The 56547-nt window shown below is 66.2% G+C and carries 55 protein-coding genes and 2 pseudogenes (1 of these 57 only partly in view); 20 read left to right on the top strand and 37 right to left on the bottom strand.

Annotated elements, in window-relative coordinates; all coding sequences use genetic code 11:
- A protein-coding gene (gene eccCa / locus A9W99_RS13655) for a type VII secretion protein EccCa (RefSeq protein ID WP_067378352.1) crosses the window boundary here: on the bottom strand, positions 1 to 2569 show its 5' portion. 1106 nt of this gene lie to the left of the window's left edge; only the first 2569 of its 3675 coding nucleotides appear in the window; the start codon lies at positions 2567 to 2569; its stop codon lies beyond the left edge, outside the window.
- A gap of 142 nt (positions 2570 to 2711) precedes the next feature.
- Between eccCa and eccD the strand changes: the two genes are divergently transcribed.
- Positions 2712 to 4079 (top strand): type VII secretion integral membrane protein EccD, encoded by a 1368-nt coding sequence (gene eccD, locus A9W99_RS13650; protein ID WP_067378348.1) that lies wholly within the window; start codon positions 2712 to 2714, stop codon positions 4077 to 4079.
- The gene (mycP, locus tag A9W99_RS13645) at positions 4079 to 5398 is read left to right on the top strand and encodes a type VII secretion-associated serine protease mycosin (RefSeq protein WP_067378344.1); all 1320 of its coding nucleotides are present in this window, start codon (positions 4079 to 4081) and stop codon (positions 5396 to 5398) included. Before eccD ends, mycP begins: the two co-directional genes overlap by 1 nt.
- Here mycP and eccB read toward each other — a convergent pair.
- Positions 5360 to 6724: a type VII secretion protein EccB gene (gene eccB / locus A9W99_RS13640; RefSeq protein WP_305799921.1), complete on the bottom strand. Its 1365-nt coding sequence runs from the start codon at positions 6722 to 6724 to the stop codon at positions 5360 to 5362. The genes mycP and eccB overlap by 39 nt on opposite strands.
- 168 nt (positions 6725 to 6892) lie before the next feature.
- Here eccB and A9W99_RS13635 point away from each other — a divergent pair, with 168 nt between their 5' ends.
- Both A9W99_RS13635 and A9W99_RS13630 read left to right on the top strand, forming a co-directional pair.
- On the top strand, positions 6893 to 7723 hold the full coding sequence (locus tag A9W99_RS13635) for a cutinase family protein (RefSeq protein WP_067378498.1): 831 nt from the start codon (positions 6893 to 6895) through the stop codon (positions 7721 to 7723).
- Between the two features lie 68 nt (positions 7724 to 7791).
- A complete protein-coding gene (locus A9W99_RS13630; RefSeq protein WP_067378338.1) occupies positions 7792 to 8358 on the top strand; it encodes a cutinase family protein in 567 nt (188 codons plus the stop codon).
- Between the two features lie 275 nt (positions 8359 to 8633).
- Here A9W99_RS13630 and truA read toward each other — a convergent pair whose 3' ends face one another.
- The 9 genes from truA to A9W99_RS13590 form a co-directional block, all read right to left on the bottom strand.
- The gene (gene truA, locus A9W99_RS13625; protein WP_082929987.1) at positions 8634 to 9506 is read right to left on the bottom strand and encodes a tRNA pseudouridine(38-40) synthase TruA; all 873 of its coding nucleotides are present in this window, start codon (positions 9504 to 9506) and stop codon (positions 8634 to 8636) included.
- Complete coding sequence (rplQ, locus tag A9W99_RS13620; protein WP_067378332.1) at positions 9472 to 10065, bottom strand: 50S ribosomal protein L17; 594 nt, start codon at positions 10063 to 10065, stop codon at positions 9472 to 9474. The genes truA and rplQ overlap by 35 nt, the downstream gene beginning before the upstream one ends.
- 58 nt (positions 10066 to 10123) lie before the next feature.
- Complete coding sequence (locus tag A9W99_RS13615; protein ID WP_067378329.1) at positions 10124 to 11167, bottom strand: DNA-directed RNA polymerase subunit alpha; 1044 nt, start codon at positions 11165 to 11167, stop codon at positions 10124 to 10126.
- A 71-nt stretch (positions 11168 to 11238) separates the two neighbouring features.
- Positions 11239 to 11844: a 30S ribosomal protein S4 gene (gene rpsD / locus A9W99_RS13610; RefSeq protein WP_067378326.1), complete on the bottom strand. Its 606-nt coding sequence runs from the start codon at positions 11842 to 11844 to the stop codon at positions 11239 to 11241.
- A gap of 8 nt (positions 11845 to 11852) precedes the next feature.
- Entirely contained in the window at positions 11853 to 12266 is a 414-nt protein-coding gene (gene rpsK / locus A9W99_RS13605) for a 30S ribosomal protein S11 (RefSeq protein ID WP_067378322.1), read from the bottom strand.
- Between the two features lie 3 nt (positions 12267 to 12269).
- Positions 12270 to 12644: a 30S ribosomal protein S13 gene (gene rpsM / locus A9W99_RS13600; protein ID WP_067235322.1), complete on the bottom strand. Its 375-nt coding sequence runs from the start codon at positions 12642 to 12644 to the stop codon at positions 12270 to 12272.
- Positions 12645 to 12795: 151 nt separating this feature from the next.
- Positions 12796 to 12909 (bottom strand): 50S ribosomal protein L36, encoded by a 114-nt coding sequence (rpmJ, locus tag A9W99_RS26070; protein WP_003879483.1) that lies wholly within the window; start codon positions 12907 to 12909, stop codon positions 12796 to 12798.
- Between the two features lie 56 nt (positions 12910 to 12965).
- Positions 12966 to 13187, bottom strand: coding sequence for a translation initiation factor IF-1 (infA, locus tag A9W99_RS13595; protein ID WP_003418601.1), 222 nt, complete (start codon positions 13185 to 13187; stop codon positions 12966 to 12968).
- A 224-nt stretch (positions 13188 to 13411) separates the two neighbouring features.
- The gene (locus A9W99_RS13590; RefSeq protein WP_067378495.1) at positions 13412 to 15376 is read right to left on the bottom strand and encodes a serine/threonine-protein kinase PknD; all 1965 of its coding nucleotides are present in this window, start codon (positions 15374 to 15376) and stop codon (positions 13412 to 13414) included.
- A 450-nt stretch (positions 15377 to 15826) separates the two neighbouring features.
- Between A9W99_RS13590 and A9W99_RS13585 the strand changes: the two genes are divergently transcribed.
- From A9W99_RS13585 to rfbC, 3 genes are read left to right on the top strand one after another with little or no spacing between them, the layout of a single operon-like run.
- Positions 15827 to 16699 carry an LLM class F420-dependent oxidoreductase gene (locus tag A9W99_RS13585; RefSeq protein WP_067378319.1) on the top strand — a complete coding sequence of 291 codons (873 nt, stop codon included), beginning with the start codon at positions 15827 to 15829 and terminating at the stop codon, positions 16697 to 16699.
- 32 nt (positions 16700 to 16731) lie between these two features.
- Positions 16732 to 17727, top strand: coding sequence for a dTDP-glucose 4,6-dehydratase (gene rfbB, locus A9W99_RS13580; RefSeq protein ID WP_067378493.1), 996 nt, complete (start codon positions 16732 to 16734; stop codon positions 17725 to 17727).
- A complete protein-coding gene (gene rfbC / locus A9W99_RS13575) occupies positions 17728 to 18336 on the top strand; it encodes a dTDP-4-dehydrorhamnose 3,5-epimerase (protein ID WP_067378315.1) in 609 nt (202 codons plus the stop codon).
- Here rfbC and A9W99_RS13570 read toward each other — a convergent pair.
- From A9W99_RS13570 to A9W99_RS13550, 5 genes are all read right to left on the bottom strand, one after another.
- Entirely contained in the window at positions 18317 to 18712 is a 396-nt protein-coding gene (locus A9W99_RS13570; protein ID WP_067378312.1) for a hypothetical protein, read from the bottom strand. The two genes, rfbC and A9W99_RS13570, sit on opposite strands and share 20 nt — an antisense overlap.
- Entirely contained in the window at positions 18709 to 19638 is a 930-nt protein-coding gene (locus A9W99_RS13565) for a metallophosphoesterase (RefSeq protein ID WP_067378309.1), read from the bottom strand. The genes A9W99_RS13570 and A9W99_RS13565 overlap by 4 nt, the downstream gene beginning before the upstream one ends.
- Positions 19635 to 20018: a cupredoxin family copper-binding protein gene (locus A9W99_RS13560; protein ID WP_067378304.1), complete on the bottom strand. Its 384-nt coding sequence runs from the start codon at positions 20016 to 20018 to the stop codon at positions 19635 to 19637. The genes A9W99_RS13565 and A9W99_RS13560 overlap by 4 nt, the downstream gene beginning before the upstream one ends.
- A gap of 122 nt (positions 20019 to 20140) precedes the next feature.
- The gene (locus tag A9W99_RS13555) at positions 20141 to 20830 is read right to left on the bottom strand and encodes a Rieske (2Fe-2S) protein (protein WP_067378301.1); all 690 of its coding nucleotides are present in this window, start codon (positions 20828 to 20830) and stop codon (positions 20141 to 20143) included.
- Positions 20827 to 21387 (bottom strand): RNA polymerase sigma factor, encoded by a 561-nt coding sequence (locus A9W99_RS13550; protein ID WP_082929986.1) that lies wholly within the window; start codon positions 21385 to 21387, stop codon positions 20827 to 20829. Before A9W99_RS13550 ends, A9W99_RS13555 begins: the two co-directional genes overlap by 4 nt.
- Before the next feature lie 135 nt (positions 21388 to 21522).
- Here A9W99_RS13550 and A9W99_RS13545 point away from each other — a divergent pair, with 135 nt between their 5' ends.
- From A9W99_RS13545 to mmsB, 3 genes are read left to right on the top strand one after another with little or no spacing between them, the layout of a single operon-like run.
- Positions 21523 to 23043: a CoA-acylating methylmalonate-semialdehyde dehydrogenase gene (locus A9W99_RS13545; protein WP_067378486.1), complete on the top strand. Its 1521-nt coding sequence runs from the start codon at positions 21523 to 21525 to the stop codon at positions 23041 to 23043.
- A 4-nt stretch (positions 23044 to 23047) separates the two neighbouring features.
- Positions 23048 to 24214 (top strand): isobutyryl-CoA dehydrogenase, encoded by a 1167-nt coding sequence (locus A9W99_RS13540; protein ID WP_067378298.1) that lies wholly within the window; start codon positions 23048 to 23050, stop codon positions 24212 to 24214.
- A 10-nt stretch (positions 24215 to 24224) separates the two neighbouring features.
- The gene (gene mmsB / locus A9W99_RS13535) at positions 24225 to 25121 is read left to right on the top strand and encodes a 3-hydroxyisobutyrate dehydrogenase (protein ID WP_067378295.1); all 897 of its coding nucleotides are present in this window, start codon (positions 24225 to 24227) and stop codon (positions 25119 to 25121) included.
- A gap of 128 nt (positions 25122 to 25249) precedes the next feature.
- On the opposite strand, the pseudogene A9W99_RS13530 reads toward mmsB, so the two are convergent.
- The 11 genes and pseudogenes from A9W99_RS13530 to secY form a co-directional block, all read right to left on the bottom strand.
- Positions 25250 to 25799 (bottom strand): annotated as a pseudogene (locus A9W99_RS13530) (TIGR03086 family metal-binding protein).
- Between the two features lie 20 nt (positions 25800 to 25819).
- The gene (locus A9W99_RS13525; RefSeq protein ID WP_067378292.1) at positions 25820 to 26332 is read right to left on the bottom strand and encodes a MarR family transcriptional regulator; all 513 of its coding nucleotides are present in this window, start codon (positions 26330 to 26332) and stop codon (positions 25820 to 25822) included.
- Between the two features lie 70 nt (positions 26333 to 26402).
- Positions 26403 to 27458, bottom strand: a complete 1056-nt coding sequence (locus A9W99_RS13520) for a histidinol-phosphate transaminase (RefSeq protein WP_067378289.1) — start codon at positions 27456 to 27458, stop codon at positions 26403 to 26405.
- Positions 27458 to 28471 carry a 3-oxoacyl-ACP synthase III family protein gene (locus A9W99_RS13515; protein WP_067378286.1) on the bottom strand — a complete coding sequence of 338 codons (1014 nt, stop codon included), beginning with the start codon at positions 28469 to 28471 and terminating at the stop codon, positions 27458 to 27460. The genes A9W99_RS13520 and A9W99_RS13515 overlap by 1 nt, the downstream gene beginning before the upstream one ends.
- A gap of 8 nt (positions 28472 to 28479) precedes the next feature.
- Positions 28480 to 29127, bottom strand: coding sequence for a hypothetical protein (locus tag A9W99_RS13510; RefSeq protein WP_067378283.1), 648 nt, complete (start codon positions 29125 to 29127; stop codon positions 28480 to 28482).
- Positions 29108 to 30856 (bottom strand): thiamine pyrophosphate-binding protein, encoded by a 1749-nt coding sequence (locus A9W99_RS13505; RefSeq protein ID WP_067378280.1) that lies wholly within the window; start codon positions 30854 to 30856, stop codon positions 29108 to 29110. The genes A9W99_RS13510 and A9W99_RS13505 overlap by 20 nt, the downstream gene beginning before the upstream one ends.
- A 48-nt stretch (positions 30857 to 30904) precedes the next feature.
- Positions 30905 to 31675 carry an anti-sigma factor gene (locus A9W99_RS13500; protein WP_371514958.1) on the bottom strand — a complete coding sequence of 257 codons (771 nt, stop codon included), beginning with the start codon at positions 31673 to 31675 and terminating at the stop codon, positions 30905 to 30907.
- 85 nt (positions 31676 to 31760) lie between these two features.
- Positions 31761 to 32306 (bottom strand): sigma-70 family RNA polymerase sigma factor, encoded by a 546-nt coding sequence (locus tag A9W99_RS13495; protein WP_082929984.1) that lies wholly within the window; start codon positions 32304 to 32306, stop codon positions 31761 to 31763.
- Positions 32307 to 32391: 85 nt separating this feature from the next.
- Positions 32392 to 33192 (bottom strand): type I methionyl aminopeptidase, encoded by an 801-nt coding sequence (gene map / locus A9W99_RS13490; RefSeq protein ID WP_067378278.1) that lies wholly within the window; start codon positions 33190 to 33192, stop codon positions 32392 to 32394.
- A 2-nt stretch (positions 33193 to 33194) separates the two neighbouring features.
- Complete coding sequence (locus tag A9W99_RS13485; protein WP_067378275.1) at positions 33195 to 33740, bottom strand: adenylate kinase; 546 nt, start codon at positions 33738 to 33740, stop codon at positions 33195 to 33197.
- Complete coding sequence (gene secY, locus A9W99_RS13480; protein ID WP_067378273.1) at positions 33737 to 35065, bottom strand: preprotein translocase subunit SecY; 1329 nt, start codon at positions 35063 to 35065, stop codon at positions 33737 to 33739. Before secY ends, A9W99_RS13485 begins: the two co-directional genes overlap by 4 nt.
- Positions 35066 to 35268: 203 nt before the next feature.
- Between secY and A9W99_RS13475 the strand changes: the two genes are divergently transcribed.
- Positions 35269 to 36192, top strand: a complete 924-nt coding sequence (locus tag A9W99_RS13475; RefSeq protein WP_067378270.1) for a class I SAM-dependent methyltransferase — start codon at positions 35269 to 35271, stop codon at positions 36190 to 36192.
- A gap of 161 nt (positions 36193 to 36353) precedes the next feature.
- Here A9W99_RS13475 and A9W99_RS13470 read toward each other — a convergent pair whose 3' ends face one another.
- The 4 genes from A9W99_RS13470 to A9W99_RS13455 form a co-directional block, all read right to left on the bottom strand.
- Complete coding sequence (locus A9W99_RS13470; RefSeq protein WP_067378267.1) at positions 36354 to 37673, bottom strand: cytochrome P450; 1320 nt, start codon at positions 37671 to 37673, stop codon at positions 36354 to 36356.
- Positions 37674 to 37677: 4 nt separating this feature from the next.
- Positions 37678 to 39483 (bottom strand): peroxidase family protein, encoded by a 1806-nt coding sequence (locus A9W99_RS13465; protein ID WP_067378481.1) that lies wholly within the window; start codon positions 39481 to 39483, stop codon positions 37678 to 37680.
- Positions 39484 to 39550: 67 nt separating this feature from the next.
- A complete protein-coding gene (locus tag A9W99_RS13460; protein WP_067378264.1) occupies positions 39551 to 40216 on the bottom strand; it encodes a GNAT family N-acetyltransferase in 666 nt (221 codons plus the stop codon).
- Between the two features lie 34 nt (positions 40217 to 40250).
- A complete protein-coding gene (locus A9W99_RS13455; RefSeq protein ID WP_067378478.1) occupies positions 40251 to 41615 on the bottom strand; it encodes an FGGY-family carbohydrate kinase in 1365 nt (454 codons plus the stop codon).
- A gap of 30 nt (positions 41616 to 41645) precedes the next feature.
- On the opposite strand from A9W99_RS13455, the gene A9W99_RS13450 reads away from it, so the two are divergent.
- Genes A9W99_RS13450 through A9W99_RS13440 form a run of 3 tightly spaced genes read left to right on the top strand, consistent with a single transcriptional unit; the run spans position 41646 to position 44212 of the window.
- A complete protein-coding gene (locus tag A9W99_RS13450; RefSeq protein ID WP_067378261.1) occupies positions 41646 to 42626 on the top strand; it encodes an NAD(P)-dependent oxidoreductase in 981 nt (326 codons plus the stop codon).
- The gene (locus A9W99_RS13445) at positions 42623 to 43273 is read left to right on the top strand and encodes an L-fuculose-phosphate aldolase (protein WP_067378258.1); all 651 of its coding nucleotides are present in this window, start codon (positions 42623 to 42625) and stop codon (positions 43271 to 43273) included. The genes A9W99_RS13450 and A9W99_RS13445 overlap by 4 nt, the downstream gene beginning before the upstream one ends.
- Positions 43274 to 43294: 21 nt before the next feature.
- Positions 43295 to 44212 (top strand): MBL fold metallo-hydrolase, encoded by a 918-nt coding sequence (locus tag A9W99_RS13440; RefSeq protein ID WP_067378255.1) that lies wholly within the window; start codon positions 43295 to 43297, stop codon positions 44210 to 44212.
- Here A9W99_RS13440 and A9W99_RS13435 read toward each other — a convergent pair.
- Positions 44192 to 45433 carry a cytochrome P450 gene (locus A9W99_RS13435; RefSeq protein ID WP_067378252.1) on the bottom strand — a complete coding sequence of 414 codons (1242 nt, stop codon included), beginning with the start codon at positions 45431 to 45433 and terminating at the stop codon, positions 44192 to 44194. The two genes, A9W99_RS13440 and A9W99_RS13435, sit on opposite strands and share 21 nt — an antisense overlap.
- Positions 45430 to 46035 (bottom strand): TetR/AcrR family transcriptional regulator, encoded by a 606-nt coding sequence (locus tag A9W99_RS13430; protein ID WP_067378249.1) that lies wholly within the window; start codon positions 46033 to 46035, stop codon positions 45430 to 45432. Before A9W99_RS13430 ends, A9W99_RS13435 begins: the two co-directional genes overlap by 4 nt.
- A 49-nt stretch (positions 46036 to 46084) precedes the next feature.
- On the opposite strand from A9W99_RS13430, the gene A9W99_RS13425 reads away from it, so the two are divergent.
- On the top strand, positions 46085 to 47125 hold the full coding sequence (locus A9W99_RS13425; protein WP_067378246.1) for a dihydrodipicolinate reductase: 1041 nt from the start codon (positions 46085 to 46087) through the stop codon (positions 47123 to 47125).
- Here the strand turns inward: A9W99_RS13425 and A9W99_RS13420 are convergent.
- Positions 47122 to 47982, bottom strand: coding sequence for an AraC family transcriptional regulator (locus A9W99_RS13420; protein ID WP_067378243.1), 861 nt, complete (start codon positions 47980 to 47982; stop codon positions 47122 to 47124). The genes A9W99_RS13425 and A9W99_RS13420 overlap by 4 nt on opposite strands.
- Before the next feature lie 78 nt (positions 47983 to 48060).
- On the opposite strand from A9W99_RS13420, the gene A9W99_RS13415 reads away from it, so the two are divergent.
- A complete protein-coding gene (locus A9W99_RS13415; RefSeq protein ID WP_082929982.1) occupies positions 48061 to 48717 on the top strand; it encodes a class I SAM-dependent methyltransferase in 657 nt (218 codons plus the stop codon).
- Here A9W99_RS13415 and A9W99_RS13410 read toward each other — a convergent pair.
- Both A9W99_RS13410 and A9W99_RS13405 read right to left on the bottom strand, forming a co-directional pair.
- On the bottom strand, positions 48708 to 49940 hold the full coding sequence (locus tag A9W99_RS13410; RefSeq protein WP_067378237.1) for a zinc-binding dehydrogenase: 1233 nt from the start codon (positions 49938 to 49940) through the stop codon (positions 48708 to 48710). The two genes, A9W99_RS13415 and A9W99_RS13410, sit on opposite strands and share 10 nt — an antisense overlap.
- The gene (locus A9W99_RS13405; RefSeq protein ID WP_067378234.1) at positions 49937 to 50713 is read right to left on the bottom strand and encodes an SDR family oxidoreductase; all 777 of its coding nucleotides are present in this window, start codon (positions 50711 to 50713) and stop codon (positions 49937 to 49939) included. The genes A9W99_RS13410 and A9W99_RS13405 overlap by 4 nt, the downstream gene beginning before the upstream one ends.
- A 97-nt stretch (positions 50714 to 50810) precedes the next feature.
- Here A9W99_RS13405 and A9W99_RS27245 point away from each other — a divergent pair.
- The 3 genes and pseudogenes from A9W99_RS27245 to A9W99_RS13390 form a co-directional block, all read left to right on the top strand.
- Positions 50811 to 51752: pseudogene (locus A9W99_RS27245) on the top strand (class I SAM-dependent methyltransferase); the annotation flags it as partial.
- The gene (locus A9W99_RS27240) at positions 51753 to 52661 is read left to right on the top strand and encodes a class I SAM-dependent methyltransferase (RefSeq protein WP_067378476.1); all 909 of its coding nucleotides are present in this window, start codon (positions 51753 to 51755) and stop codon (positions 52659 to 52661) included.
- A gap of 9 nt (positions 52662 to 52670) precedes the next feature.
- On the top strand, positions 52671 to 53585 hold the full coding sequence (locus A9W99_RS13390) for a class I SAM-dependent methyltransferase (protein ID WP_067378231.1): 915 nt from the start codon (positions 52671 to 52673) through the stop codon (positions 53583 to 53585).
- Here the strand turns inward: A9W99_RS13390 and sppA are convergent.
- The gene (gene sppA / locus A9W99_RS13385) at positions 53582 to 55351 is read right to left on the bottom strand and encodes a signal peptide peptidase SppA (protein WP_067378471.1); all 1770 of its coding nucleotides are present in this window, start codon (positions 55349 to 55351) and stop codon (positions 53582 to 53584) included. The genes A9W99_RS13390 and sppA overlap by 4 nt on opposite strands.
- 147 nt (positions 55352 to 55498) lie before the next feature.
- Here sppA and A9W99_RS13380 point away from each other — a divergent pair, with 147 nt between their 5' ends.
- A complete protein-coding gene (locus A9W99_RS13380) occupies positions 55499 to 56425 on the top strand; it encodes an LLM class flavin-dependent oxidoreductase (protein WP_067378468.1) in 927 nt (308 codons plus the stop codon).
- Positions 56426 to 56547 lie beyond the last annotated feature (122 nt).

The following is a 56547-nucleotide window of genomic DNA, read 5'->3' as shown; positions in this document are numbered from 1 at the left end:
CAGCGACGCCGTGCCCGCGCAGGCGCTCCTCTCGCGATCGCAGCACCGAGTGCAATTCGGCCACCATGCGCCCGACCAGCCTCGGCTCGGCTCGGCCGGCGACATCGCCCACGTGCGGCAAGGTGCGCAATGTGGCGAGGGTTCCACCGCCGAAGTCCAGGCAATAGAACTGCACCTGCCCCGCGTCGTGAGTGGCCGCGAGCGCCGTGATCAGCGTCCGCAACGCCGTCGATTTGCCCGATTGCGGTGCGCCCACTATCGCGACATTGCCTGCGGCCCCCGATAAGTCGGCCATCAGCGGGGTTCGGCACTGCTCGAAGGGATTGTCGACGACGCCGATCGGTACGCGCAGTATGTCCAGCCCGGAGCCCGCCTCGGACAGCACGCCGCTCAGTTCCCTCGTCGCCTCCAGTGGCGGCAGCCAAACCTGGTGTGCGGACGGTCCGTGGCCGGCCAGCCGGTCCAGCACCGCCTGCAAAACGGTACGTGCCGGTTCCCCGCTCGGCCGCATCGCGCCGGTCGCCGGGCCCGCTCCTCTGGGCGCTGCGGTGAAGAACTGTACCGATGGTGAGTCGGCGCGCATCGGCATCGTCTCCGGCTCAATCGGATTTGAGACGTATGCGGCCTGAAAGCGGACCAATTCGCCCGTCGCCGACTGCAGCAGGCCCGCGCCCGGGCTATTGGGCAGCTGATAGGCATCCAGTGTCCCCAATGCGGTCCGTGAATCGCTGGCGGACAGCGTCTTCAGGCACAGCCGATACGACAAGTGGGCCTCCAGCCCGCGCAGCCGGCCCTCGTCGAGCCGTTGACTGGCGAGCAGCAGATGTATGCCCAGGGAACGGCCGAGCCGGCCGATGGCCACGAACATGTCGGCGAAATCGGGATGCTGGCTGAGCAGTTCGGAGAACTCGTCGACAATGATGAACAGCGTCGGCAGCGGCGCTAACCGTGTGCCGGCGCGGCGCGCCTGCTCGTATGCCGCGACACTGACGAAATTGCCTGCCGCGCGAAGCACATGCTGGCGACGGTTCAGCTCACCGGCCAACGCGTCGCGCATCCGCGCAACGAGGTGTGCTTCCTCGGCGAGGTTGGTGATCACCGCGGCCACATGAGGCGCCCGGACCATGTCGAGAAACGTTGCGCCGCCTTTGAAATCGACCAGCAACAGGTTGAGCGCCGCCGGCGAGTTGCGTGCCATCATGCCCAGTGCGATCGTGCGCAGGAGCTCCGATTTACCCGAGCCAGTGGCTCCCACGCAGAGTCCGTGCGGCCCCATCCCGTGCTCGGCGGGCTCCTTGAGGTCGAGCTCCACCGGCATCCCGTCCGTCGTGTTTCCGATCGCGACGCGGAACCGATCACGGCGATCCTGGCTGCGCCACAACATGATCGGGTCGAAGGAATCGGCGTCGCCGATGCCGACCAGATCCAGCCAGCCGGCACCGCGGCCACGGCGGGATGCTTCGCCCACTCGGTAGGCCGCGAGCCGGCGGGCGCATATCACCGCGTCCAACGGCGTCATCTGGTCGGGACGCGTCAACACCTCCGCTTCGCCACCATGGCTGACCACCATCGGCACTGCGTCGCCGGTACTGCCCACAGCGATGACGCATGCGCCGGGGATGGAGCAGCCGACGGCGGGCTCGTCTGAGTCGCAGAGCACGACCACACGCGGTGGTGCGGCAACATCGGTGAGTGCCATGTGAACTTCCGCCAGCGTCGAGTACACCATGCGGGCTGAGCCGATGGCGTCGACGGTGTTCGGATGTTGGTTGTGCGGCAACCACTTCAGCCACTCCCACTCGGCGTGCCGCGGCTCGCCGATGGCACCGGCAATCAGCAACTGGTCCGGCGGGTGCAGCACGGCCAGTTGGCAGACCACGGCACGTATCAACGCCCGCACCCCGGCCGAATCGCCGTCGACCACCACGGTCTCACCGACGAGCAACGCGATCGTGACGGGTAGGTCCGCGACCGTCGAATGCGCCTGCAGGAACCGGCACAGCGCGGTAGTGGTGACCGGGTCCGACCGTTGCCCGGGCCGCGGCTCCGGCGCAATCAAACGGCTAGCGAGCGGGCGTTCTCCCAGGCCGAAGCGGGTCACACAGAAGTCGGGATCGTCGGCTCGCCGCTCCCACATCCGTGGTCCGCCGATCAGCGTCCACAACGTATCCGGGTCGGGATGGTCGCGGCGCAACGAACACTGTTGTGCTGCGCCAATTGCGGTAACGGTTCGGCGCAGGCCGCTCAGGTAGCCGAGATAGTCGACGCGGTCAGCCGCGATTTTCGCGCCTTGCCCGCCGCCACGTCCCGTCAGCGCCGACACCACCACCGACATCAGCATCACCACCGGTAGAGCCAAGAACGTGGGGTTGCGGCTGATCGCCGAGCCCGAGAAGAAGGCCGCCGCCATTACCCCGAGGCTCGCAACGGACGTCAGTGCCGGCAGCAGGCGCACCAACACGCCCGACGCTGTCGGGTGCGGTACCTCGGGCGGTGCTGCGACCGCGATGTCGGCTTCACCGACTACGAGCGGCGGACGCCGCGTAATGGACGCGAAAGTTGTTGTCATGAGAGCCTTTCCTGACAGCGTGCCGACGCTAGGTGGTGTCAAAGACCGATCGCAAGTCACCTGTGGATCGACAGATACCGCGGGACCGCAATCCCGGTAGCGTGCCGATGCGGCACCGCCACTGCGAGCCTGCGAGGGGCCAATGTTCTCTGCATCCGATCCTGGGCTGCGCCGGGTCTGCGTTCATGCCGGCGAGTCTGTCGTCGACTTGGCGCTGCCCGCCGCGGTGCCGGTCGCCACCCTGATCCCGTCTATCATCGACATCCTGGACAGCCGCAGCGCCAATCCTTTCCCGACGGGCAAAGCTGCGCGGTACCAATTGTGCCGCCCCGGCTCCTCCCCGCTTCCGTCGTCGACGACGTTGGCGCAAAACGGTATCCGCGACGGCGCCGCGCTGGTGTTGTATCCGGCCGCCGTGGACATTTCCGCGCCGGTTTGCGACGACCCGGCCGAAGCGGTGTCCGAGGCGCTGGAAATGGCCGACCCGGGCTGGAACCGGCAACGGGCGCAGCTAGCCGGTGCCACTGCCGCCGGCTGCATCACCGCGGTGGGATGCCTTGTTCTTGCCCGTAACTCCCTGTATCACAACGTATCTGGCGCGCCGGCAGTTCTGGCGCTGGCCTGCTTGGCCGCACTTGCGGGCGCCGCGCTAGCGCATCGCGGCTATCGGGATCCGGCCGCGGCTCTCACGCTCAGCGTCATCGCCATCGCTTTCGCGGCGGTTGCCGGCCTGATGTCGATTCCCGGTCCTCCAGGTGCCGCCCATGTGCTGCTGGCCGCGATGACGGCGGTTGTCGCATCCGTGTTGGCGATGCGCGTAACCGGCTGCGGCGCAATCACATTGACCGCACTGTCGTGTTTCGCGATCGTCGTCGCCGCGGCCGCGCTGGCGGCTGTACTTACCACAGCTCCGTTGCACGTCATCGGATCGGTATCCGCGCTGGTGTCGCTGGGTCTGCTGGAGGCATCCGCGCGGCTGTCCCTGACATTAGCGGGACTGTCCCCGCGTCTGACAGTCGATCAGGCCGAGCCCGCTGCCGATTGCCCGAGCTCCAAAGCCATCCGCGCGGACGCCTGGTTGACCAGCCTGTCGGCGGCATTCTCGGCGTCGGCCGCGACCGGCGCCATCGTCACCACGCTCGCCGGCCGAGGAGCAACGCGCGTTAGCTGCATCGCACTGGCCGCTCTCACCGGTGCAGCGCTGTTGCTGCGCATCAACGACGGGAGAAATGTGATCGTGTATGTTGTAAGCGGAATCGCCACGGCAGGAACAACATTCGCGATTGTCGCGGTCAGCTTGCCGACGTGCGGAGCATGGATTGCCGGGATGACCGCGTTGGCGGCTGCCGCCGCGATCTACCTCGGTTTCGTGGCTCCCGCGAAACCGCTCGCGCCCGTCGCGCGACGACGCATCGAGGTGCTGGAATGTCTGGTGCTGGTAGCGATGGTGCCGTTGACCTGCTGGGTATGTGGCCTCTACAGCGCCGTTCGCAGCATGGACCTGAGGTGATGCGTGCCGCACGCCTGCCGGCGATAACAGCGCTTCTTTTGCTGTGCGTGGCGCCCACGGCGCAAGCGGTTACACCGCCGCCGGTCGATGACAAGTGGTTGCCGCAACCGGCATTCCCTGCGCCGCCGCAGCCGACCGTGCAGTTGGAGATATGCGCGGTGCCGCCGGCCGACGATGGTCCGGACCGGTCACCACGCGACGCCGCCGCACCCACGCCGCAGTTCGCAGACCTCAACCTGCCGGCGGTCTGGCAACTCACTCGCGGTGCGGGACAACGGGTCGCGGTCATCGACACCGGCGTGGCCCGGCACCGGCGGTTGCCCAAAGTGGTGGCCGGGGGCGACTACGTCTTCACCGGCGACGGCACCCAGGATTGCGACGCACACGGGACGCTGGTAGCCGGGATTATCGCTGCCACAACCGATTTCAAATCAGACGGCTCGAGCGGCGTGGCTCCCGATGCCACGTTGATCAGCATCCGGCAGTCCAGCGCCAAGTTCGGTGCTGTGGCCAACCGGTCGAGTCGCGGGTTTGGTGACGTCGACACGATGGCGAGGGCCGTCCGGACGGCCGCCGACCTCGGCGCGTCGGTGATCAACATCTCCTCGGTTGCCTGCGTCGCCGCCGCATCGGCTCTCGACGACCGCGCGCTCGGGGCCGCGCTGGCCTACGCGGTCGACGTCAAGAACGCCGTCGTCGTCGCCGCGGCCGGCAACACCGGCGGCGCCGCGCAGTGTCCGACTCAGCGGCCCGATGCGACGTGGGAAACCGTCACGGTTGCGGTCAGCCCGGCCTGGTACGACGACTACGTGTTGACCGTCGGTTCGGTGAACGCTGACGGCGCGCCGTCGGCGTTCAGTCTCGCCGGACCGTGGGTGGACGTGGCCGCGATCGGCGAGCAGGTGACCCCGCTGGGTTCGGCGCCACTGTCCGGCACCAGTTACGCGGCGCCGGTGGTCAGCGGGTTGGCCGCGCTGATCCGGGCCCGATTTCCAGCGCTCACCGCGCGGCAGGTGATGCGACGTATCGAATCCACTGCGCACCACCCGCCCGGCGGATGGGACCCACTTGTCGGCAACGGCACGATCGATGCTCTGGCCGCGGTCAGCAGCGATCCGGTCCCGCCACCCACCACCGCCAGGGCCCAACCGGTGCCGGTAGTCGTGCCGCCGCCTCCCCGGCCGCCGGATCGTCGCGCGCGAGACACCGCCCTGCACGGCACGGTGATATGCCTGATTGTGCTGACGGCGGCGCTGGCCGCAGGCGCCGCATCGCGCCGGCTACGGCGATCCCGCAGCCAGGATGTCGCGGGCCACTGACGCGTCCTGCCGGCTCAATTCCGGCCCCGACGGCAACGCCGCCAGCACCGGCCACGGCGCCGGTGTCGCCGCCTCCGTCAAGCCCAGGTCGCTGGCTGCGTCGTCGTCGTGGATGGCAAACCGCACGCCGGTATCGGTGACGAGGTATCGCCTGCCCGCCCGCACGTAGGCGCTGCGGCCCGGCGGCAGGTAAACCGCATCCAGCGCGGGGCCGTTGCCGTCGGCTTGCGAGAGTCGCACCGGCGATTGCCCCGCTGGAACCGGCAAGCCACTGCCGACGAGGAATCCGATGTCGGCACGCCCGGCCGGTCCGGGAGCCCAGGTCGCGCACAAGGTGTTCCCGGCATCCACCGGGGTCGGCGCCCGGTCGGGAAAGCTGGCGACGGGCAGCGTGTTCACTATCGGGGCGGCGCGAATCACATCCGGCGCCACCGAGATGACGTGGGCGGCGCCACGCGAGTCGATGAACCGCAGTAGATCGGCGGTGAGCGGGCCGATTCGCTGCGCTCCAGTGACCAAGACCACGTAGTATTCCTCGCCGTCGCCGCGGGTGATGCGCAGGACGCTGCCGACCGGAAATCCGGCGAGGCTGCCCGGGGCCCGGCCGCCCGCGCCGCGGATGACAGGGGCCGTTATCGGCGGTGCCTCCGGTACGGCGCCCAGCAACGACGGTGCGACCCTGACGGGCACCCGGCCGTCCAATCGCAACGCATGCACGATCGCGGGGTCGGCAAGATCCACCGCGGCCCGTCGTCCGTCGTAGAACAGATACGCCGGCGAACCCGAGGCTGGTGCGAGCAGGAGGGCCTGCCCGGGTGCCAGACGGCGCAAGGATGCTCCCGCAGCGGGCCCGACGACTACGGTCGTCGCCGCGCCGCTATCGGTGTCACAGATCGTCCAAGCAGATTCGGCGGCGGCCAGCGGCCGGCCGAGGAATTGAGGTGCACCCGGAATCCCCAGCAGCGGACCACGTTTGGTGCGGCTCAGCTCGGACTCACGTATCGGTTGCGGGTTCGCGTCAGCCGCCGCGATCAATCGCGCCGAAGCCAGATTCAGCACCGGATGCCAGGTGTCGCCCACCCGCACGTACAGCGCTCCGGACTCCTGGCCCATCACAATCTGCGCTCGATCGAGCGCCGGCTGCGGCCGCACCAAGGAAAGTAACCCGCATCCGGCCAGCCCGGCGAACGTCAGCACACACCCGAGCGCCAACGCCGCCGCGCGCGTGCGCAGCGGGTCGCCGACCGTGCCGAGGTCTCTGCGCAGCAATGCGCACTCGAGTCGGCGCAGCAGAAATCGGTGAGCGCTGACATGCAGCCTTGTCATCGGTGGACGCGGCACTGATCCCCCAGAGAATCGGGTCGGCTCGAATTGTCTGGGCCAAAAATAGGCTTCACGCCTGTCGCAAGCTGACCATTCTGCACAGCCGTTACACCGCCGCGGACGGTTCCTGTCGCCTGTTGCGGTTAAAATTTCGGCGTGCAAATCAACCGCATGGGTCGCCGGGCCAGCTCGGGCGCTGCCGCCCTGGCCGCCACCACCGTCCTGCTGGTCACTGCGAGCGGTATTCGCGACGCCCTTCCAACGGCGTCAGCCGCTGACTGCACGGATGCCGAGGTCGTCTTCGCGCGCGGTACCAGCGAGCCACCCGGCGTCGGCCGGGTAGGCCAGGCCTTCATCGACTCCCTGCGCCAGCAGACGCCCGGCATGAACATCGGGGTCTATGCGGTGAATTACCCCGCCAGTCGCCTCCAGCTGCACGGCGGCGACGGCGCCAACGACGTCGTCTCCCACGTCAAGTCCATGGCCTCGTCGTGCCCCGCCACCAAGATCGTGCTGGGCGGCTATTCCCAGGGCGCCGATGTGATCGACATCGTCAGTGGCGTGCCGATCGGCGGCCTCAATTTCGGCAGCCCACTGCCGCCTGAGTATGCCGACAACGTCGCGGCGGTTGCGGTCTTCGGCAACGTCGCCAACCGCGCAGGCGGGTCACTGACCAGCCAGAGCGCGATGTTCGGATCCAAGGCGGTCGACTTGTGCAACCCCAGCGACCCGATCTGCCACGCGGGTCCAGGAAACGAGTGGAGCGGGCACACCGAGGGCTACGTTCCCGTCTACACCACCCAGGCAGCGACCTTCGTCGCGTCCAAGCTGTTGGCCTCCCGCGGCCAGCAGGTGCCCGGGTTCGGTTCTCAGCCGCCGGGCCTCTACCCGCAGGCTCCCGGTCCCGTCGCGCCCGGACCCGTCGCGCCCGGGCCCGTCGCACCTGATGCCGCGCACGGCTCCGTCGTGGGCGCCCCGGGGGCCGGCGTGCAGGCCCACTGAGCAACCGCCGCCAAAAGGCATAGCTAATACAAATCTTTCTGGTCTTCGCACCCTCGTACTATCGGATCATGAGGCTTCGCCGCCTCACGGCCGTCGCACTACTCGCGCCGACGTTGGGGATCGTTCCGCCATCCGCGGTCGCGGCGGCGTGCCCGGATGCTGAGGTGGTTTTCGCACGCGGCCGAGAGGAACCACCCGGCGTCGGCGCAGTCGGCGATGCATTTGTCAACTCTCTGCGCGGCAAGACACGCATGTCGGTCGGCGTGTACGGGGTCAACTACCCCGCCAACATAACCACCATCAGCGGCGCCAACGACTTGAGCGGTCACGTTCAGTTCATGGCCAGAAATTGCCCGAACACCCGCGAGGTGCTCGGCGGCTATTCACTTGGCGCTGAGGTGGTCGACCGCGCGACTTGGGGCGGGCTGCCGCCGAACAATGTCGCGGCGGTCGCCTTGTTCGGTAATGGCACCCGCCGGCTCGCGCCCGCGTTTGCCGGTAAGACGATCGATCAATGCGCGGCGGGCGATCCCATCTGTGGGAGAGGCACGAACTGGCCGTCGCACCTGCAGCCCTCATACATCAACTCCGGGCTGGTGGATCAGGCCGCCGCCTTCGCCGCAGGCAGGCTCTAGGCCCAAAGCGCTATCGCCGGTGCTATCGCATTGCGAAAGCACCGGCCGAAGATCGCAGGGACTCCTGTGGCCGATGTGACTCGCGTGCCGCGCCGCACTTGCGATCGCCGCCAAGCCAATTCGCGGCGACCCGCTGCGCCCGGCTCCGCCGCGCTTGCGATCGCTAAGCCAATTCGCGGCGACCCGCTGCGCCCGGCTCCGCCGCGCTTGCGATCGCCGCTAACCCAATTCGCGGCGACCCGCTGCGCCCGGCTCCGCCGCGCTTGCGATCGCCGCTAGCGCGTCCGCAGATCCCGGGTGATCAGATTGCGTGACTCGAGCTCGTCATCGGGCGGATAGTCCACCCCGACGAGCGTCAAACCATGCGCCGGAGCAGCCACGAAATCACTGGATCGGCCTGTCGCGCTCAGCAACTCGCGACACCAACCGACGCTGCGCCGGTGCTCGCCGACCGCGAGCAGCGCCCCGACCAACGATCGCACCATCGACCAGCAGAATGCGTCGGCCGTGACGCACGCTGTGATCAAGTCGCCGTCGCGCGACCAGTCGAACCGCTGCAACTCCCGAATCGTCGTAGCGCCGGCGCGATGCCGGCAAAAAGCCGCAAAGTCGTGCAGTCCCAACAGTTCTCGTGATGCGGAGTTCATCGCGGTCACGTCGAGGGCGCGTGGCCACGCGGTGACGTAGCGCGCCTGCAGCGGTTGCACCCCGTAGCATGCCGTCGACAATTTGTAGCTGTAGTGTCGCCGCAGCGCCGAGAACCGCGCATCGAAACCCGCTGGCGCGCGGGCAATTCCAAGGACCCGGACGTCGGCGGGCAGAAACCTGCCGAGGCGCCGCAACAGCGATGAGAATTCTCGACTGTCCCGGTCGGGCGAGCGCGGGTACGCGTTGGGCACGGCCTCCGCCCGAACATCCATGTGGGCCACCTGCCCGGTGGCATGAACGCCCGTGTCGGTGCGCCCGGCGGCGCGCAGGCGCACCGGAGTACGGAAGACGGTCGTCAGCGCCTCGTCGAGAACACCGGCGACCGTCCGCTGCCCCGGCTGCGCTGCCCAGCCGGCGAAATCGGTTCCGTCGTAGGCAATGTCGAGCCGAAGACGGACGTCCTCGCTAATTCTCAGTGGCCTCTTCGGGTTCCTCGACACTCGCCTGCGGAGCCGCGGCCGCCGCCTCTGGTGCCGCCGAAGTCTCCTCCGCCGGAGCAACTTCTTCGACGACCTCGTCGGCGGTCGGGCCCTCGGTGGCTTCCGGCTCGACCGCCGCTTGCGGCGCCGCCGCGGCCGCGACAGGTGCGGACTTCTTCGAAGCCTGCACCCGGCGCGCGCGATCGGCCTCTGCGGTCACCGTCTTCTCCCGCACCAGCTCAATCACCGCCATGGGAGCGTTATCACCCTTGCGCGGCTCGACCTTGATGATGCGGGTGTAGCCTCCGTCGCGGTCCTTGAAGAAGGGCCCGATCTCGGCGAACAACGTGTGCACCACATCCTTGTCGCGGATCTTCTTGAGTACCTCGCGGCGATTGTGCAAGGTGCCCTTCTTGGCGTGCGTGATCAGCTTTTCGGCATACGGACGCAGCGCACGTGCCTTGGGCTCGGTGGTCTTGATCCGGCCGTGCTCGAACAACGACGTAGCCAGGTTGGCCAGAATCGCCCTCTGGTGCGAAGACGACCCGCCGAGGCGAGGCCCCTTGGTGGGCTTAGGCATTGCGACTTCTCCTCAATGAGGCCGATCCCCGTATCAGGTAGGACCGGGACGGAATTCCTTAGAGCTGTTCGGTTTCGGCGTAGTCCTGGTCGTCGTAGGCACCCTCGGTGGACCACGTGCCGGTGGCGACGTCGTAGCCGGCGACCTCCGACGGATCGAAGCTCGGCGGGCTGTCCTTCAGAGACAGGCCGAGCTGGTGCAGCTTGACCTTCACCTCGTCGATGGACTTCTGACCGAAGTTGCGGATGTCGAGCAGGTCGGACTCGGTGCGCGAAACCAGCTCGCCCACGGTGTGCACACCCTCGCGCTTGAGGCAGTTGTAGGAGCGCACGGTCAGGTCCAGGTCGTCGATCGGCAGCGCGAACGAGGCGATGTGGTCGGCCTCGGCTGGCGACGGCCCGATCTCGATGCCTTCGGCCTCGACGTTGAGTTCGCGTGCCAGGCCGAACAATTCGACCAGCGTCTTACCCGCCGAAGCCAGCGCGTCGCGCGGCGTGATCGAGCTCTTGGTCTCGACGTCGAGGATCAGCTTGTCGAAGTCGGTGCGCTGCTCCACCCGGGTGGCGTCCACTTTGTACGTCACCTTGAGCACCGGCGAGTAGATGGAATCGACTGGAATGCGGCCGATTTCGGCACCCGAAGCCCGGTTCTGCACCGCCGGGACGTAGCCGCGACCACGTTCGACGACGAGCTCGACTTCCAGCTTGCCCTTGTCGTTCAGGGTGGCGATGTGCATGGCCGGGTTGTGCACGGTGACACCGGCCGGCGGCACGATGTCACCCGCGGTGACCTCGCCCGGACCCTGCTTGCGCAGGTACATCGTCACCGGCTCGTCTTCTTCCGAGGACACGACCAGGCCCTTGAGGTTCAAGATGATGTCGGTGACATCTTCTTTGACACCTGGCACGGTGGTGAACTCGTGCAGCACGCTGTCGATGCGGATGCTGGTGACCGCCGCGCCGGGTATCGACGACAGCAGCGTGCGACGCAGTGAATTGCCCAGGGTGTAGCCAAATCCGGGCTCCAGCGGCTCGATGACGAACTGGGACCGGTTGTCGGTGAGGATTTCCTCGGACAGGGTGGGGCGCTGTGAGATCAGCATTCTTTTCTTCTTCTCCTTCTCGGCACCCGCTATTTGATGCCGTCAAGACCTGCACCGACGGTGCAGGAAACTTACTTCGAGTAGTACTCGACGATCAGCTGTTCGGTGAGTGGCACGTCGATCTGCGCGCGGTCGGGCAGCTGGTGGATCAGGATGCGCTGGCGCTCCCCGACCACTTGCAGCCAGCTCGGGATCGGGCGGTCGCCCGCCGTCTCCCGCGCGATCTGGAACGGCACGGTGTTCAGCGACTTGTCCCGGACGTCGATGATGTCGTACTGCGACACCCGGTAGCTGGGGACGTCGACGCGCACACCATTGACGCTGAAGTGGCCGTGAGTCACGAGCTGACGCGCCATCCGCCGGGTCCGGGCCAGTCCGGCGCGGTAGACGACGTTGTCGAGCCGGCTTTCCAGGATCCTGAGCAGTTCCTCACCGGTCTTGCCGGGCTGCCGAACGGCCTCTTCGTAGTAGCGGCGGAACTGCTTTTCCATCACGCCGTAGGTGAAGCGGGCCTTCTGCTTCTCCTGCAACTGCAGCAGGTATTCGCTCTCCTTGATCCGAGCGCGGCCGTGCTGGCCGGGCGGGTAGGGACGCTTCTCGAACGCCTGGTCGCCGCCGACGAGGTCGGTGCGCAGCCGGCGCGATTTGCGAGTGACGGGTCCGGTGTAACGAGCCATTTCTTTTCCTAGACCCTTCTGCGCTTGGGCGGGCGAACGCCGTTGTGCGGCTGGGGGGTGACATCGGAGATCGCGCCGACCTCGAGGCCCGCCGCCTGCAGCGACCGGATCGCGGTCTCGCGGCCGGAGCCCGGGCCCTTCACGAACACGTCGACCTTGCGCACGCCGTGCTCCTGTGCCTTGCGCGCCGCGTTCTCGGCCGCCAGCTGAGCGGCGAAGGGTGTCGATTTCCGCGATCCCTTGAAGCCGACGTGACCCGACGAGGCCCAGGCGATGACATTGCCCTGCGGGTCGGTGATCGTCACGATCGTGTTGTTGAAGGTGCTCTTGATGTGGGCGGCGCCGTGCGGGACGTTCTTCTTTTCCCGCCGCCGGGTCTTCTGTCCCTTTTTGGCAGCTGCTGCTTTCTTTGCGGGTGGCATCGGTTACCTGGCCTTCTTCTTGCCTGCGATGGTGCGCTTGGGACCTTTGCGGGTGCGCGCGTTGGTCTTGGTCCGCTGGCCGCGCACCGGCAGGCCGCGGCGGTGCCGCAGGCCCTGGTAGCAGCCAATCTCGATCTTGCGGCGGATGTCGGCCTGCACCTCGCGACGCAGGTCACCCTCTACCTTCAAATTGGCTTCGATGTAGTCACGCAGGTGGGTCAGCTGGTCATCGGTGAGGTCCCTGGTGCGCAGGTCCTTGTCGATGCCGGTGGCGGCCAGGATTTCGTTGGAGCGGGTCCGGCCGATGCCGAAGATGTAGGTCAGGGCGATCTCCATCCGCTTGTCGCGCGGTAGATCGACGCCGACTAGTCGAGCCATGGTTGGCGTTCCTCTTTCTTGGCGGAGGTCTGGTCCCAGTCCGTTCCCTGCCAAATGAATTTGGGTCGGGGCCCGGCCTCCGTCCGGGCGTGCCAAGCGGCCTATCCGCTTATTGGTACTGGGAGGTCTGCATTCAGTTGTGTCGCTGTTGTCAGCCTTGCCGCTGCTTGTGACGCGGATCCGAGCAGATCACCATGACCCGTCCGTGCCGACGGATCACCCTGCATTTGTCACAGATCGGCTTGACGCTCGGGTTCACCTTCACGGCAGTCTCGGTCCTGTTCTCTGGGCTTGCTGTCTAAATGTCTAGCTGTCGGGGGGCTACTTGTACCGGTACACGATGCGGCCCCGGGACAGGTCGTAGGGCGACAACTCCACCACGACGCGGTCCTCGGGCAGGATGCGGATGTAGTGCTGCCGCATCTTGCCGCTGATATGGGCGAGCACTTTGTGGCCGTTCTCCAGCTCAATGCGAAACATCGCATTGGGCAGAGGCTCGACCACGCGACCCTCGACCTCGATGGCACCGTCCTTCTTGGCCATTACTTTTCGGCGATCCTTCTCTATCCCTCGTCAATGCACCTGATTCGGCGCAGCATGTGTCCGGACTACTAAAACGTGAACCTGTGGTGGAAATTCCGCGAAGTGCTCCGAGAAATTTCAGAACTGGGCACGCCAAGAGCCGGCACAGGACGCCGTACCGTCGTCCCACCTTACCCGCATCGACGTAGTCGGCGCAAAACCGCGCCCGCGCCCGTCGTGCGGGCTCATTTCTGCGGCAGTGCGTAGACCTTGTTGTTGTTGCCCGCGACGTAGACCGTGCCGTTGTTGGCGACGGCCAGGCCCCACGGATAGTCGAGGCCGCAGAACCCCAGCACGGCTTGCTGGCTCGAGCCCGCGGGAAGTTTCAGCACGCTGTTGTCCCCTCTGTCGGTGACGTACACGGAGCTGTCGCCGTCCACCGTCAGTCCGCCGGGGTCGGAGAGGCCGGCGAAGGGCACCTTGTCTTGTTGGTTCGTACGGGGATCCAAAACCAGCACAATTTTGTTGCCGCCATCGGCGACATAGATCTTTCCGTCTTTGCCCACCACCAAACCGGTTGGAGAATTAAGACCCGTGAACGGGATCTCCCGTTGCGCACCCGAGCCGCGGTCGAGGGCGAACACCTTGTTTTTGACCGTGTCGGTGACGTAGACGGTGCCGGCGCTGTCAACGGCAAGTCCTGTCGGCCTTTCCAGGCCGGTGAACTGGAGTTGGCTCAGCTTCCTCGTGCCCGCGTCGACCTTGACCACGCGCTTGTTGCCGGCATCGTTCACGTAGATATTGCCGCTGCTGTCAGCCGTCACACCGGTCGGGAAATTGAGCCCCTGAAGACCCATTTGGTGGACTTGCCCGTTCGCGGGTAGCTCAAATACGTCGTTGTGCAGTGTGTCGGCAACGTAAACCGTGCCGCCACTGTCAACCGACAATCCTTGCAAACGGAGGCCGGTGAAGGGCAGCGTCGTCTGCTTGCAATTTGCGGGTCCTGAGCCGTTGTGGCCTATGAATGCCATGGCGCCGACGACAGCAGCGACGGTGAGCACGGCCACCCCGGCCATGATGCCGGCCTTGCCGCGCCACCACGGCCGCGCCGGCGACGGCGGATGCGACGGAGGCGTTGGCTGGGGGGCAGGCGGCGCCGGCGGCGGGCTGGCCGGCGGTTGGATGATCACCTGCTCGCGCCGGACGGGCGTGTTCGGATTCAGTGCTGGTTTGCGGAGGGTTTCTGGGCCCGTCTCGGTCTGCGGTGCTGGGACCGGCCTACGGCCATAGTCAGCGCGGGGCCGCGGCATGGGCGGCTGCGGCCCGGGCCGCAGCGGCCGAACCGGGGGCCGCGGCGCCGGCGGCCGCGGCACGGGCACAGGTGCGGTGATGGCTTGGCGGGCGGCTCGCGCAAGCTCCACCGCGGTGCTGTAGCGATCGGCCGGGTTCTTCGCCATGCCCTTGGCGATTACGCCGTCCAGGGTCCGGGGCAGCCCGGGGTTGGTGTTCGACGGCCGCGGCGGCGGCGTGACGAGGTGGTTGCCGATCTGCTGTTCCAGGCTGTCGCCGCGGAACGCATGCTCTGCGGTCAAGCACTCGTAGAGCACACAGGCCAAGGCGTAGATGTCCGATCGGGCGTCGATCGGAGGAGCGCCCGGTTCCTGGGCTTTGAACCGTTCCGGGGCCATGTAGTGAAAGGTGCCGATCACGTCGCCGACGGTGGTCAATCCCCGCTCACCCACCGCCAGCGCGATTCCGAAATCGATCAGGTACGCGTCCCCGTTGTCGTCGTCAATGAGGATGTTGGACGGCTTGACGTCCCGGTGTAACAGCCCGACTTTGTGCGCGGCGTTCAACGCCTTGGCGATCTGCTCGATGATGCTCACCGCCCGGGCCGGCGGCAGCGGACCGCGATCGAGGATCGACTGTAGGTCTCGGCCGTCGATCAGCTGCATTTCCACGAACAGCCGTCCGTCGATTTCGCCGTGGGTGTGAATCGGGACGATGTGTGGACTTCTCAATCGCGCGGCGGCATGCGCCTCGCGACGGAACCGCTTCTGAAAGGTTTCGTCTTGGGAAATCTCGGCAGGCAGGATCTTGATAGCCACGATCCGGTCGATGGCGGTGTCATGGGCCCGCCATACCTCGCCCATACCGCCGCGGCCCAGCAACTCGATCAGCTGGTAATGTCCGAACGAAGTTCCCTGCAACGAGCCTCCCACAGCAACTGCTCAGCACCCTAGCGCGCCACCAACAATGGTGGCAGGTATTTCCGTGCGCTGCGGTGCGGCGTGGAGCCCGGCCAGACACTGCACGGGTGGACCTGTCACCCGATCGTGCGCCCCGCCCACGAGGCGACCTTCCCGCAGAAGGGACATAAGTAGACGATACCAATTCGGGTATGCGCACGATGATTTCACGGGCTATCCCGCCGTGTTTGAGTTCGTACAACGGTGCCAATTCGTCAAATTTGCTGCCCGCTATCACAAAAGGGCAATCACCGACTGGTCAGCCCATTCCAGCACGCCAATTTCTTTCAGCTAACTCAACATTAGTGAACTCGATTCGCACAAGACGATCGGCCACCGCGCCGCGACATGCTGGCCACTCGTCGGGTGTGAGCCGGAATAGGACGGGCCAGGCTACGGGTTGGAGCAACCATGACCGATGCGAATGCGACTGCACCAACCAGCAAACCGAGCAGCAAACCCGATCTCGGCCGGTTCGGATCCTTCGGACGCGGCGTGACACCACAACAAGCCAAAGAAATCGAGGCCCTGGGCTACGGCGCCGTCTGGGTGGGCGGTTCACCGCCGGCGGAGCTCGCCTGGGTGGAACCGATACTCGAGGCGACCACCACGCTGCAGGTGGCCACCGGCATCGTCAACATCTGGACGGCCGCCGCCAAGCCCGTCGCCGACTCCTTCCACCGGATCGATAAGGCCTACCCGGGCCGCTTCCTGCTCGGGATCGGCGTCGGCCATCGCGAGGCGATCAGCGAGTACCGCAAGCCGTATGACGCGCTGAGCGAGTACCTCGATCGGCTCGACGACTACGGCGTGCCTGCCCACCGTCGCGTGGTCGCGGCGCTCGGCCCGCGGGTTCTCCAGCTCTCCGCGCAACGCAGCGCCGGCGCGCATCCGTACCTGACCACGCCGGAGCACACTGCGCAGGCCCGCGAGCTGATCGGTCCGTCGGCGTTTCTGGCACCGGAGCACAAGGTCGTCCTGACGACGGACGCCGACAAAGCGCGCGCGGTGGGCCGCAAGGCGCTGGACATGTATCTCAACCTGACCAATTACCTCAACAGCTGGAAACGGCTTGGGTTCACCGACGACGATGTCGCCCGGCCGGGCAGCGATCGCCTGGTCGACGCGGTGGTCGCCTACGGCACGCCCGATGCGATCGCGGCCCGCTTGAAAGAGCATCTGGATGCTGGTGCCGACCATGTGCCCGTCCAGGTCCTCACCAAGAGCGAGGATCTGGTTCCCGCGCTGGCCGAACTGGCCGGGCCGCTGGGTCTGAATTCCTGAGGCGTTATCCCGGTTCGGTTAGGGTCGTGATCATGCGGCTGCTGGTCACCGGTGGCGCCGGCTTCATCGGCGCGAATTTCGTGCACAGCACCGTCCGCGAGCGTCCCGACGCAGAGGTGACGGTGCTGGACGCGATGACCTACGCCGGCAGGCGGCAGTCGCTGGCCGGCGTCGACAATGCCATCAGGCTGGTCGAGGGTGATATCACCGATGCCGAGCTGGTTTACCGGTTGGTCGCCGAGTCCGACGCGGTAGTGCATTTCGCCGCCGAAACCCACGTCGACAACGCGTTGGATGATCCCGAACCCTTCCTGCACACCAACGTGATCGGGACGTTCGCGATCCTGGAAGCGGTGCGACGCCACGGCGTGCGGCTACACCACGTCTCGACCGACGAGGTCTACGGCGACCTCGAGCTCGACGATCCGCGGCGGTTCACCGAAGCCACGCCTTACAACCCGTCGAGTCCGTACTCCGCCACCAAGGCAGCCGCCGACATGCTGGTCCGGGCCTGGGTGCGGTCGTACGGGGTGCGTGCGACCATTTCCAATTGCTCCAACAATTACGGCCCCTACCAACACGTCGAGAAGTTCATCCCGCGCCAAATCACCAACGTGCTCACCGGGCGGCGGCCCAAGCTTTACGGCACCGGCGCCAACGTCCGCGACTGGATTCACGTCGACGATCACAACGACGCGGTGTGGCGAATCCTGGAAAAGGGGCAGCCCGGCCGGACCTACCTGATCAGCGCCGAGGGCGAGCGCGACAACCTGACCGTGCTACGCACGTTGTTGAAGATGATGGGCTGCGATCCCAACGACTTCGACCACGTCACCGACCGAGTCGGTCACGATCTGCGCTACGCCATCGATCCGACGGCGCTGTATGACGAATTGTGCTGGGCCCCAAAGCACACCGACTTCGACGAGGGTTTGCGCGCGACCATCGAGTGGTATCGCGCCAACGAATCCTGGTGGCGTCCGCTGAAGGACGCGGCGGAGTCCCGGTACGAAGAGCGCGGCCAGTAGATGGACGTCCGCGAACTCGACGTCCCGGGCGCGTGGGAGATCACCCCCGCCCTGCACGGCGATTCCCGCGGGCTGTTCTTCGAATGGCTCACCGACCGCGAGTTTCGCGCCTTCGCCGGTCACAGCCTGGACGTCCGGCAGGCGAACTGCTCGGTGTCTGCGGCCGGCGTACTGCGTGGGCTGCACTTCGCCCAGTTGCCACCCAGCCAGGCCAAGTACGTGACCTGCGTGTCCGGCTCGGTGTTCGACGTCGTCGTCGATGTCCGTTTGGGCTCACCGACATTCGGGCGCTGGGCCTCGGTCCTGCTCGACGACTCCGACCGCAGGACGATCTACATCTCCGAAGGCCTTGCGCACGGGTTTTTGGCCCTGCAGGACAATTCGACGGTGATGTACCTGTGCTCGACGGAATACAACCCGCAGCGCGAGCACACCATCTGCGCCGCTGATCCCGCCCTGGCGATCGAATGGCCGCTGGTCGGCGGGGTCGCTGCCAGCATGTCGGACCGCGATGCCGCCGCCCCCAGCCTCGAGGAAGTATGCGCGGCCGGCCTCCTGCCGACCTGGGAGGAGACACAGGAGTTCCTCGTCAATCTGCGAGGCGAATAACGGCGCGGCCGTTCACGATTCGTCGGCCCGCGATACACAACACCACCGTCGCCAGTTCGGCACCCAGGCTGAGGGCCGCATACGGCGACGGATCCCAACCTTGTTCGACGAATCCCAGCAGGCCAACGGTCCTCGACATGGCGAACGCCACGACAGAACCGCCGGCCACGGCGGCCGCCGCCCACCGCAGCCAAGAAGGCCCGCCCAGCAGAATCAGCAGGGCCAACGCGAACGAGACACTGGCCTGTGCCAGAAACCCGTCGCCGATGTTCGGGATATGTTGGTAACCATGGCGATAGAGGTGCGCATGGCTGACCGCACTGACGACTAACGACACGGCGATACCCAACCGAACCAACAGATCCTTTGACGTCATTGCAGCGTCGACTCTTTCAGCGCCAATGCACCCTGCCCTCTGGTATATCCGACTTCGCGGATGCCCAGCGCGTCGCGGAGCTTGCCGGCCGGCAAGGTGACCGGTTTGGGCGCCGGCCCGTCACCGGGATGAGGCAGCGGATAAGCCGTCGTCGTTCCGCTGTAGAACGTCACGTTTCCCTCCGTCTTGGAAAACAGTTGGTGGACATGCCCGTTGAGGCAGGTCACTGACGAGAACCGGCGCAGGTGGCTCAGCGCCTGGACGGCGTCGTCAGTGCCCCATCCCCAGTCCGGGTACATCGCGAACAGCGGTATGTGGCTGAACACGATGACGGGAGTGTCACTCGACAGCCGCTCGACGTCCTTGGCGACGAACTCGAGCTGTTCGGTACCGAGGTGGCCGAGCTTCTTCAGGTTCAACGTATTGACCAGTGCGATCACGTGTACGCCTGCGACGTCGAAGCTGTACCACCCATCGCCTCGGCTATTCGCCCCGAAGACGCTTCGATACTTCTGCCCCGCGTCGTCGACCGAGTCGTGCTCACCGGGCACCGTGAACACGTGGGGCGTTTTCAGCCCGCCCATCATCTGTTTCGCCTGGTCGAACTGCTCCGGAGTGGACAGGTGCGTGATGTCACCGGTGTGGATGACGAAATCCGGTGTGTAGCCCAGATTGTTGATCCGATCGATCGCGTGGCCGAATGTGTCGCTGACGTTGGAATTGGCCGGTCCGGTGAATCCGAGATGGCTGTCGCTGACTTGGGCGAACCGCAGGGTGGGTCGGGCGGCGGCGTGTCCGGCGTGTCTGGCCGCACCGGCATGCGAGATGACCTCGCCACCGACGACGGCGAAGCCTCCGGCGGCGCCGAACCATGCGGTGTGCCGGATCAGCTGGCGGCGGCTCATGGTGTTCGGGTCATGTGTCATGACGTAACCACCACGGTGCCGTGCATCATCGGGTGAATCGAGCAGATGTAGTCGAATTTCCCCGGGGCAGCGAAGGTATGCGAGAAGGTGCCGCCCGTGCCCATGCCGGGTGACCGGAACGAACCGTCGCTGGCCGCCACCGTGTGGGGCTCCTCGTCGTGATTGGTCCACGTAACGGTGGTGCCCGCGGCAACCGTCAGGGTGAGCGGTACGAAAGCGAAATCGTCGATGTTGACTTGATTTCCGCTCACCGGCCCCGCCGGTGCCGTGGCCGACATGCTGACCGAGGGCGCGCCGGCACCGGCGCTGGGCCGCGACGTCGAGCACCCCGCCAACACCAAGACGCCCAACGTCAACCACACCAAGTGTTTTCGAATCATGCCAACAGATAGCGCAGCGGGTTACAGTTCGGGACCGGCGGGCCGCATCGAACATGCACTGGCGGCATCGAGCCTGCCCGCAGTTTGACCGCCCTGGATGCAGTTCGGCGCTGCGGAAACCGTCAAGCCCGTTCCGCGGGTGCGAACACTTCGATGATGCCGTTGGCCTCCCGAACCATCAGCGTGGGTAACGGTTTCGGCGCGATCGGCAACTGGTGACTGAGCACCTGACCGCTGGGCGCGAACGACGTGGTATGGCATGGGCAGCGCAGCCGGTCCTCGGGTGCGTCGAACCACAGCCGGCAACCTTGATGGGTACACACTCCCGAGACCGCCTCGACTTTGCCGCCGACCCGGCGGACGAATCCGCTGACCGTGCCGAGATCGAACGGGTGCATCTGCGCGTCGGGCACGTCGGAGCTGGCCGCGACACGCATCCAGCGGCCGTCGTTTGGCGTGAGTTCACCCTGGGCGGAGGGGTTTTCGGTGGTGTGCTCCCCGGTGACGAGCCGATCCACCGAAACCGCGGCCACGGCGGCGGCCGCCGCAGCCGACGTACCGACAATCACCTGGCGACGGGTCGTGCTCTGCTTCGGCGAGGACGGTGACGATGTGCCGGTCATCTGCTCAGCCAGGCGACGATGCAGATCGGCAAGGAATTCTGCGCTGGGGGTGTCACCGCCCGGCCGGGCCGCCCGCAGCTCGATCGCCGTGCGGATCTGCGCCGCTTCGAAGTCGTCGGGCTGGAACGGCTTTGGCCGACGTCCCCGCAGTAGATCGTCGACATACCTGCGCAGATCGCGCGCGTTCATGGCTGTCCCTCGTCGGTGACTTGTGCCGCCAACCGCAAGGCGCGGTGTTGCAGCACTTTGGCGTTGGCGACGCTGATCCCGAGCTCGCCTGCGGTCTCCTTGATCGAACTGGCTTGCAAGAAACGCAATTCCAAGACGCGACGATAGCGGTCCGGCAGTTGGTCCAGGACCTGGGCGACACGTTGTGGCGCGGTGCTGATCGCTTCCTCACTATTTGAGCTATTGGGGCCTTGTTGTCCGATGTCCTCGATGGAGGTGATCTCGCGACCCAAGGTTTCGCGCCAGTGCGCAGCCAGCACCGTGCGGGCGGTGGCCCGCAGGTATGCGCGCACCTCGGCAACGCTCGCGGTCAGGCGCAGCGGTCGCAGCGCGGCCAGGAAGACCTCGGCGGTGAGGTCCTCGGCGTCGGCCCGGTTGCCGACCCGGGCAAACAGCGTGCGGTACACCCAGGTCGCGTTGTCCGCGTACACGGCTTCCCAGTCGGCGTAACCCTGGAAAGCATGATCCGGCACCGCGCGCAGGGGTCGCGGCCCGGCGGGTTCGTTTTGTCCCGTCACGTGCCTCCTTCACCGAATCAATATCCGCTCGGGTTACACGCCAGGGAAGGGGGCCGCCTTGCCAAGGCCCCAGGGCATTACTAGGATATGCAAGTATCGCCACAAACTTCTCCCTTATCTAGCTTTTGGATGGCCATGACCACACAAATCCCGCATTTCATCGATGGAAAGCGCACGGGGGGCCAGTCCACCCGCACCGCTGACGTCTTCAACCCCAGCACCGGCGAGGTCCAGGCGACAGTGCCGATGGCCGGCCAGGCGGACATCGACGCCGCGGTGGCCTCGGCAGTCGCGGCGCAACGGGGCTGGGCGGCGTGGAATCCGCAGCGCCGCGCCCGGGTGCTGATGCGGTTCATCGAGCTGGTCAACGAGCACAACGACGAGCTGGCCGAGTTGCTGTCGCTCGAGCACGGCAAGACGCTGGCCGACGCGCGCGGTGACATCCAGCGCGGTATCGAGGTGATCGAGTTCTGCATCGGGATCCCGCATCTGCTCAAGGGCGAGTACAGCGAGGGCGCCGGGCCGGGTATCGACGTGTACTCGCTGCGCCAGCCCCTCGGCGTGGTCGCGGGCATCACCCCGTTCAACTTCCCCGCAATGATCCCGCTGTGGAAGGCCGGGCCGGCCCTGGCATGTGGAAACGCGTTCATCCTCAAGCCCAGTGAGCGCGACCCGTCGGTTCCGGTACGGCTGGCGGAGCTGTTCTTGGAAGCGGGCCTGCCGCCGGGCGTCTTCCAGGTGGTGCACGGCGACAAGGAAGCCGTCGATGCCATCCTGCACCACCGCGACATCATGGCGGTCGGATTCGTCGGCAGCTCCGATATCGCCCAATACATCTACGCGACCGCAGCCGCGACCGGCAAGCGTTCGCAGTGCTTCGGCGGCGCCAAGAACCACATGATCGTCATGCCCGACGCTGACCTGGATCAGGCCGTAGACGCTTTGATCGGCGCGGGTTACGGCAGCGCGGGCGAACGCTGCATGGCGATCAGCGTCGCGGTTCCGGTCGGTGAGCAGACCGCGGAACGGTTGCGCGCCAGGCTGATTGAGCGGATCAACGGACTGCGCGTGGGGCACAGCCTGGATCCCAAGGCCGACTACGGGCCATTGGTCACCGAGGCCGCACTGACCCGGGTGCGTGACTACATCACCCAGGGAGTGGACGCCGGTGCCGAGCTGGTCATCGACGGCCGCGAACGAACCAGCGACGACCTGACTTTCGCCGACGCCAACCTGGAGGGCGGATTCTTCATCGGCCCGACGCTGTTCGACCACGTCACCCCGGACATGTCGATCTACACCGACGAAATCTTCGGGCCGGTGCTGTGCATGGTGCGCGCACACGATTACGAAGAGGCGTTGCGGCTGCCCTCCGAACACGAGTACGGCAACGGCGTGGCAGTGTTCACCCGCGACGGCGACGCCGCCCGCGACTTCGTCTCCCGGGTGCAGGTGGGCATGGTCGGGGTCAACGTGCCGATCCCGGTTCCGGTGGCCTACCACACCTTCGGCGGGTGGAAGCGCTCCGGCTTCGGGGATCTCAATCAGCACGGCCCGGCGTCGATCCAGTTCTACACGAAGGTCAAGACCGTGACGTCGCGCTGGCCGTCGGGCATCAAGGATGGCGCCGAATTCGTCATCCCGACGATGAATTGACGCCATGTTGTTTCAAACCCTCAACGACGACGAACGGGTGATCACCGAGACCGCGGCCGCGTTCGCCGCCAAGCGCATCGCCCCGCACGCCCTGGAATGGGATGGCACCGAACACTTTCCGACCGACGTGCTGCGCGAAGCCGCCGAACTCGGGATGGCTGCGATCTACTGCCGCGATGACGTGGGCGGCAGCGGCCTGCGCCGACTGGACGGGGTACGCATCTTCGAGCAGTTGGCGATCGCCGACCCCGTCACCGCGGCCTTCCTGTCCATCCACAACATGTGCGCATGGATGATCGACAGCTACGGCACCGAGGAACAACGCAAGCTGTGGATCCCGCGGCTGGCGTCGATGGACATCATCGCCAGCTACTGTCTGACCGAACCCGGCGCCGGGTCGGACGCCGGTGCGTTGAGCACGCGTGCGGTCAAACAGGGTTCAGACTATGTGCTCGACGGTGTCAAGCAGTTCATCTCCGGTGCCGGAGCTTCGGACGTGTACGTGGTGATGGCGAGAACCGGAGGTGAGGGTCCGCGCGGCATATCCACGTTCGTCATCGAAAAGGGCACTCCCGGACTGAGTTTCGGCGCGCCCGAAGAGAAGATGGGCTGGCATGCACAGCCCACCGCGCAGGTGATCCTGGACGGGGTGCGGGTCCCGGCCGAGGCGATGCTGGGTGGCGCGGACGGTGCGGGTACGGGCTTCGGCATCGCGATGAACGGGCTGAACGGCGGTCGGCTCAACATCGCGGCGTGCTCACTCGGCGGCGCACAGGCCGCCTTCGACAAGGCGGGCGCCTACGTTCGCGACCGGCAGGCCTTCGGCGGCTCCCTGCTGGACGAGCCCACCATCCGGTTCAGCCTGGCCGACATGGCCACCGGACTGGAGACGTCACGAATGCTGTTGTGGCGGGCGGCAAGTGCGCTCGACGCCGACGATCCCGACAAGGTCGAGCTGTGCGCGATGGCGAAGCGCTACGTCACCGACACCTGCTTCGAGGTCGCCGACAAGGCGCTGCAGCTGCACGGCGGCTACGGCTATCTGCGCGAGTATGGTCTGGAAAAGATCGTCCGCGACTTGCGGGTGCATCGGATTCTGGAAGGGGCCAACGAAATCATGCGGGTAGTCATCGGCAGGGCCGAAGCCGCGCGCTTCCGTGCGATCCCTTAGAAAGGGAACCATGACGGAGCATCTCACCATCGCCTTCTTGGGGTTGGGTCATATGGGCGCGCCGATGTCGGCCAACCTGGTCGCGGCGGGCCATGCTGTGCGTGGCTTCGACCCGGTCCCCACCGCGAGGTCAGCCGCCGCAGGCAACGGCGCCACGGTGTTCGACAGCGCCACTGCCGCGGTGGCCGGCGCCGACGTGGTCATCACGATGCTGCCCAACGGCGACGTGGTGAAACGCTGTTACGCCGAGATCCTGCCCGCCGCCCGAGACGGCGCATTGTTCATCGACAGTTCGACGATCTCGGTCAACGACGCCCGCGAGGTGCATGCCCTGGCCGGCTCACACGGCATGCCGCAGCTCGACGCTCCGGTCTCGGGTGGCGTCAAGGGGGCCGTCGCCGGCACGTTGGCGTTCATGGTCGGCGGCGACGAGGCAGCCCTGCAGCGAGCGCGCCCGGTACTGAATCCCATGGCCGGCAAGATCATTCACTGCGGTGCGGCGGGCGCCGGTCAGGCCGCCAAGGTGTGCAACAACATGGTCCTGGCGGTGCAGCAGATCGCCATCGGCGAGGCATTCGTGTTGGCCGAGAAGCTCGGCCTGTCGGCGCAGTCGCTGTTCGACGTCATCACCGGCGCGACGGGGAATTGCTGGGCGGTGCATACCAATTGCCCGGTGCCCGGCCCGGTGCCGACATCGCCGGCCAACAACGACTTCCAGCCGGGCTTCGCCACGGCGCTGATGAACAAGGACCTGGGCTTGGCCATGGATGCAGTGGCCTCAACCGGGTCCCGGGCGCCGCTGGGCACCCACGCCGCCGAGATCTATGCTGAGTTCTTCGCGTCCGACGCCTCCCACGGCGATAAGGACTTCAGCGCCATCATCGAGACGCTGCGCGATTCGGTGTGACTGTAGGGCGTGAATCAAGCGCAGTTTTCCGCCCAGCTTCACCACCAAAGCCAAGGATTCACACCAAAAGTCAAAAGATGCGCAACGGTTGTCGCCAAGAGCTTGTGACGAGGCCTAAAAGGCGTGCCTCACTGCACCTTTCGGCCCAGGAAAGCGGCCAGTTGATCGGCCGGCGAACGCTCGGATGAACACAGCTGCTCGTCACCGAACGGCTTGCCCGGCCCGCGGAACTGAGGCCCCACCACCGCCCGCGCGATCCCGAGTTGCTCGACCGCCAACTCGGGATCAATATCCGTGGATTGCCCATTGGCAGCGGCCAGGTCCCACGCGTGAGTCAGCACATCGGTGGTGCGGATCCCGATGAAGAGTTGCCCCGGCAGCTCCCCGAACGGCAGGTTGAATGTCGTCGTCATGGCGTCCGTCCCCGCGAAGACCTCTTGAGCGGCGGCGGCCGCAGTCCGGTGGGCTGCAGCGACGTCGTCGGGCCGCGCGGGCGGCTGGACAGGACTGCTCGCCCACAGCCCGACATGCTCGTTGCCGCCAACGACGTGCTCGATCAGATCTCGGATTGTCCACTCTGAACATGGCGTGGGAGAACCGAACTGGTCGGGGGCTGACGTTGGCCAGGACGGCGGCGAACGCGTCCTGAGCGCGTTGGTGAGCAACTAGTGGGTCCACTGTCCTGCCTTTCTCTAGGTTCAGTCCGAGAAGTCTCCTGCGTTGCGCCGCAGCGTTTCAATAGACGACACCAGGGCCTGCGATTGGTCGGCGGCCATCCCGATGTCGGCGAACACCTGCTCGTTGAGTGTGACGGTGGCATCTTCGACGGTCGAGCGCCCGAGGTCGGTGATTTGCACCAGCGTCGTTCGCCCGTCGGTGGGGTGCGGAACCCGCTGCACCAGCCCGTCGGCCTCCAATCGCCGGATCGCGTGGGTGACGCTGGTGACGTGGACCTGCAGCCGATCCGACGCTTTGGTGATCGGCAGCGCCCCGGTCCGGCTGAAGGCCAACAGCCGGAGCAGTTCGAATCGCGAGAAGCTCAGGTCGTAGGGGCGCAGCGCCGTCTCGACGCGGGCCAGCAAGATCTGGTGCGCACGCATCACCGAGGTCACCGCGACCATGCCCGCTGCGACATCGCCCCATCCGGCTCGCTCCCAATTGGCGCGCGCCGCAGCGATCGGGTCACGTTTCTGAGGGCTCGAGGCAGCCACGCCTTTTCTTACCGCAGATCCGGAGCCCGGTCTCCCCCGCCCCCTCGCCGGGGGAAACCGGTCACCGGATTCAGCTTGCGCTCGCCGCCGGTTTTGCCACCGCGTCCAGGACCGCCAGGGTGGACTCGCGGCTGCCCACGGTGATTCGTGCGCCGCCGTCGGCGTAGCAGCGGATGTGCAGGCCGCTGCCGGCGAATACCTCGCTCCACGGCCGCCCCCGCCCACCGCTGGACGGCAGGTAGACGAAGTTCGCGTGCGCATCGGGCGTGTAGATTCCCATCGCGATCAGCCGCATCCGCAGATAGCGTCGTTCGGCGGTGATCGCCCGAATTCGTTGCAGCAGTTGATTTTCGGCATCGTAGGAGGCCGCGACCGCAAGCAGGCTGGTGATCGCGATGCCGAACGGCAGCTGCTGTGCCCACAGTGTCCTGGCCAGCTCCGGGGATGCCAGGCCGTATCCGATTCGCAGGCCGGCCAGCCCGTACGCCTTGGAAAAGGTGCGCACCAGCACGACGTTGGGGAAATAACTGGTCAGGCCCCATACGTCGATCCGGTGCTGCGGGGCGGCGAATTCGATATAGGCCTCGTCGAGCAAGACGATGGTGTCGCGCGGGATCCGCCGCAGGAACCTGACGATCTCGGCCGTCGGGTCCAGCGTGCCCGTGGGGTTGTGCGGCCGGCACACCACCACGACGCGGGCGTCGGCCGCAGCGGCGGCCAGCGCGTCGAGATCGTTGTGACCGTAGTGGTCCAGCGGCACCGTCACCGGATTCAGCCGGACCATCTTCGCGATAATCGGATATCCGTCGAACGTCGGCGACGACATAGCGATCGCGTCGCCCGGGGTGGTCAAAGCCTGCAGCGCCTGCAGCACGACACCGGTCGCACCCGCACCGAGCACCACTTGGTCCGGCGGCAGGCCGATCCGGCCGGCGATCAGGCTGCGCAACCGCTCGGGCAGGAATTCCGGATACCGATTGGCCGCGTCGATCGAGCGATACAGTGCCGAGCGGACCGCGGGAAGCGGCGGATACGGATTCTCGTTGAGCGACAATGCAAATGGATCGATAGCATCGGGGAAGCCGTCTCCGACTTCCGCGGTGACCGGGCTGGCAAAGGCTGCCATCAGTCGCGCCCGCCCCAGCGCACCGCCGCAGCGCCGGCGAAGTCGCCGGCGTGCGCGAAGGCCGCCATCAGGACCAGGTCGCCGTTCTTGACCTGCCCTTCGGATATCGCGCGGTCCAGGTTGACCGGAATGCCGGCGCCGAAAAGGTTGCCGCACTGGTCGAAGGTGTCCCGATGACGTTCCTTGGGCAGCTCGAGCGCTTCGCGCCAATTGCGCAAGAACACCCGGTTGGGCTGGTTGGTCACCAGCAGATCGACGTCTTTGGGAGCCACTCCGATTCGGTCGCACACTGCCAGTGCCACCTCAGGGACCTGCCGGTTGCCGCGGGCCAGCACCTTGGTGATCTTGCTTTCCGTGAACCCGATGCTGCCCTCACCGGGTCCGGCCGCCCACCACTTGCGCGGCGGTTCGTAAGAGAGCGTCATCTCACCGGCGTACTCGCCATAGGTACGGCATTCGGCAGCCAGAATGGGCGACTGGTCGGACAGCGTGACTAGGCCGACCGCGGCCGCGTCGCCCGGCACCGCAGACTGCGCCTTGCGGCGGATCGTGGGCTGATCGAAGAACTGCCCGGCCGCGTTCTGGGCGATGGCGATCAGCGCGGTACGCCCTTCTCCCGACGACAGCAGTTTGCGAGCCACGTTGAGCGCCAACACGAATGCCGCGCATCCGCCGTTGTTCAAATCCAGAACCCACGAGGGTCGCAACCCCAACCGATGGGCGATGCCGCCGCCTTCGCCATAGAAGGCCATGTCGGGTACCTGGGTGTGGGTGATCAGCACGTCGACGCTCTCGATGAAATCGTGGCCGTGCCGGTCGATCAAACCCTGTGCCGCTCGTTCTACCATGTCGATCGCGGTCTCGTCCGGCGCGACGTGATGGCGAAACTTTGGCGCGCGGAACATGAGATTGTCACGCAGGTCGTCGGTTTCGGCGAATTGTGCGTAGTACTCCGCGCCGATCGGTTCGCCGGGCAGGTAGGTGGAAACGTCGATCAGACTGACGTTGCTCATATCGTTCCTCAGCTCATCCACTCGGGGGTCACCGGCAGCCCGTTGCGGTGGCGGTACTCGGCGATCGCCTTGAGATTCTTCAGTTCCAGCAGATGGCCGGCGCCGAACATGTCCCAGAAATCGCCGACCCACACCGGGCGTTGCGCCGGCGCAGTCTCGGGGTACGGGTTCTCGTCATAGAAGGGGTGGTGGCAATTGGTCCACAGCACAACCGAACCCGGCTTGTCGAGGACCACCTGGGCGTCGACGACGCGCATCAGATAGATCATCCACAAGTGCTTGCCCTGGTCCCATGCGCAGTGGTAATCGACGGTGCGGGCCTGCTTGTCGGCGATGGTGCGGGTGTAGATCTTCGTCTCCGACCCGAGCCGGTCGTAGGCCAGCCACAGACCGGGTTCGTCGGTGGTGGTGAATCCGCGCAGACTATAGGTCCACTCCTCCAGGCTGCGGGTGTCGGCCATGTAGTCGTATAGCTCATCAGGCGGACAGTCGACGTAATCGTTGACGGTGCAGTACTCCCCGAAGACAACGTCGTGCGGGTATACCGACCGCATCATCTCCATGATGATCGGGGTGGCTTTTTCCCTCGGGCTGGTTTCGATGCGGACCACACCGTCGATGGGTGTGGGGATATCGTCAAGCGCTGGCAGCGACATCTGTGCGGTTCTCCTTAGCGGTGGTAATCGTTTCTTGGACCGAATGTCGTTGGAAACCATTGAGAAATGGCGCGAAGGGCGGGATTTCGTCGGCACTGCATTCGACACTGACGACTGCCGGGCCGTCGATGTCCGAGACTGCGCGCATCGCGGCCGCCAAGCCGTCGAGGTCGCTGACGTCGATGGAGGCCAGGCCCGGGAACATCGCGGCCAGACCGGCACCCAGCCGGCTGGGCCGGAATCGGTTGTAGCTGTACAGGTCGTCGTAGAACAGTTGCTCGCGGGTGACGCACATGGCGTGGGCGTTGTTGTTGAGCAACACGAACGTCACCGGAAGCCGGTACTGCACCGCGGTGTGTACCTCCATGCCGTGCATGAAAAACGCTCCGTCACCGGCGATTACGACGGTGCGTCCGGGGCCGCGCCCGGAGCTGGACCGCCCGAACGCCATCCCGATGCCGGCCCCGAAGCTATAGCCCATGCCCCCCATGCCGAGCGCGACCGCGAACCTGCCGCCCCGTCGCGCCGGCAGGTAGTGGATCGCCGCCGCGCCCGTGTTGCCCGCGTCGACCACGACATCCGTCCCCTCCGGCAGCGCGCCGTCAAGCACGTCCATGGCGTCGCGGTACCGCACACCCGGCCCGGAGTACGGGGGCGGCACCAGTTCGGTGCGCCGCACCGCGTCGGGCACCCGCACCCCCGTCGCCCGTCCACGGCCGGACAAGGCCTGGATCATCATGCGTAGCGACCCGCGCAAGTCGTCGGTGTGCACGTGGGTGCACGAAATGTACGGCGGCGCCGAGCCGATCGAAACGGTCAACTTCGGCAGCACGTCGTCCAGGCCGGTGCGCGCGGTGACCGACAGTCGCGTGCCGACCACGAGGCACACGGCGCTGGCGGCCACCGCTTCGGCCACGCCCGGATGGCCCATGACGCCGGTTACGCCGAGCGCGGACGACGACCCCAAACCCGGTGTCCCCGCGACGTCCTTGGCGTCGGGGACGGTGGCCACCCGTGCCCGCAGTACCGCGCGCAGCTCCTCGAGCTCGGCGCGGGCGTCGTCGCGGGCCACCTGCTCGCCCACGATGATGGTGACCGGACCGTTGGCGCCGCGCAGCGCTTTGACGATTGGATGCGGATTCCCGATGGGTCGCGGCTCGTGGATGGCACACCCGTTGTTCCGGCTCTCGATCTCGACCCGGCCCTGCTGAATGTCCTTGGGCAGCAACAACACTGCCGGCCCGCCGGTGCGGGCTGCCGCGATGGCCCGGGGCAGCGTCGCGAAGATGCCGGTTGGTGTGAGCACACGCTCACACGACACCGAGACCGCGGAGAACACCGCCCCGGCATTCAGCGATCCGTTGTGGCCGCTGGTGTCCTGAAAGCTGCCCAGCCCGTCCATCGCGGTGGGGGCCTGGCCGACCAAAGCCAGCACCGGGACCCGGCTGGCCAGCGCCTCGCCCAGTCCCGCAACCAGATTCAGCGCGCCCCCACCCGAGGTCGCCGCGACAACGCCGAATCCAGAACCCGGCCCGCCACGGCTGTACCCGTCGGCCATCGTGGCGGCGGAGAACTCATGCTTGGCCAGCACCGCGGTGATGTCGGTCCGAAAGTGCGCCGCGTCGTACAGATCCTCGATGTTGGCCCCGTCCACACCGAAAATGTGGTCGACGCCAATTGCGGCGAGCCGGTCGACGATGTAGTCGACCACCCGGTACTGCCCTGGCATGTCATTGACACGACATGTGGGGGCGTTGAGTTCACCTCACCGCAGGAATTACAGCGAACGCTGCAGCAGCACGTGACCGTCGTCCGCGGAAACCACTTGCACCGCGGCGATCTGGGCCATCGGCGTCGAAATGCTTGCCGCGGGCGTCGCGGTGTGGCCGGGGTCGGCCACCCAGGTGGCGAGCCGGGTCTGGCTGCCGTCGCGCCCGACCACAACCATCGCCAGCGTGTCGTGGTGAGCGGTTAGCGGTGCCAGGCACACACAGCGCAGGTTGATGAACGTGCCCCAGTGTTGCGGAGTGACCGCCACCGTGGAGGCCAGCAGGTTGGTGCCGACCTGTGCCATCGGCTGGGCGGACGCCGTCACCTGCTGAGCAGGGGTTGCCGAATGACCCTGGATCCCGACGAACACGCCGATTGCCAGCACCGCAGCGGCCGCGGCCGACGCCACCCACGCCGTCATGCGGGTGCGGCGGCGGCGCCAACGCACCTTTTCCAACAGCGTCGGCAATAACTGCGGCGACATCTCAGGTGTCGCGAACGCGGTCCCGGCGGTCCCGCCCGACTCGGCGATCGCGGCCACATCGGTACGGTCGAGCTGCGAAAGCAGGGCGGGCACGCCGCTGAGTTCGGCGACGGCCTCCCGGCACGGCGGGCACTGGGTCAGGTGGGACTCGTATTCGCGCCGCTCGGCGGCGGAGAGTGACCCCAGCACGTAAGCGGCGTCCCACGTCGCGTACCGGTCCTCATCCATGGCCAGATCGCGTATCTCTTTGTCACCGGGCGTGTCGCCCGGCGGGCCGATTCCCCGTAGCGGCATCCTCATGTCGTTTCTCCCGTCACCCTCAAGTATTCGGAACCGATTGCCAGCCGGATGGGCCCGAGATCCCCAAGAAATTCCGCTGTCATCGGGTTACTCCAAGTTCCTGCAGAGTGAGCCGCAATGCCCGTACCGCATAGTGTAATCGCGACTTCACTGTTCCTTCCGCGATTCCGAGGTCCGTAGCGATCTGCGCAGTGGTCCATCCGCGGTAGTAGGACCGTTCGATGACCGCGCGATGCTCGGCGGACAGCTGGGCCATCGCGTCGCCGATCAACATCCGGTCCAGTGCGGCGTTCACCTCGTCCGGCGTGGACCGCTCCGGCGCGCCTTCCTCGTCGGTCGAACCGACGACGTTGCGGAAGCGGGCGCTGCGCCGGTCGTCGATGATCATGTTGCGGGCCACGGTGAACAGCCAGGCCCGCGCCGGGCGCTCCGAATCGCCGATCACCTCGGGATGCTGCCACGCCCGCAGCAGCGTCTCCTGTACCACGTCCTCAGCCTGGCTCGCGTCGCCGGTCAGCCGCAGCGCGTAGCGCCACAACACGGCGGCGTGCTCGTCGTAGAGCGCCTTCATCAGAGCGGCCTCAGCAGCCCCGGACGCGCCCCAAGCACCGGCCACCCGAGCCACTCGATCACCTCCCACCACGGACACGAGCCGAGTAGGTGCTTGGTTCATCGTGGCACGGTGTCCGCGCGCCGGTCGTTGGCCGGATTCAGGGCAGGGTCAGGATGCGTGGCCCGCTCTCGGTCACCGCCACCGTGTGCTCCCAGTGCGCCGCTCGCGACCCGTCGGCGGTGGTGACCGTCCATTCGTCGTCGAGGACCACTGTCTTGCCGGTTCCCAAGGTCAGCATCGGCTCGATGGCCAGAACCGAACCGGCGGCCAGCAGCGGACCGCGCCCGGGCGGTCCCTCGTTGGGCAGGAACGGGTCCATGTGCATGTGCCTGCCGATGCCGTGGCCGCCGTACCCCTCCACGATCCCGAATGCGCGTTCGTAGCGGACCTCAGCCGCTCGGGTGCCGAGTTCTATGGCGTGCGCGACGTCGGTCAACCGATTGCCGATGACCATCGCCGCGATTCCGGCTTCCAGTGATTCCCTGGTCGCCTGCGAGAGTGCTTCGTCGGCCGGGTCGAGGATGCCGACGCCGAAGGTGACCGCGGCATCGCCGTGCCACCCGTCCAGCACCGCACCGCAGTCGATGGAGACCAGGTCACCGGCCGCAAGGACCTCGGCGGCCGACGGGATGCCGTGGACCACCCGGTCGTTGACCGATGCACAGATCGACGCCGGGTAGCCGTGGTAGCCCAGGAACGACGGTATGGCGCCGGCTTCGCGGATCACCGACTCCGCGATTTCATCGAGACTCAGCGTGGAGACCCCGGCAACAGCCGCGGCTTGGACGGCGTTCAGTGCGACTGCGACGACGGCACCGGCGGCGGCCATCGCGTCGAGTTCGGCTGCACTGCGCTGCGGCACGACCCTGCGAGGCCGCAGGCGTGCCAAAGCGCTCATGGCTACTTCCCCAGTGCGCGCAACGCGCGGGCGAAAACCTCGTCGAGACTTCCGACCGCGTCGACCGTCTTCAGCTCGCTGCTGTAGTACTCCAGCAGCGGCGCGGTTTCCTCGCGGTAGATCTTCATCCGGTTGTGGATGATTTCTTCGGTATCGTCCGCGCGGCCGCGCCCTTTGAGCCGTTCCAGCAGCTCTTCCTCCGACACGCGGAACTCCACCACCGCGTCGATGTCGGTGCCGCGCCGTCCCAGCATGTCGTGCAGCGCCTTGGCCTGCTCCACCGAGCGGGGATACCCGTCCAGGATGAAGCCCTTGGCGGCGTCGGGGTTGTTCAGCCGGTCGTCGACGAGCTGATTGGTCAGCTCGGAGGGCACCAGGTCGCCGGCGTCCAGATAGCGCTTGGCTTCGAGACCCAGCTTGGTGCCCTTCTCGATGTTCTGCCGGAACAGTTCGCCAGTGGAGATCTGCGGGATCCCGAGCTTTTCGGCGAGCTTTTGGGCCTGCGTCCCCTTGCCCGCTCCCGGCGGTCCCAGCAAAACCACTCTCACTTGAGGAACCCTTCGTAGTTGCGCTGCATGAGCTGACTCTCTATCTGTTTGACCGTATCCAAACCGACACCGATCATGATCAGAACGGCTGTTCCACCGAAGGGTAGGTTCTGTACCCCTCCGCTGGCTCCGATCTGAAGGAACAGATTAGGCAGCACCGCAATCACGCCGAGGTAGACCGAACCCGGCAGGGTGATCCGGCTCAGCACATAGCGCAGATAGTCCGCGGTCGGCCGTCCCGGCCGGATACCCGGGATGAAGCCACCAAACTTCTTCATCTCGTCGGCACGTTCATCGGGATTGAAGGTGACCGACACGTAGAAGTAGGTGAAGAAGATGATCAGCCCGAAATAGATGGTGATGTAGACCGGGTCGCTCGGGTCGGACAGGTACGTCCCGACGAATTTGTCCCACCAGCCGTTGGCCGTCCGGGAGCTGCCGCCGCTGCGGACCAGCTGGGTGATCAGATGCGGAATGTAGATCAGCGAGGACGCGAAGATGACCGGGATCACGCCGGCCTGGTTGACCTTGAGCGGCAGATACGTCGAGGTACCGCCGTACATGCGCCGGCCCACCATGCGTTTGGCGTACTGGACCGGGATGCGGCGCTGGCCCTGCTCGACGAACACCACCCCGACGATGATGACCAGCGCGGCCCCGCACACGGCCGCGAAGATGACACCGCCGCGGCTTTCCAGGATCTGCTGCCCCTCGGGGTAGATGCGGGCGGCGATGCCGACGAAGATCAGCAGGGACATGCCGTTGCCGATACCGCGTTCGGTGACCAGCTCACCCATCCACATGACCAGTGCGGCACCGGCCGTCATCACCAGCACGATGACGACGAGCGTGAAGATGCTCTGGTCGGAGATGATCTCTTCCCGGCAGCCCTGCAGCAACTGGCCGCTGGCCGCCAGCGCCACGATGCTGGTGGCCTGCAGGATCGCCAGCGCGATCGCCAGATAGCGGGTGTACTGCGTCATCTTGGCCTGGCCGGCCTGGCCTTCCTTACGCAGCTCCTCGAACCGCGGGATGACCACCGTGAGCAGCTGCACGATGATGCTGGCGGTGATGTAAGGCATCACGCCGACTGCGAACACCGTCACCTTCAGCAGCGCACCACCGGAGAACAGGTTGATCAGCGAGTACATCTGTCCGGCCTGGCCGCCCTCGGCCTGCTTGACGCACTCGTTCACGACCTTGAAGTCGACACCTGGCGACGGCAGCGTGGCGCCGACCCGGTACAGAATCACTATGCCCAGCGTGAACAGGATCTTCCGTCTCAAGTCGACTGTCCGCAGCGACGAGATGAAAGCCGAAAGCACTCTTCCTCCTGCGCACCGGGGGTCATCCTGAGTTACGCGCCCAACACCCGCAGGTCAGGACGTACGGCGTAAGCCGTGTACGAGACTAACAGCTGGTGCCCGCGGGTCCGCCCAGGGCCGCCGGGGAGGCGGCGGGACGAGTAGAGTTGGGTAGCTCATTGCATTTGCTAAATATCCAACGCGGCTTGTCGAGAAGGAACCCCATGACACGCACTGACTCACCACGATCCCCTGGAGACAGCTGGGACCTGGCCTCCAGTGTTGGTGCCACGGCGACCATGGTCGCCGCCGCTCGCGCGCTGGCCAGCGAGGAGCCGGACGCGATCATCGATGACCCGTTCGCGGCTCCGCTGGTGCGTGCGGTCGGCCTGGACTTCTTCACCCGCATGGTCGACGGCCAGATAAGCCCACCCGAGGACTACACCGACGCCGAACGGGACTTGCAGTTCGAGACCGATTCGATGGCGGTGCGGACCCGCTTCTTTGACCAGTTCTTCCTCGACGCCGCCGATGCGGGTGTCCGCCAATTCGTGATTCTGGCCGCCGGCCTCGACGCCCGGGCCTACCGGCTGTCGTGGCCCAGGGGCAGCGTGGTCTACGAAGTGGACCAGCCCAAGGTCGTGGAGTTCAAGACCGCAACCATGTCCGCGCTGGGCGCCACTCCCGCGGCACACCGGAAGACGGTCGCCATCGACCTGCGCGAAGACTGGCCGGCCGCCTTGCGCCGCAGCGGATTCGACGCGACGAGGCCCACCGCATGGAGCGCTGAGGGCTTGCTGATGTACCTTCCGCCGCAAGCCCAGGACCTGCTGTTCGACAACATCACCGAGCTCAGCGCCCCGGGCAGCAGGCTGGCCACCGAATATCACCCCGACGGCAGCGCAACGATGTCGCAGCGCGCGCAGGAATTCAACCAACGGTGGGTCAACCTGGGCTGCGACATCGACCTGTCCGGACTGTTCTACACCGGCGAGCGCAGCAATGTCGTCGACTACCTGAACGAACAGGGCTGGCAGATCACCACCCGGCCACGACGGGACATGTTCGCCGACTTCGGTCGCGGCTTCCCCGACGACGACACTGCGGCGCAGTTCCGCAACATCACCGCCGTCGTCGCGACGCGCTAGTGGCGATCGCGAGGGCGGCGAAGCCGGACGAAGCGGGTCGCCATCATCGCGCTAGTGGCGATCGCGAGGGCGGCGAAGCCGGACGAAGCGGGTCGCCACCATCGCGCTAGTGGCGATCGCGAGGGCGGCGAAGCCGGACGAAGCGGGTCGCCACCATCGCGCTAGTCCTCGGCCACGCTGCAGGCCATGCTGAACCCGTACAGGTCGAAACTGTGCGGCAGCGGCCTACCGGGGTTCAGGCGGGTGCCCGAGCAATTGGTTGCGCCCGCGTCGATCAGGTGAGCCAGCACCGCCTGTCCCAGTAACACCGCCAAGTTGGCTCCCGGGCAGCCCTGCGGGCCGTGGCTGAGGAAGTTGTAGGACCAGTCGTTGCCGGCGTCTCCGCTCACCCATTCGCCCGGCGAGAACTTGTCCGCGTAGGGGATACGGTTGCGGTTGCGGTGGTTGAACACGTTGTAGATCAACACCTGCTGGCCTTCGGGCAGCACGGCGCCGTTCGGGAACTCGACATCACGCGTGGTCACCCGGCCGAACAGCTGGGTGGTCGGCCATAGCCGCATCGTCTCGTACAGGCAGCCGGCCAGATAATCGAGCTTGGCGATCCCGGCGGCCGAGGAGATGTCCGCACCAGCCATCTCGTGCTTCACCTCACGCAGCTGTTCGCCATGGGTCGACAGCACGCCCAGCGTGCGGAACACATTGGCGGCCAACGTGTCTCCCATCGCGAACAACCAGTGCACCAGCTGTCCGGCGGGCGCCACCCCCGGATCGGGCGCCTGCGGGATCAGCGCGGCGAGGCTGCCTGCTTCGGGATCCGCCAGATAGCTTTCGATACGGGAGATGAACTCGTCGTAACGCGATGCGGGTTCACCGGGCATGCGGTTACCGGCCGACATCAGCTCGCCCAGCAGCTCGGTCAGCTCGGTGTCGTCGGCGGCCGCGGCGCCGAACACCACTCTCCGGGTCATGCGCTGGATAGCCGCGTTGAAGTTCTGCCAGCGGATGGTTTCCTGGGCGAGTTCGGCCGCAGTGTCCGCGGCGATGTCGACGAATGGTTGGGCGAGCCGGTGCACGGGCTTGTCGGTGTCGAGTACGGCCTCGGCGAACTTGCGCCGCTCATGCCATTGCTGACCGCGCGAAATCGTCAGCGCCTCAGGCTGAAACGCGACCATCCCCTTGCGTTTGGCCTCCGGGTCCGAGGCGAACGGGTCCGGCGAGCCACCGAGCACGAAGCGCAAGTCGTCGGGATCGTGGACCAACAGCGCCTCGTCGCGCGCGACGCGCACGTAGAACGGTCCGGGCCCGTAGCTGCGCACCATCCCCTCGACCAGCCGGTAGCCGAGGTAGTCGGCGGCCACCATCGACGCGATCCGGGTCGGCACCTCCCGCTTGGTGAACAACCCGAGAATGATGTTGGGAGCGCCGATCTGGGCCGTGAATCGCAGGCCTTCCAGAACGGATGCGTGCGGAAAATCAGTCACGGACCTACCCCCAGGGCATGTAGGCGCGGACGGAGTCGGCAAGGCGCAGCACGGGATGCTTCTTGCCCTCCACCGCTGCACCCAGCTTCGGCCACGGCGCGAAGACCCGCTCCACATCGCCGATCACCGGCTGCAGCTCCGGATAGTGGCGCAGCAGCACATCTTTCATCGTCGTATGGTTCACCCAGTCATATCCGACCTGGGTGTAAACCTCCGGCCGGAAGTCGTTGGTGAAGAACCGGTCGCTCTTCAGCCGCCGCGATGCCATCAGGATGAAGATGCGGAATGCGGTGTCGGAGAAGCCGAAACCCTTCGGCGGCTGCTCGGCCTGCATGCCGATCTGCAGGTCGACGGAATCCACGTCGCCGTTGTAGATCTCGTTGATCTCGGCGGCCCATTGTTTGTTCGGCGTGATCTCGTCGATGGTCTTGCGACGGGGCATCCGCAGGGCCTCGCGAAAGTCGTTGTAGCGCGGCACCCCGCGTTCCCGGTCGCGCACGATGTCCAGTGTCGCCAGGTCGGTGATCTGCCCGTCGACGCGGGTCAGCCGGCGCAGCGCGTTCGGGTAGTTGTGCAGGCAAACCGCGCCCGCACTGGCCAGGCCGAACGAATACCACATGTCGCCCATCTCCATGCGATCCATGAAGTCGCGCGTGAAACTTCCTTGTAGCTCGGTGAAGTCGCGCTTCTCCAGATGCTCGCCGGTCTCCAGCGAGAAGAAGTTCCAGTCGTCGGGAATCAGCGGGTGCATGCGGTAGACCGAGACGAACTCCTCGGTCAGCGAGAACGGTGCGCTGTGGTGATCGGCTGACGACCCGATGATGCCCGACAGTGCCTCGCTGTCACCGATGCGGCCGATCCGGTCTTTGAATGTCTCGCCGAGAGCACCAAACCAGTTGGCGTTCATGCCGATTTGCAGCGCGGGGTGGCGCAGTACGCAGGTCGTCCATTCGATGGTGTGAATCTTGGCGATCAGCGCCGAGACCACCAGGACGCCCAACTCGAACAGGCGCTGATCGTCGAAGCTGGGGTACGCCTTCTTCAGTTCGTCGCATACGGCGTTGTGTTCGCGGGCGAACAAGGTGTGCAACAGCCCGACGCCGACCCACCAGTTCTCCCGCATGCCGGTGAGATCGATACCGGGAATATCGCTCTTCGGCAGCCTGCCGTCGCCGCCGACCTTGATCTTGCCGTCGACGAATGTGCGGACCTCGGCTTGACGTTCCGTGCCGCTGCCGTAGATCTGCGAACCGTCCCACCAATGGGTCTCGACATTGCCGAAAACCGGTGCCGGACAGCCGTCCACGATCTCCCCGTGAGTGGGGATGGTGCAGCGGATGCGCATCGGGCTCTCGGGGAAGTCGTCACCTTGGCGCAACGGAATGTCGATCGTCTTGTCCGCCACACCGTCACCGTGGAAGAACCAGTTGTGGTTCTCGAATTGCAGCCAGGCCGCGGCCAGCGCATTGATGATTCCGGCGGGCTTGAATTCGTCGCGCGCCATCAGGCGCCGGCTGACCACCCGTGGATCGGGGTCGAGTATCCGCTTGGTGTCGGTGACGGTCTTGGCCAGCGGGACATTGCGCCCGAAGCCCGATCCCTTGGAGCCCATCCACGGATCGGACAGGTCGTTGAATGTCCCGTCCGGGGTGCGCGCCCGCTTGACTTCCTCGGTTGGCTCTCCGAGGTCGTCTTTGGGGCGAATACCGTCGCCTTCGAACAAGTTGTGGTTGCGCAAGTCGTCGCGCAGGCCCGCCAGCGCTCTGAGCTGCAGAACAAGCGAGGGATGCTCATACCATTGACGACTCAATTTGACCACCGTTCCCTAGAAGTTGCCATGCCGTGTTCAGCCCGAAAATGCGACGGGCACAACCGCTTTAGCCGGGATTAGCCGCGGGCGCGCGGACCACCAGCGGCACGGCGGGGAAGAACCAGGCCATCTCCGAGCGCGACTTGCGCAGCGCCGCAGTGCCGTAGCCCCGCTTCCGATGCTCGGGGTGGATCCAGATCCGCACGTTCACCTCGCCGTGGACGAGTTCACCGAACACCATTCCGACCTTCTGTCCGGAGTCGACGGCCACGAACCACGCCGCTTCCTCGGCGTCGACCCGGCGCAGCGCCGCACGGATCTCGTCGTCGATGCTGCCGGCCGGCCTGCCGGATCCGTCGCCGGCGGTGTGCATCTCCTCGGTGCGAGTGATGAAGATGTCACGGTCCTCGTCCGGGGAGAATGGCCGCAGCTCGAGGCTCTCCCCCGAGCTTGCCGGCCGGTCGCTGAGGGCAAAGCTGAGCTGCTTGTTCAGGTCACGGAGTTCGGCGAGGATTTTGCTGCGCGCATCCTGGGTGAGCTGGTCGAACCTCATGCTCATTACCGCTTCGGCGGCCTGGTGGGAGGTGTCGAGCAATTTCACGATCGCCTCGACCGCGGCTGCCTTGTTCGGCGATTCCACCACTACGTCGGCTATCTCGTGGCGCCGGTCAAGGGCTTTGAGCAGGGCGTCTGCGATCTCGCGACGGACTGCGGTGCGATCGTGATCGGTCATCCCGCAAGCCTAGAACGAGACAGCAGCTCTCGCGTCAGACTTCGGCAGATGCCTGGTCGCTCAGCTCGAGAAACCGCCGATAGCGGTCCTCCACGGCCGTCACCCACGTCGGCTGGGGGTCGACGACGTGCTCGACGCGCGCCCAGCGTGCGGCGTCCGTGATCGTCGTTTCCAGGCCGACCGCCATGCGGGCGAGGAAGGCCGCGCCCAGCGCCCCTCCCTCGGCCACCGCGGACACCTCCACAGGCCGGCCGGTGGCGTCGGCGATGGCCTGCATCCAGGGCAGCACCCGGCTGCCGCCACCCGCGGCCACGATGCGAGCTACCGGCGCCCCGCTGAGCTCGATGAGGTGCCGGACCACGAAACCCGAAGCCTCGTAGGCGGCGCGCCGCACGGATGCGGCGTCGTGGGTGAGGTCCAGCCCGTCCAGCACTGCCCGGCGGTGGGGATCGTGGAACGGTGTGCGCTCACCGCGGATGTACGGCGACCAGACCGGTACCCGCCGCGGATCCGCGTTCTGCAGATCGGCCACCGGATCACCCGGTGCGACAAGGCGATTCACCCATTCCAGAAACAGCCCGCCGGCGTTGCTGGCTCCTCCGATCTTGCTCAGCCCCGCAACCGTATGCGGGATGGTCCACAGCCCGGGAACCCGCCTGGTCCCCGAGGTCGTGGTCCACACGATCAACGTGGTGCCACACAGCACGAGCACTTCGCCCTCACGGTCGGCACCGGCGACGAACTGTTCGCACAAGGCATCGACCGCGCCGGTGGCCAGCACCGAATCGGTGCCATGTACCCGTCCAGCAGCGACACCGAAGGACTCCACCCGCGGCATGTGATCCACCGTCGCGCCGCAATCAGAACACGCAGCAGCATTCCATCCCGTCCCGTCGAACAGCGGAAGGCTGGTGATCGCGGTGGCGGAGTCGATCACCGCCTCACCCGACAATGCATAGTTGGCCACCGCCGCTGCCGGCCAGTATCCGGCCGCGCGAGGCGCCTGTGCGGCCGTCCAGCGCAGGAACTCGGCGGCCTCGCCCACCGCGGGCAGCGGCAAGGCCCGTTGTTCCGCGGTGCCGGCGACCTGCCCCCTGGCGTCGCCATACAACAGGCCCGGTGAGACGGGCGTGCCGTCGGAGTCGACGGCGGTCATCGACGGCACCATTGCCGCGACTGCCACCGCCTTCGCGCCGATGCCGGTCAGCTGGTCCAGGGCCGCCAAAGGTCCCCGCCGCCACGCCTCGTCGGCATCGTGCTCCAGCCGGTCGGGCGCCGGCACCCGCAGCCGATGGGGAATCCGGACGCGCGCCCGGACGTCACCGTTCTCGTCGGCGGCAACCGCTTTGACCCCGGTGGTGCCGATGTCGATGCCGATTGTGAGGTCTTCGCGTGACACGGGCGCCACCGTACGCCAGCATTGGCATTCGTGACGTCTCGACCACGCGCTCTGGTGACAGCTCCGCTGCGAGGACCGGGTTTCGACAAGCTCCGGCGGCTGGCCGACGTGGTGTACGACCCCTGGATCGATCAGACCCCGGTGCGGATCTACAGCGCCGAGCAGCTGGCCCGACGCATTGTTGACGAGGGCGCCGATGTCGTTGTGGTGGAGAGCGATTCGGTTTCCGGGCCGGTATTTGATCTGCAGTTACGCGCGATCGCCTCCACCCGCGGCGATCCCAACAACGTGGACGCCGCCGGAGCGACCGCCGCCGGGATACCGGTGCTCAATACCCCGGCCCGCAACGCCGACGCGGTGGCCGAGATAACGGTTGCTCTGTTGCTGGCCGCGACCCGTCACCTGCTGACCGCGGACGCAGATGTGCGGTCCGGCAACATCTTTCGCGACGGCATTCTTCCCTACCAGCGCTTTCGCGGCTGGGAGATCGCCGGCCGGACGGCCGGGCTGGTCGGCCTGGGCGCCGTCGGCCGCGCGTTGCGGTGGCGGCTGGCCGGGCTGGGCATGAATGTGATCGCCTACGACCCGTACCACGACGAGGCGCGGCACAGCCTCGACGAGTTGCTAGAAGAGGCCGACGTCATCTCGTTGCACGCGCCGGTCACTGACGACACCGTCGGGATGATCGGCGCCAGGCAGTTTGCTGCCATGCGCGACGGCGTGGTCTTCCTCAACACCGCGCGGGCACAGCTGCACGACACCGACGCGCTCGTCGCCGCCTTGCACGACGGGAAGGTGGCGGCGGCCGGCCTGGACCACTTCGTCGGCGAATGGCTGCCGACTGATCACCCGCTGGTGGCGATGCCCAACGTCGTGCTGACGCCACACATCGGTGGGGCTACGTGGAACACTGAGGCCCGGCAGGCGCAGATGGTCGCCGACGACCTGGAAGCGTTGCTGTCCGGCGGTAGGCCGGCCCACATCGTCAACCCGGAGGTGCTGGGGTTATGAAATTCGTGGACGACCCCGAGTCGGCGGTGCTGGCGGCCGCCAAAGACATGTTGCGTCGCGGCCTGGTCGAGGGAACCGCCGGCAACATCTCGGCCCGGCGCTCGGATGGCAGCCTGGTGATCACGCCGTCATCGGTCGACTACGCCGACATGGAACTCGACGACCTCGTGGTCGTCGATCCCGAAGGCGCTGTACTGCAGGCCAAGGACGGCCGGATGCCGTCGACGGAGATGAAGCTGCACCTGGCCTGCTACCAGGCTTTCGACGACATCGGCAGCGTCATTCACAGTCATCCGGTATGGGCGACCATGTTCGCCATCGCGCACGAGCCGATTCCGGCATGTATCGACGAGTTCGCGGTCTACTGCGGCGGGGATGTTCGCTGTACCGAGTACGCGGCGTCGGGCACACCCGAGGTCGGTATCAACGCGGTCAAGGCGCTGGAAGGCCGCGGCGCCGCGCTGATCGCCAACCACGGCTTGGTGGCCGTCGGCCCCCGGCCAGACAAGGTCCTGCACATCACCGCGCTGGTGGAACGTACAGCCCAAATCGTTTGGGGCGCACGGGCTCTCGGCGGGCCGGTGCCCATACCCGAAGACGTGAACCGCAACTTCGCCGGCGTCTACGGCTATCTGCGTGCCAACTGATGTCGGGCGGAGGAGGTAGCGATGGATCGGCTCCGGCTGGGCTCGGCCAGTGTTGCGCGAGTGGTGGAACTGCGGTTCGAGTTGAGCACGCGCTCTTTCCCGTCCACCCCACCGTCGGCGTGGCAGGAACACGCCGACCTGCTGGTGCCGGACTTCTTCACCCCCGAGACCGGCCGATGGCACATTGCGATCCAGAGCTGGGTGATCGAAGTCGACGGCCTGACCGTGGTGGTGGACACCGGCGTCGGCAACGATCGCGCCCGCCCGCACATGCCGCCCCTCGATCATCTGGACACCGGCTTCCTGGCCGCACTGGGGTCGGCGGGCATCGACCGCAACGCGGTCGACGTGGTGGTCAACACCCACATCCATTCCGACCACGTGGGCTGGAACACCCTGCAGGAGAACGGGACTTGGGTGCCGACGTTTCCCAACGCGCGATACCTGGTGCCCGCCGCCGACTACCACTACTTCGAACCCGACGGACCGGCGGCAAGGCAATCGCCGCGCACCGATGCAGAAGCAGCCCAACAGCGCGGCAACCAACTGGTGTTCGCAGACAGCGTTTTACCCGTAACGGACGCGGGGCAGCTCGTTCAATGGACGGACGACTGTCAGATCAGCCCGTCGCTGCGGCTACGGCCCGCGCCCGGACACACACCGGGCTCGTCGGTGCTGTGGCTGGATGCGGGTGAGCCGGCGGTCTTCGTCGGCGATCTCACGCACAGCCCATTTCAAGTGCGGGAGCCCGATCAGCCCTGCGCCTTTGACGTAGACTCCGCGGCTGCTGCGGTTACCCGCCGGCGCGTGTTCACCGAGGCAGTCCATTCCGGCGCCGTCGTCATACCCGCCCACTATCCGGGTCGCGGGGGTTGCACGATCCGCGCCGTCGCGGACCGTTTCGACATCGACAAGTGGCTACATATCGATCCGCTTTGAAAGACTGATCGGAAGTGAGTCGTAAACCGTCATGTTGTTCATCAGGTTGGGCAATGTCATCGTCGGCTCTCCGACTTCAATGTCGGTGGAGTTCAACAATATTTCGTCGAGCGCGCCTCTGACTTCCGCACGAGCGAGCATCGCGCCCAGACAATGGTGGGCGCCCCCACCGCCGAAGGACTGGTGCGGATTGGGCTCACGGCGAATGTCGAAGCGGTGCGGATCGTCGAAGACGTCTTCGTCGCGATTGGCCGAACGCAACATGGTGACGACCCGCGCACCTTCCGGGATGAGCGTGTCACCGAGCGTCACCTCTCTGGTAGCCCCGCGCACCCAGAACATGATCGGTGTGGAATAACGGATCACCTCCTCGACCGCAGTGGGCCGCGCGTCTGGGTCGGAACGGTAGACGGCAATCTGGTCAGGATTGGCGACGAAAGCCCTGATGCCGTCACACAACGCGTTTCGCGTGGTGTCGGCACCGGCCAACCCTAGAACAAAGAAGAAGATCTCGAGTTCGTTGGACGGCAATAAGAAATCATCCCCCGATTCGGCGCTGATGTGCGAGTTGCACAGCGCACTCCAGATGTCGTCCTCGGGATGTTCTCGTTTGCGCGCAGTCAATGCGCTGGCGTACTGAAACAATTCGATGAAGGGCAGCACCTCATCGCCGTCCGGAACAGAAAGCTGGGCACCCGCAGTCTTCAACACATTCTCGATCAAGTCGAACACGTGCGCCCGGTCCGCCTCGGGAATGCCGACGATGTCGCCGATCACCGAGATCGGCAGTCCCGCAGCCAGATCGACGAAGTCGCCACCACCGGACTCCAGCAGAGTGCCCGCCATCGCCTTGGCCCGATCGCGAATTCCTTTCTCCAGCTTGGCCACCGCGCGCGGGGTGAAAGCGCGCGAGATGACTTTGCGCCGGACGGTATGTTCCGGCGGGTCAAGGCTCACAATGGCCGGATAGGCGTCGAACAGCGGTGTCTCCTGGATTAGCGGCCCACCCGTCGCGGTGAACGTCTCGTGATCGCGGTGAACCCGCGCGACGTCGGCATGCTTGGTGCACACCCAAAACTCGCGACCCACGGCAGACTTCACGTCGTCAGTGAGTTGCTGATGGAACACCGGCGTGCGGGCGCGCAGTTCGGCGAACAGCTCCTCGGGAAAGCGCGATGCCCAAAGCGCCGGCTCTGCGAGGTCGACCGCGGTGTATGTCATAGCGAACCCTCGATGTCGTGGCGCAGACCGCTGATGATCAGGCGCAAGCCGTACACAAATGACTGGTAGTTCGGCTTGTCAGCGTGCCGAAGGTGCTCGAGCTGAACCGAGCCAAGCAGGTGGATATACAACGCGGCATGTGCTGCTTCGAAATGCGCTTTGCGCAAGCCGGATTCGCGCAGGATCGCGCGGGAGGCACGATCCATTTCGGTGGCCGCGGTGGTGTGTGGGTGTTCCTGAAGCAGGACCGCGATTCCGGGCACTTCCAGGAGTACCTTCCAGGCGCTGGTGTAGAGCGCGATCAATCGCGACTCCCAGTCGCCCTCTTGCGGGACCTCGATCTCGGCAAGCACGGATTCGATGAGTAAATCGAGCAGTTCGCGTTTGCCACGGACGTGGTAATAGGCGGAGGACGGCGACGTTCCGGCTTCCGCTGCCAGCTCGCGCATTGTGACTCGGTGGACGCCCACTCGTTTCGCCAGCTGCAGTAGGTGCTTGGTCAGATGGACTCGGTCCAGCGCGCCATACCGCAGCACTGGCGCGCCGACAACCGTCTCCAAGTACCCCACCGCTTCCGAACGGCAATCGAATTCGAACGACATTCAGATTAGAACAGTGTTCAAACTGGATTGTCAACGGTTACGGTGAGTCATGGCCAAGCCGCGGTACCGCGTAGTCCAATGGTCGACCGGCAATATCGGCAGCCGGGCGCTCGGCATCTTGCTGAACCGCGACGACTTCGATCTAGTCGGCGTGCACGCGTTCGGCTCGGACAAAGTGGGACGCGACGCGGGTGTGCTCGCCGGCCGCTCCCCGATCGGCATCAAGGCGACTGACGACATCGACGCACTGATCGGGCTTGTGCCGGACTGTGTGAACTACATGCCTCGTGTCATCGACTTCGACCTGGTCGCCAGGATGCTGAGCCGTGGGATCAACGTGGTCACCACCGGCGACTTCCTGACTGGCACCCATCACCCCGCCGAACGCACTGCGCTCGCGAAGGCGGCGCAACACGGAAGCGCGACATTTCTGGGAACCGGGTTCGAGCCAGGCTTCATCAATGTCGTCGCCGGTTTCCTCACCGGTGCGTGCCGACGGGTTCAGCACGTCAGACTCGTGGAGACCTTGGACTGCAGCACCTACCCCGTACCGGAAGTCTGGAGGGTGCTCGGCTTCGGCAAGCAACCGCGCCAACGCCTAATGCAACTGGACCCGAAAAACCTCCGCTATGGCCTCGGCTACTTCGAGACGCTTGACATGGTCGCCCGCATGCTCGCCGCCGAACTCGACGCGAAGGAAGCATTCGTCGAAAATGCGGTGCTGACTCGGGATCTGAAGCTGGATTGGGTCGACTACGCGGCCGGAACCGTGGGAGGTCAACGCCGCACGTATCGCGGTCTGCGAAACGGTCGCACAGTTGTAGAGCTGGCCATCTGCTGGACCATGAGCGGTGACGCGCTCGATCCACAGTGGCGGGACCCAGAGGGTTTCAGTGTGGTAATCGAAGGCGTGCCCCACGTAGACGCGATGATCCGGTTCGGCGATCCGGGACAGGACGTCATGACCGTGTTGATGGACAGCACCGCAGTGGCAGCCGTCAACGCCATACCATTCGTATGCGAAGCGCAGCCCGGCGTCATCACACCGATCGACCTGCCAGTGACCGGATCCCGGGGCGCTCTGGACTAACGCGGCTTTGGTCGTGCGCGCCAGTTGCGCGGGGATGTGCCGTGCGTCCTGGTGAATAGCCGGCTGAAATAGCCGGGGTCGGCAATCCCCACCCGACGAGCGACCTGTGCGATCGACAGCTCTGTCTCGCTCAGCAATTCGCGCGCCTCGACCATCCGGCGTTCGAGGATCCACTCCTGCACGGTGCGTCCGGTGCGACGACGAACGACGGTGGTCAGGTGTCCCGGCGTCATGCCCAGTTCGCTCGCCACGTCGCGCAGCGACAGCGGCTCGGTGTGACGCGCGTCGATCACCGCGAACACGTCAGCCAGCAGCGGTTCACCGCTACGCCGCAGATCCGCCACCACGTCGCGGGCCAGCCGCGCGAGCTCGATGAGCAACAGCGTCAAGTGCGCCAGCGCAGCCTGCCGATAGCCCTCCTGCCTGGCGGTCAGCTCTGTCTCGATCGACTGGACCACGCTGTCCCAGAACGGCATTCGCCCCTCAGGGATTTCCAGCCGCAGCAACCCGCCCGACTGGCCGTGAAGGAAGGGGAACAGCAACGGGTGGGCCCGCCACGCCGGCCACGGCGATCGCCCGTCCTCGCCCAGCGCGGCGGGATCGAAGAACACCGCCACCCCATCATCCAGGCGGTGCAGTTGTCCGGGATCGAGCACCTCACCGGCGGCCGCCACGTACACCATGCCCGCCGAGGGTGCGTACCAGAGCGCCGGGAAATCGTGAATGTGACGCCCGAGCTCGCCGGAACCGCCGTGGGGGTGCCGATGCACCGATACGGGGGAAACGTTCGGATCAGTCCGGTATTGGTAGACGGGCACACCGTCCAGATGGCGGATGACCCGAGTCGCCTGCGTCATATCACTTCCCAAAGATCGTCCTACTCTGGCCAATGATCACTCAATTATGGAGCCATGCACAGGCGCAGTATGGATTCTATGGTCAAACATCATCCACATGACTACCTTCCGGCAGCCGGCCACGATGCTCTGCTGCCCGGCTATGACCTATTGACGCGCCTCATGGGCTTCAACCGTGTCTACCAAAAGCTGATCGCCCAGGCCGAACTCAGCGATGGCCAGCGCGTCCTGGAAATCGGCTGCGGCACAGGTAATCTCACTACCCAAGCGAAACGCGATCATCCCGGTACGGAGCTGATCGGATGCGACCCCGACCCCCGAGCGCTCAGTCGGGCGCGGCGCAAGGCTCGCCGATTGGCCGGGATCCGCTTTGAACACGGCTACGCCCAACGACTCCCCTACGCCGACGGCGAATTCGATCGAGTGTTGTCGTCGATGATGCTGCACCATCTGGACGAGGAGACGAAACCCGCTGCGGCGGCCGAGATCTTCCGCGTCCTGTGTCCCGGCGGCAGACTGCAGTTGGTCGATATGGGCGGCAACATGACCGATGACGACGGCCTGGCAGCCCGGCTGGTCAGGCACAGCCCGCACGCGGCCGGTAACCTCGGTGACGCGATTCCACGCCTACTGGAGGCGGCGGGATTCGATTGCACCGAAGTCGCCACCGAGCGTCACCGCTTCGTTGGACGACTCACCTACTACCGCGCTACCCGCCCGACCGCTCATCGCTGATCGAAGGCCACCTTGACCGCCCCGCTCTCACCCTGGTTGGCAATCGCCAGGAACGCGTCGCGCCACTGTTCCAGCTGGAAAGTGTGAGTCAACATGGGCCGCAAGTCGATTCGGCCGGCCGCCACAAGATCGAGGTAGTGCGCGATGGCGTGCTTACGCTCGCCCTCGACCTCCTCGAACCCGAAGGCGTTCGAGCCGACCCAGCTGATCTCCTTGAAGTACAGCGGGCTCCATTCCCACCGGCCGGGTGCGTGGACGCCGGCCTTCACCAGCGTCCCGCGCGAAACCAATAGCCGGACCCCGACCTCGAACGTCTCCGGCTTGCCGACCGTATCGTAGACGACGTCCACCGCACCGGGATACGCCATCGGCAGGCCCTGCAGTGGCTGCCGCAGCCGACCGCCACCCCAGGCGACCACCTCCTCGATGACACCCAGCCGCGGCTCGTGCGCCAGCACCTTCTCGGCGCCGAACCGGCGGGCCAGCTCGGCCTGGGCCGCGAACCGCGCCACCACTGCCACCGCCACATCCGGATAGAGCGCCCGCAGGATCGCCAGCGCGCACAGCCCGAGAGAGCCGGCCCCGTACACCAGAACCCGCCCCGAGCGCGGCGGCGGGTGGCGAGTGATCGCGTGCAGCGATACCGAGAACGGGTCGGCGAACACGGCCAACTCGTCGGGCACCGACTCCGGCACGCAGAACAGCATGCTGTCGTGAGCGGGCATCAGCTCGGCGTAGCCACCAGTCACGTCCGCCGAAACCCCGGTGTGGATGCCGGGCTTGATGTCGCCGTCGGTGAAACTCCAGCACAGGCTGTAATCGCCGGTTTGGCAAGCGGGACAAGGTGGTTCGATGCCCCGCGGACCGCAGGACAGCCACGGGTTGAGCACCACCCGCTGCCCGGGGTGCAACCCACGCGCCTCCGGTCCCACCGCCACCACGTCGGCGACCACCTCGTGACCCATGACTTGCGGAAAGGAACAGAACGCGGCCATGGCGTTGTCGACGTCGTCCTCACCGAAATCCATCAGGATCTGCTTGGAGTCCGACCCGCAGATGCCGGTCAGCCGCGGCCGGGTGATCACCCAATCACGGTGCAGCAGTTGCGGTTCCGGTACCTCTCGCAGCGCCGTCGGGGTGCGGGCCAAGTTCTGGGTCAGCATGTTGGCGTTGTCGGGAACCTCGAACGGCTCCGGTGGTACGCCGTATACCAGCGCCTTCATCGCGGCGCCATCATCGCAGCACCGGCGATGAAAGCATCGAGGTCCGCGTTCTTGGCGTCGACGACCGCTTTCATGTCCGGCACGTAGTGCTCGAAGCGGTCGCTGCCCAGGGCCGCGATGATGCCCTCGGCCACTTCATCGGCCGGTACTTTGGGGCCCTGATAGAGCGGTTCCTCGTTGCCGGGTTGGTCCCAGATCTCGGTGTCGACCGGTCCCGGCTCGATCAGCTTCACCACTATGCCGGTACCGTGCAGGTCGACGGCCATCGCTTCGCTCCATCCGCACAGCGCGAATTTGCTTGCGCAATAGGCTGTTTCATGGATGATCCCGAGCCGGCCCCCGACACTCGACACGTTGACGATCATTCCCGTCCCGCGCTCGACCATCCTCGGCAGCAGGGCAAGCGTGAGCCGCATCGGCGCGAAGAAGTTGACGCTCATGACGGCCTCTACCTCGCCGGGGGCCAATTCGCTGACGGGACGGCGTTTGGGGATCGCCGCGTTGTTGACCAGAACATCGATGCCCCCGAGCCCATCCCAGGCCCCCAGCGCCAACTCGCTCAGCGCCTCGGTGTCGGCCAGGTCGGCCACCCACATCGTCGAGGTCGGCGAGGTCTGCCGACAGTCTGCCAGCACGTCGCTCAACCGATCGCGCCGACGGGCGACCAACCCCACCACCGCACCCTGGGCGGCCAACTGCCTGGCCAGCGCCGCCCCCAACCCCGACGAGGCACCGGTGATGAGCGCCCGCTTGCCGGCCGCCGAGTATGCCATCGCTCCAGGTTGCCTCCTGCGTCAAGTCCGCGGGAACCTTTTGCGCACCGCGTTTGTTATATTGGCTAAGTATCAACTGTGCTTATTTGGGGGCAACATGACGTCCACCGGTTCCATCAGGTACGAGGGAGACACCTGGGACCTCGCATCCAGCGTCGGCGTGACGGCGACAATGGTCGCCGCCGCCCGTGCGATCGCCACCCGAGCCGACAACCCGCTGATCAACGATCCATTCGCCGAGCCGCTGGTGCGAGCGGTCGGGGTGGACCTGCTCACCCGGCTGGCCACCGGCGAAGTGGACCCAACCGAGCTGGACGACAAGGACCACCCGGGCCGTTCTGCAGGCGCGATGGCCCGCATGGCCGACAACATGGCCGTGCGCACCAAGTTCTTCGACGACTTCTTCATCGCAGCCACCAAAGCCGGCATCAGGCAGGTGGTGATCCTGGCTTCCGGACTGGATTCGCGCGCCTACCGACTGCCTTGGCAGGCCAGAACGGTGGTCTACGAGATCGACCAACCGCAGGTCATCGAATTCAAATCCCGCACCCTCGCCGAACTTGGCGCTGCACCTACCGCCAACCGGCGGACAGTGGCCGTCGATTTGCGCGACGGCTGGCCCGCCGCCCTGCGCGCCGCGGGGTTCGACCCGTCGCAACCGACCGCGTGGAGCGCCGAGGGGTTGCTTGGCTACCTGCCACCGGAGGCGCAGGACCGACTGCTGGACACCGTTACCGAGCTCAGTGCGCCGGGCAGCAGATTCGCCACCGAAAGCGTCAGCAACGTCGACCCCGCCGATCGGGAGAAGATGAAGAAGCGCATGCGGATGATCTCCGAGCGGTGGCGGGCGCACGGCTTCGACATCGACATGACCGGCCTCGTGTACTTCGGTGACCGCAACGAGGCGGCGCCGTATCTCGTCGACCATGGCTGGCAGGTCACCAACACCAACGCGCGAGACCTGTTGGTAGCCAACGGGCTCCCGCCCGTCGAGGACGACGACATGCCACGGGCCGATCTGTTCTACGTCAGTGCCACGCTGAACAAAGGACGAACCGACGGCGACAGCTGGGGCCCGGCGTCCAGCGTGGGCGCGACAGCGACCATGGTCGCGGTATCTCGCGCCCTGGCCTCCCAAGGACCCGAGGCGCTGCTCGACGACCCGCTGGCCGACCCGCTCGTGCGGGCGGTGGGCGTGGACCCGTTCATCCGGATGATCGACGGCGAGATGCCGGTCGACGATGACCCGCTGTTCACCCGCCAGGCCATGAACGAGCAGATCACCGTGCGAACCAGGTTCTTCGACGACTTCTTCACCTCGGCGGCCGCGGCGGGTATCCGCCAGGCCGTGATCCTGGCGTCCGGCCTGGACACCAGGGCCTACCGGCTGCCCTGGCCGGACGGCATGGTGGTCTATGAGATCGATCAGCCGCAGGTCGTCGACTTCAAGACGCGGACCCTGGCCGATCTCGGTGCTGCCCCGACCGCGGATCGCAGGCCGATCGGCGTGGATCTGCGCGACGACTGGCCGGAGGCGTTGCGGCAGAACGGTTTTGACGTCAACCAGCCGACGGCGTGGTCGGCCGAGGGCTTGCTGGTGTATCTGCCGCCCGAAGCTCAAGACCTATTGTTCGACAACATCACCGCGCTCAGTGCGCCGGGGAGCCGGGTTGCCACCGAACATCTCCCCGATCCTCAGCAGTTCTTCGGGGAGCGGGCGCAGCAACTCTCCGACCGCTGGAAACGATTGGGAGTCGGGATCAACATGTCCGAGCTGATGTACGACGGCGAACGAAACACCGTCATCGAATACCTGACCACGCACGGCTGGGACGTCAATGCCCGCACCGCCCGGGAGCTGTACGCACACAACGGTTTTGAATTCCCGGACGACGAGATGGCGGCAGTCTTCGGCAAGGGCAGCTACGTCGCCGCCACCCTTCGGTAGGGTTTGCTCATGCCACGGGCTCACGACGACAACTGGGATCTGGCGTCCAGCGTCGGCGCGACCGCAACCCTGGTTGCGGCAGGCCGCGCGATGGCAAGCAAGGATCCGCGCGGTCTGATCAACGATCCGTTCGCCGAACCGCTGGTGCGCGCCGTCGGGGTGGACTTCTTCGCCAAGATGATGGACGGCGAACTCGACTTGACGGCGATCGAGAACTTTTCGCCGGTGCGGGCCCAGGCGATGGCCGACGGGATGGCGGTGCGCACCAAGTATTTCGACGACTACTTCATCGAGGTGACGGGCGGCGGGGTCCGTCAAGTGGTGATCCTGGCGTCCGGGCTGGATTCTCGCGCCTACCGGCTGCCCTGGCCGGCTGACACGGTGGTTTACGAGATCGATCAGCCGCGGGTGATCGAGTTCAAGACAACCACTTTGGACGAGATCGGTGCCAAACCCACAGTCATCCGGCGAACCGTTCCGATCGACCTGCGCGCCGATTGGCCCGCGGCGCTGAAAGCTGCCGGATTGGACACTTCGGCACCGACGGCATGGCTGGCCGAAGGCCTGTTGATCTACCTGCCGCCCGATGCCCAAGACCGGTTGTTCGACAACATCACCGCGCTCAGCGCTCCGGGGAGCACCATTGCCACCGAATTCGTGCCCGGCATCATCGATTTCGATGTCGCACGGGCACAGGACATGCCCAATCCCCTGCGGGACCACGGCGTGGACATCGACATGGCTTCGCTGGTCTACACCGGGGAGCGCAACCACGTCCTGGACTACCTGACCGCCAAAGGGTGGAAGGTCGACGGGGTGACGCGGTCAGAACTGTTCGTGCGCAACGGATTGGACGTGCCCGCCCCGGAAGACGACGACCCACTCGGCGAAATCATCTTCATCAGCGGCGGCCTGAGCGGTTAGAAGCGCGAGTCCCCCAGCCACAGCGCGCTGGTACCACTCATCGACTGCTCGACCCGGTCGATGATCGCGGCAACCGAGCGGCTCAACAGCGCGCCGACCGCCTCGGGCAGCGACGCAGCGGCCGGCTGCGACGAGGACCGGGGCCGCACCAGGTCGAGCAATGAAGAGCCGGGATAGCTGACGATGCGGACTTCGTCGTCCTCGTCCAGATCAACCAGTGCCTTGGCGCGGCGCAGCGCGGTTCGCAGCCCGCCGAGTTCGTCGACGAGGCCTCGCTCCTGCGCGTCGGCGCCGGTCCAGACCCGTCCTCGCGCAACAGCTTCCACGGCTTCCACGCTCATGTTGCGGCCCTCGGCGACGCGTTCCACGAAGTCGCTGTAACACAAGTCCGCTTCGGCTACCAGCTGAGCCTGCTGTTCGGGCGTGAAGGGCGCGTCGACCGACCAGGCGTCGGCATTGGCGTTGGTGCGCACGGTATCCGACCCCACTCCGAGCCGGTCCTTCAGGTCGCGCACCACCAGCTTGCCGCCGAGCACCCCGATCGATCCGGTGATCGTTCCCGGATTGGCCACGATCGCGTCGGCGGCCATCGAGATGTAGTAGCCGCCGGAGGCGGCAACGGAGCCCATCGACACCACCACCGGCTTTCCGCGCTCGCGCACCCTTGCCACCTCACGCCAAATGGTCTCCGACGCGGTGACCGAGCCGCCGGGACTGTCAACGCGTAACACAATCGCGGACACCGCATCGTCGGCGGCTACCTCGCGCAGTGCCGCCGCTATGGTGTCGGCGCCGGCGGGAGCATTGCCGAGCGGCAAGAGCTGGGGCCCGCCGCGTCCGTCGACAATCTGGCCCGCGACCGTGACCACGGCGATCGTGGGCTTGGACCGGCGGCCGGGAATCGGCACCGCCGGCGGGGACAGCCTCGACTGGGCGGCTCCCGCGTAGCGCGACAGGTAGAGCCGTGGCAACGTCTCTGAATCACCTTCGAACCCAATCAGTTCCGCCATCCGGGCATAGGCTTCGTCGCGGAAACCGATGCGGTCGATCAGCCCCGACGCGACCGCGTCATCCCGTAGCAGCGGAGCCCGGTCGGCCAGCGCGTCGAGCGCGCCGGCATCGATCTTGCGCGATTCGGCGATCGCCTCCCATACCTGGCTTCGCAGGCTCTCCAGCATGCGGGTGACGGCCTCGCGGTGTGCGTCGGTGAATCCGCTCTCGGTGAAAAGGCTTGCCCGCGACTTGTATTCACCGCGGGCGATGATCTGGGGTGTGATCCCGGCCTTGTCCAGTGCGTCGCGCAAGAACATCGCGTTGCTGGCGAAGCCGACCAGTGCGAGATTGCCGGATGACTGCATCCAAATCTCGCCGAATGCCGAAGCCAGGTAATAGGACAACGTGCCCGGATAAGTCTCGGCCCACACCACTGAGGGCTTGACGGCGCTGAAAGCGGCGATGGCCTCTCGCAGTTCCTGCACCGCCGCCGGCGGCGACGCCGCGAGCTGCACGCGGGCGATCAGCCCGGCGACCCTGGGATCCTCGGCTGCGCGATGAATTGCGGCGACCGCTTCGCGCAGCGCCATCGGCCGGCCGCCCCCGGTGATGATCGCCAGCGGGTCGAAGCCCGTTGTCTCCGGTGGCACCGAACGCAGATTGAACTCGAGCACGCAGCCGTTGGGTACACCGTGGTGGCGGGCGGTGTCGACGCGGTGGGCCAGGGCACGCACGTCGTCGACACCAGGAAGAGAAGGCAGGAACGCGAACATGCTCTGCAGCCTACCGACGTGGCGATCGCAAGCGCGGCGCAGCCGGGCGCCGCGGGTCGCCACCATATGGACGTGGCGATCGCAAGCGCGGCGCAGCCGGGCGCCGCGGGTCGTCACCATATGGACCGGCCGCCGTACGGTGGTCGGGTGAGGTTTTCGATCGCAATCCCCCAGTTCGACTATGACAAGTTCGACGCCCTGGGGCTGAAAGGCTTTCTGGCACGCGCCGACGAACTCGGGTTCGAAGCCGGTTGGGTGCTCGAGCAGATCATCGGCCCGGCACCGTTGCTGGCGCCGATGGAGCTGCTGGCCTACTGCGCGGCCTGCACCGAGCGACTACGGCTGGGCGTAGGTGTGCTTGTGACGTCGCTGCATGATCCCCTGCAGTTGGCGTCAGCCGCGACCGCCGTCGACCGACTCAGCCACGGCCGGCTGGACATCGGCGTCGCGCCCGGCGGCGGTACCCGCAAGTTCGCCGCCTTCGGTGTCGAGAAGTCCAGCTACATAAGCTATTTCACCGAGGGCCTGGAATTGATGAAGGCGGCCTGGTCCGACGAGCCCAGGGTGACGTTCCACGGCCGGTTCCGCGATGTCGACGACCTGCCCATCCAGCCCAAACCTGTGCAGCGACCGCACCCGCCGATCTGGTTCGGAGGCGCTGCCCCAAAGGCATTGGCGCGGGCGGTGCGTCACGGCGATGCTTTCCTGGGCGCGGGTTCGTCGACCACCGATATCTTTGCCGGGGCCGTTGCCGTGGTCCGGCGCGAGCTTGCCGAGCAAGGAAAAGACCCAACGAAGTTCACCATCGGCAAACGCGTCTATCTGACCGTCGACGACAATGCCGGCCACGCCCGCGAGCGGGTGCTTGCCGGCCTGCGCCGCATCTACGGCCAGATGTCGGGCATCGATGCGGTGCCGGTTTCCGGGACGCCCGACGACGTCGTGCGAGGGCTGGCTCAGGTGATCGAGGCCGGCGCCCAGACGCTGCTGCTCAATCCCGTCGGCGCCGACGTCACGGAGAACCGGGAGCAGATGGAACGCCTTGCCGCCGAGGTGATTCCGCGGTTGCGTTAGCTTGCGCGAGCAGACGCAAAATCCCCCCGACCCCCCGCGGGGGGGGGGGTTTTTGGGGGGGGGGCGCGCCTAAAGCTCGGTGACGGAGCCGCCGGCGGCGGTGATCTTCTCGCGCGCGCGGG

This window comes from Mycobacterium sp. 1164966.3 (assembly GCF_001665395.1).
In the GTDB taxonomy this organism is placed as follows: domain Bacteria; phylum Actinomycetota; class Actinomycetes; order Mycobacteriales; family Mycobacteriaceae; genus Mycobacterium.
This window is presented reverse-complemented; position numbering and strand designations above follow the sequence as displayed.

What these genes read in the sequence shown, in the direction of transcription:
- mmsB (WP_067378295.1), top strand. Translation starts at nt 24,225, where the DNA reads ATGACGGAGCATCTCACCATCGCCTTCTTGGGGTTGGGTCATATGGGC.
- A9W99_RS13565 (WP_067378309.1), bottom strand. Translation starts at nt 19,638, where the DNA reads ATGACACATGACCCGAACACCATGAGCCGCCGCCAGCTGATCCGGCAC.
- A9W99_RS13585 (WP_067378319.1), top strand. Translation starts at nt 15,827, where the DNA reads ATGACCGATGCGAATGCGACTGCACCAACCAGCAAACCGAGCAGCAAA.
- mycP (WP_067378344.1), top strand. Translation starts at nt 4,079, where the DNA reads ATGCGTGCCGCACGCCTGCCGGCGATAACAGCGCTTCTTTTGCTGTGC.
- A9W99_RS13415 (WP_082929982.1), top strand. Translation starts at nt 48,061, where the DNA reads ATGGTCAAACATCATCCACATGACTACCTTCCGGCAGCCGGCCACGAT.
- A9W99_RS13440 (WP_067378255.1), top strand. Translation starts at nt 43,295, where the DNA reads ATGGATCGGCTCCGGCTGGGCTCGGCCAGTGTTGCGCGAGTGGTGGAA.
- A9W99_RS13500 (WP_371514958.1), bottom strand. Translation starts at nt 31,675, where the DNA reads ATGCCGCTACGGGGAATCGGCCCGCCGGGCGACACGCCCGGTGACAAA.
- rplQ (WP_067378332.1), bottom strand. Translation starts at nt 10,065, where the DNA reads ATGCCTAAGCCCACCAAGGGGCCTCGCCTCGGCGGGTCGTCTTCGCAC.
- A9W99_RS13635 (WP_067378498.1), top strand. Translation starts at nt 6,893, where the DNA reads ATGGGTCGCCGGGCCAGCTCGGGCGCTGCCGCCCTGGCCGCCACCACC.
- A9W99_RS13510 (WP_067378283.1), bottom strand. Translation starts at nt 29,127, where the DNA reads ATGTCGCTGCCAGCGCTTGACGATATCCCCACACCCATCGACGGTGTG.
- A9W99_RS13540 (WP_067378298.1), top strand. Translation starts at nt 23,048, where the DNA reads ATGTTGTTTCAAACCCTCAACGACGACGAACGGGTGATCACCGAGACC.
- A9W99_RS13545 (WP_067378486.1), top strand. Translation starts at nt 21,523, where the DNA reads ATGACCACACAAATCCCGCATTTCATCGATGGAAAGCGCACGGGGGGC.
- A9W99_RS13460 (WP_067378264.1), bottom strand. Translation starts at nt 40,216, where the DNA reads ATGACCGATCACGATCGCACCGCAGTCCGTCGCGAGATCGCAGACGCC.
- A9W99_RS13435 (WP_067378252.1), bottom strand. Translation starts at nt 45,433, where the DNA reads ATGACATACACCGCGGTCGACCTCGCAGAGCCGGCGCTTTGGGCATCG.
- eccB (WP_305799921.1), bottom strand. Translation starts at nt 6,724, where the DNA reads ATGACAAGGCTGCATGTCAGCGCTCACCGATTTCTGCTGCGCCGACTC.
- eccD (WP_067378348.1), top strand. Translation starts at nt 2,712, where the DNA reads ATGTTCTCTGCATCCGATCCTGGGCTGCGCCGGGTCTGCGTTCATGCC.
- rfbC (WP_067378315.1), top strand. Translation starts at nt 17,728, where the DNA reads ATGGACGTCCGCGAACTCGACGTCCCGGGCGCGTGGGAGATCACCCCC.
- A9W99_RS13425 (WP_067378246.1), top strand. Translation starts at nt 46,085, where the DNA reads ATGGCCAAGCCGCGGTACCGCGTAGTCCAATGGTCGACCGGCAATATC.
- A9W99_RS13555 (WP_067378301.1), bottom strand. Translation starts at nt 20,830, where the DNA reads ATGAACGCGCGCGATCTGCGCAGGTATGTCGACGATCTACTGCGGGGA.
- rpsD (WP_067378326.1), bottom strand. Translation starts at nt 11,844, where the DNA reads ATGGCTCGTTACACCGGACCCGTCACTCGCAAATCGCGCCGGCTGCGC.
- infA (WP_003418601.1), bottom strand. Translation starts at nt 13,187, where the DNA reads ATGGCCAAGAAGGACGGTGCCATCGAGGTCGAGGGTCGCGTGGTCGAG.
- sppA (WP_067378471.1), bottom strand. Translation starts at nt 55,351, where the DNA reads ATGTTCGCGTTCCTGCCTTCTCTTCCTGGTGTCGACGACGTGCGTGCC.
- map (WP_067378278.1), bottom strand. Translation starts at nt 33,192, where the DNA reads ATGAGCGCTTTGGCACGCCTGCGGCCTCGCAGGGTCGTGCCGCAGCGC.
- A9W99_RS13405 (WP_067378234.1), bottom strand. Translation starts at nt 50,713, where the DNA reads ATGGCATACTCGGCGGCCGGCAAGCGGGCGCTCATCACCGGTGCCTCG.
- rpsM (WP_067235322.1), bottom strand. Translation starts at nt 12,644, where the DNA reads ATGGCTCGACTAGTCGGCGTCGATCTACCGCGCGACAAGCGGATGGAG.
- A9W99_RS13570 (WP_067378312.1), bottom strand. Translation starts at nt 18,712, where the DNA reads ATGACGTCAAAGGATCTGTTGGTTCGGTTGGGTATCGCCGTGTCGTTA.
- A9W99_RS13505 (WP_067378280.1), bottom strand. Translation starts at nt 30,856, where the DNA reads ATGCCAGGGCAGTACCGGGTGGTCGACTACATCGTCGACCGGCTCGCC.
- A9W99_RS13430 (WP_067378249.1), bottom strand. Translation starts at nt 46,035, where the DNA reads ATGTCGTTCGAATTCGATTGCCGTTCGGAAGCGGTGGGGTACTTGGAG.
- A9W99_RS13520 (WP_067378289.1), bottom strand. Translation starts at nt 27,458, where the DNA reads ATGGCAGCCTTTGCCAGCCCGGTCACCGCGGAAGTCGGAGACGGCTTC.
- rpsK (WP_067378322.1), bottom strand. Translation starts at nt 12,266, where the DNA reads ATGCCACCCGCAAAGAAAGCAGCAGCTGCCAAAAAGGGACAGAAGACC.
- A9W99_RS13515 (WP_067378286.1), bottom strand. Translation starts at nt 28,471, where the DNA reads ATGAGCAACGTCAGTCTGATCGACGTTTCCACCTACCTGCCCGGCGAA.
- A9W99_RS13410 (WP_067378237.1), bottom strand. Translation starts at nt 49,940, where the DNA reads ATGAAGGCGCTGGTATACGGCGTACCACCGGAGCCGTTCGAGGTTCCC.
- A9W99_RS13475 (WP_067378270.1), top strand. Translation starts at nt 35,269, where the DNA reads ATGACACGCACTGACTCACCACGATCCCCTGGAGACAGCTGGGACCTG.
- A9W99_RS13420 (WP_067378243.1), bottom strand. Translation starts at nt 47,982, where the DNA reads ATGACGCAGGCGACTCGGGTCATCCGCCATCTGGACGGTGTGCCCGTC.
- A9W99_RS13445 (WP_067378258.1), top strand. Translation starts at nt 42,623, where the DNA reads ATGAAATTCGTGGACGACCCCGAGTCGGCGGTGCTGGCGGCCGCCAAA.
- A9W99_RS13615 (WP_067378329.1), bottom strand. Translation starts at nt 11,167, where the DNA reads ATGCTGATCTCACAGCGCCCCACCCTGTCCGAGGAAATCCTCACCGAC.
- A9W99_RS13560 (WP_067378304.1), bottom strand. Translation starts at nt 20,018, where the DNA reads ATGATTCGAAAACACTTGGTGTGGTTGACGTTGGGCGTCTTGGTGTTG.
- A9W99_RS13390 (WP_067378231.1), top strand. Translation starts at nt 52,671, where the DNA reads ATGCCACGGGCTCACGACGACAACTGGGATCTGGCGTCCAGCGTCGGC.
- A9W99_RS13630 (WP_067378338.1), top strand. Translation starts at nt 7,792, where the DNA reads ATGAGGCTTCGCCGCCTCACGGCCGTCGCACTACTCGCGCCGACGTTG.
- rfbB (WP_067378493.1), top strand. Translation starts at nt 16,732, where the DNA reads ATGCGGCTGCTGGTCACCGGTGGCGCCGGCTTCATCGGCGCGAATTTC.